This window comes from Blastococcus sp. SYSU DS0539, assembly GCF_054050855.1.
In genome coordinates, this window is the sequence record NZ_JBJHAF010000006.1 from 170,547 (window position 1) to 226,409 (window position 55,863).

At 76.2% G+C, this 55,863-nt stretch carries 57 protein-coding genes, 1 pseudogene and 4 riboswitches (2 of these 62 running past the window's edge); of the genes and pseudogenes, 36 read left to right on the forward strand and 22 right to left on the reverse strand.

Features of this window, described 5'->3' with window-relative positions; all coding sequences use genetic code 11:
• Together ACI790_RS09955 and ACI790_RS09960 are read left to right on the forward strand one after the other, a co-directional pair.
• A protein-coding gene (locus tag ACI790_RS09955) for a hypothetical protein (protein ID WP_456569623.1) crosses the window boundary here: on the forward strand, positions 1–108 show its 3' portion. The gene continues 207 nt to the left of window position 1, outside the view; only the last 108 of its 315 coding nucleotides appear in the window; the start codon falls outside the window, past its left edge; its stop codon occupies positions 106–108.
• 117 nt (positions 109–225) lie between these two features.
• Positions 226–972 carry an SDR family oxidoreductase gene (locus ACI790_RS09960; protein WP_456569624.1) on the forward strand — a complete coding sequence of 249 codons (747 nt, stop codon included), beginning with the start codon at positions 226–228 and terminating at the stop codon, positions 970–972.
• Positions 973–1,026: 54 nt separating this feature from the next.
• On the opposite strand, the gene ACI790_RS09965 is transcribed toward ACI790_RS09960, so the two are convergent.
• The 4 genes from ACI790_RS09965 to ACI790_RS09980 form a co-directional block, all read right to left on the reverse strand.
• Positions 1,027–1,914 (reverse strand): hypothetical protein, encoded by an 888-nt coding sequence (locus tag ACI790_RS09965; protein ID WP_456569625.1) that lies wholly within the window; start codon positions 1,912–1,914, stop codon positions 1,027–1,029.
• Between the two features lie 268 nt (positions 1,915–2,182).
• Positions 2,183–2,330, reverse strand: a riboswitch (cyclic di-AMP (ydaO/yuaA leader).
• Positions 2,331–2,498: 168 nt separating this feature from the next.
• Entirely contained in the window at positions 2,499–4,163 is a 1,665-nt protein-coding gene (locus tag ACI790_RS09970; protein ID WP_456569626.1) for a bifunctional 3'-5' exonuclease/DNA polymerase, read from the reverse strand.
• Between the two features lie 45 nt (positions 4,164–4,208).
• Positions 4,209–4,805, reverse strand: a complete 597-nt coding sequence (locus ACI790_RS09975) for a DNA-directed RNA polymerase subunit alpha C-terminal domain-containing protein (protein WP_456569627.1) — start codon at positions 4,803–4,805, stop codon at positions 4,209–4,211.
• Between the two features lie 47 nt (positions 4,806–4,852).
• Entirely contained in the window at positions 4,853–6,082 is a 1,230-nt protein-coding gene (locus tag ACI790_RS09980; protein WP_456569628.1) for a saccharopine dehydrogenase family protein, read from the reverse strand.
• A gap of 144 nt (positions 6,083–6,226) precedes the next feature.
• Between ACI790_RS09980 and ACI790_RS09985 the strand changes: the two genes are divergently transcribed.
• Both ACI790_RS09985 and ACI790_RS09990 read left to right on the forward strand, forming a co-directional pair.
• Complete coding sequence (locus ACI790_RS09985) at positions 6,227–7,858, forward strand: glycoside hydrolase family 13 protein (RefSeq protein ID WP_456569629.1); 1,632 nt, start codon at positions 6,227–6,229, stop codon at positions 7,856–7,858.
• Positions 7,859–7,951: 93 nt separating this feature from the next.
• Entirely contained in the window at positions 7,952–9,544 is a 1,593-nt protein-coding gene (locus tag ACI790_RS09990) for a diguanylate cyclase (RefSeq protein ID WP_456569630.1), read from the forward strand.
• Between the two features lie 60 nt (positions 9,545–9,604).
• On the opposite strand, the gene ACI790_RS09995 is transcribed toward ACI790_RS09990, so the two are convergent.
• Positions 9,605–10,438, reverse strand: coding sequence for an HpcH/HpaI aldolase/citrate lyase family protein (locus ACI790_RS09995; RefSeq protein WP_456569631.1), 834 nt, complete (start codon positions 10,436–10,438; stop codon positions 9,605–9,607).
• A 143-nt stretch (positions 10,439–10,581) separates the two neighbouring features.
• Between ACI790_RS09995 and ACI790_RS10000 the strand changes: the two genes are divergently transcribed.
• On the forward strand, positions 10,582–10,806 hold the full coding sequence (locus tag ACI790_RS10000) for a hypothetical protein (protein WP_456569632.1): 225 nt from the start codon (positions 10,582–10,584) through the stop codon (positions 10,804–10,806).
• Positions 10,807–10,850: 44 nt separating this feature from the next.
• Here the strand turns inward: ACI790_RS10000 and ACI790_RS10005 are convergent, their stop codons facing one another.
• Positions 10,851–11,879 (reverse strand): Atu2307/SP_0267 family LLM class monooxygenase, encoded by a 1,029-nt coding sequence (locus ACI790_RS10005; protein WP_456569633.1) that lies wholly within the window; start codon positions 11,877–11,879, stop codon positions 10,851–10,853.
• Positions 11,880–11,975: 96 nt separating this feature from the next.
• On the reverse strand, positions 11,976–12,848 hold the full coding sequence (locus tag ACI790_RS10010; RefSeq protein WP_456569634.1) for an alpha/beta fold hydrolase: 873 nt from the start codon (positions 12,846–12,848) through the stop codon (positions 11,976–11,978).
• A 192-nt stretch (positions 12,849–13,040) separates the two neighbouring features.
• On the opposite strand from ACI790_RS10010, the gene ACI790_RS10015 reads away from it, so the two are divergent.
• The gene (locus ACI790_RS10015) at positions 13,041–14,561 is read left to right on the forward strand and encodes an acetyl-CoA hydrolase/transferase family protein (RefSeq protein ID WP_456569635.1); all 1,521 of its coding nucleotides are present in this window, start codon (positions 13,041–13,043) and stop codon (positions 14,559–14,561) included.
• A 15-nt stretch (positions 14,562–14,576) separates the two neighbouring features.
• Here the strand turns inward: ACI790_RS10015 and ACI790_RS10020 are convergent, their stop codons facing one another.
• The 3 genes from ACI790_RS10020 to ACI790_RS10030 form a co-directional block, all read right to left on the reverse strand.
• On the reverse strand, positions 14,577–14,822 hold the full coding sequence (locus ACI790_RS10020) for a hypothetical protein (RefSeq protein ID WP_456569636.1): 246 nt from the start codon (positions 14,820–14,822) through the stop codon (positions 14,577–14,579).
• Entirely contained in the window at positions 14,804–14,992 is a 189-nt protein-coding gene (locus ACI790_RS10025; protein ID WP_456569637.1) for a hypothetical protein, read from the reverse strand. The genes ACI790_RS10020 and ACI790_RS10025 overlap by 19 nt, the downstream gene beginning before the upstream one ends.
• Positions 14,993–15,224: 232 nt before the next feature.
• Positions 15,225–15,689, reverse strand: coding sequence for an SRPBCC family protein (locus tag ACI790_RS10030; RefSeq protein ID WP_456569638.1), 465 nt, complete (start codon positions 15,687–15,689; stop codon positions 15,225–15,227).
• 59 nt (positions 15,690–15,748) lie between these two features.
• Between ACI790_RS10030 and ACI790_RS10035 the strand changes: the two genes are divergently transcribed.
• The 3 genes from ACI790_RS10035 to ACI790_RS10045 are packed head-to-tail and all read left to right on the forward strand — an operon-like array spanning position 15,749 to position 17,432.
• The gene (locus ACI790_RS10035; protein WP_456569639.1) at positions 15,749–16,183 is read left to right on the forward strand and encodes a DUF1622 domain-containing protein; all 435 of its coding nucleotides are present in this window, start codon (positions 15,749–15,751) and stop codon (positions 16,181–16,183) included.
• Positions 16,180–16,527 carry a DUF1622 domain-containing protein gene (locus tag ACI790_RS10040; RefSeq protein WP_456569640.1) on the forward strand — a complete coding sequence of 116 codons (348 nt, stop codon included), beginning with the start codon at positions 16,180–16,182 and terminating at the stop codon, positions 16,525–16,527. Before ACI790_RS10035 ends, ACI790_RS10040 begins: the two co-directional genes overlap by 4 nt.
• A gap of 53 nt (positions 16,528–16,580) precedes the next feature.
• Complete coding sequence (locus ACI790_RS10045; RefSeq protein ID WP_456569641.1) at positions 16,581–17,432, forward strand: DUF1028 domain-containing protein; 852 nt, start codon at positions 16,581–16,583, stop codon at positions 17,430–17,432.
• A gap of 13 nt (positions 17,433–17,445) precedes the next feature.
• On the opposite strand, the gene cobN is transcribed toward ACI790_RS10045, so the two are convergent.
• Entirely contained in the window at positions 17,446–21,063 is a 3,618-nt protein-coding gene (gene cobN / locus ACI790_RS10050) for a cobaltochelatase subunit CobN (RefSeq protein ID WP_456569642.1), read from the reverse strand.
• Between the two features lie 56 nt (positions 21,064–21,119).
• A riboswitch (cobalamin riboswitch) is annotated at positions 21,120–21,179 on the reverse strand.
• 144 nt (positions 21,180–21,323) lie between these two features.
• Between cobN and ACI790_RS10055 the strand changes: the two are divergent.
• The 6 genes and pseudogenes from ACI790_RS10055 to ACI790_RS10080 all read left to right on the forward strand — a co-directional run.
• Positions 21,324–21,407, forward strand: a pseudogene (locus tag ACI790_RS10055) (DUF4383 domain-containing protein); the annotation flags it as partial.
• 119 nt (positions 21,408–21,526) lie between these two features.
• Complete coding sequence (locus tag ACI790_RS10060; RefSeq protein WP_456569679.1) at positions 21,527–21,742, forward strand: hypothetical protein; 216 nt, start codon at positions 21,527–21,529, stop codon at positions 21,740–21,742.
• A gap of 11 nt (positions 21,743–21,753) precedes the next feature.
• Positions 21,754–22,923 (forward strand): precorrin-3B synthase, encoded by a 1,170-nt coding sequence (locus ACI790_RS10065; RefSeq protein WP_456569643.1) that lies wholly within the window; start codon positions 21,754–21,756, stop codon positions 22,921–22,923.
• Between the two features lie 140 nt (positions 22,924–23,063).
• On the forward strand, positions 23,064–23,684 hold the full coding sequence (locus ACI790_RS10070; protein WP_456569644.1) for a precorrin-8X methylmutase: 621 nt from the start codon (positions 23,064–23,066) through the stop codon (positions 23,682–23,684).
• A complete protein-coding gene (locus tag ACI790_RS10075) occupies positions 23,681–25,177 on the forward strand; it encodes a precorrin-2 C(20)-methyltransferase (protein ID WP_456569645.1) in 1,497 nt (498 codons plus the stop codon). Before ACI790_RS10070 ends, ACI790_RS10075 begins: the two co-directional genes overlap by 4 nt.
• Positions 25,178–25,212: 35 nt before the next feature.
• Positions 25,213–26,448: an MFS transporter gene (locus ACI790_RS10080; RefSeq protein ID WP_456569646.1), complete on the forward strand. Its 1,236-nt coding sequence runs from the start codon at positions 25,213–25,215 to the stop codon at positions 26,446–26,448.
• Here ACI790_RS10080 and ACI790_RS10085 read toward each other — a convergent pair.
• Both ACI790_RS10085 and ACI790_RS10090 read right to left on the reverse strand, forming a co-directional pair.
• Positions 26,337–27,113: a flavodoxin family protein gene (locus ACI790_RS10085; protein WP_456569677.1), complete on the reverse strand. Its 777-nt coding sequence runs from the start codon at positions 27,111–27,113 to the stop codon at positions 26,337–26,339. The genes ACI790_RS10080 and ACI790_RS10085 overlap by 112 nt on opposite strands.
• Positions 27,114–27,118: 5 nt before the next feature.
• On the reverse strand, positions 27,119–27,856 hold the full coding sequence (locus tag ACI790_RS10090) for a cobalt-precorrin-6A reductase (RefSeq protein ID WP_456569647.1): 738 nt from the start codon (positions 27,854–27,856) through the stop codon (positions 27,119–27,121).
• Between the two features lie 125 nt (positions 27,857–27,981).
• Between ACI790_RS10090 and ACI790_RS10095 the strand changes: the two genes are divergently transcribed.
• Entirely contained in the window at positions 27,982–29,073 is a 1,092-nt protein-coding gene (locus tag ACI790_RS10095; RefSeq protein ID WP_456569648.1) for a cobalt-precorrin-5B (C(1))-methyltransferase, read from the forward strand.
• Here ACI790_RS10095 and cobM read toward each other — a convergent pair.
• Both cobM and cbiE read right to left on the reverse strand, forming a co-directional pair.
• Entirely contained in the window at positions 29,070–29,813 is a 744-nt protein-coding gene (gene cobM / locus ACI790_RS10100) for a precorrin-4 C(11)-methyltransferase (RefSeq protein ID WP_456569649.1), read from the reverse strand. The genes ACI790_RS10095 and cobM overlap by 4 nt on opposite strands.
• Positions 29,810–31,042, reverse strand: coding sequence for a precorrin-6y C5,15-methyltransferase (decarboxylating) subunit CbiE (gene cbiE, locus ACI790_RS10105; protein ID WP_456569650.1), 1,233 nt, complete (start codon positions 31,040–31,042; stop codon positions 29,810–29,812). Before cbiE ends, cobM begins: the two co-directional genes overlap by 4 nt.
• A 47-nt stretch (positions 31,043–31,089) precedes the next feature.
• Positions 31,090–31,220, forward strand: a riboswitch (cobalamin riboswitch).
• 29 nt (positions 31,221–31,249) lie between these two features.
• Here cbiE and ACI790_RS10110 point away from each other — a divergent pair.
• From ACI790_RS10110 to ACI790_RS10195, 18 genes are all read left to right on the forward strand, one after another.
• Positions 31,250–33,394 (forward strand): putative cobaltochelatase, encoded by a 2,145-nt coding sequence (locus ACI790_RS10110; RefSeq protein WP_456569651.1) that lies wholly within the window; start codon positions 31,250–31,252, stop codon positions 33,392–33,394.
• Entirely contained in the window at positions 33,394–34,008 is a 615-nt protein-coding gene (gene cobO / locus ACI790_RS10115; RefSeq protein WP_456569652.1) for a cob(I)yrinic acid a,c-diamide adenosyltransferase, read from the forward strand. The genes ACI790_RS10110 and cobO overlap by 1 nt, the downstream gene beginning before the upstream one ends.
• Positions 34,009–34,135: 127 nt before the next feature.
• The gene (locus tag ACI790_RS10120) at positions 34,136–35,533 is read left to right on the forward strand and encodes a cobyrinate a,c-diamide synthase (RefSeq protein WP_456569653.1); all 1,398 of its coding nucleotides are present in this window, start codon (positions 34,136–34,138) and stop codon (positions 35,531–35,533) included.
• Positions 35,520–36,215 (forward strand): energy-coupling factor ABC transporter permease, encoded by a 696-nt coding sequence (locus tag ACI790_RS10125; protein ID WP_456569654.1) that lies wholly within the window; start codon positions 35,520–35,522, stop codon positions 36,213–36,215. The genes ACI790_RS10120 and ACI790_RS10125 overlap by 14 nt, the downstream gene beginning before the upstream one ends.
• A complete protein-coding gene (locus ACI790_RS10130; RefSeq protein WP_456569655.1) occupies positions 36,212–36,526 on the forward strand; it encodes an energy-coupling factor ABC transporter substrate-binding protein in 315 nt (104 codons plus the stop codon). The genes ACI790_RS10125 and ACI790_RS10130 overlap by 4 nt, the downstream gene beginning before the upstream one ends.
• Entirely contained in the window at positions 36,523–37,260 is a 738-nt protein-coding gene (cbiQ, locus tag ACI790_RS10135) for a cobalt ECF transporter T component CbiQ (RefSeq protein ID WP_456569656.1), read from the forward strand. Before ACI790_RS10130 ends, cbiQ begins: the two co-directional genes overlap by 4 nt.
• On the forward strand, positions 37,257–38,102 hold the full coding sequence (locus ACI790_RS10140; RefSeq protein ID WP_456569657.1) for an energy-coupling factor ABC transporter ATP-binding protein: 846 nt from the start codon (positions 37,257–37,259) through the stop codon (positions 38,100–38,102). The genes cbiQ and ACI790_RS10140 overlap by 4 nt, the downstream gene beginning before the upstream one ends.
• Positions 38,099–38,497 (forward strand): cobalamin biosynthesis protein, encoded by a 399-nt coding sequence (locus ACI790_RS10145; RefSeq protein ID WP_456569658.1) that lies wholly within the window; start codon positions 38,099–38,101, stop codon positions 38,495–38,497. The genes ACI790_RS10140 and ACI790_RS10145 overlap by 4 nt, the downstream gene beginning before the upstream one ends.
• The gene (gene cobA / locus ACI790_RS10150) at positions 38,494–39,705 is read left to right on the forward strand and encodes a uroporphyrinogen-III C-methyltransferase (protein WP_456569659.1); all 1,212 of its coding nucleotides are present in this window, start codon (positions 38,494–38,496) and stop codon (positions 39,703–39,705) included. The genes ACI790_RS10145 and cobA overlap by 4 nt, the downstream gene beginning before the upstream one ends.
• A gap of 146 nt (positions 39,706–39,851) precedes the next feature.
• Positions 39,852–40,004: riboswitch (cyclic di-AMP (ydaO/yuaA leader) on the forward strand.
• 14 nt (positions 40,005–40,018) lie between these two features.
• Entirely contained in the window at positions 40,019–41,206 is a 1,188-nt protein-coding gene (locus ACI790_RS10155) for an NlpC/P60 family protein (RefSeq protein ID WP_456569660.1), read from the forward strand.
• A gap of 88 nt (positions 41,207–41,294) precedes the next feature.
• Positions 41,295–42,524 carry an MFS transporter gene (locus ACI790_RS10160; RefSeq protein WP_456569661.1) on the forward strand — a complete coding sequence of 410 codons (1,230 nt, stop codon included), beginning with the start codon at positions 41,295–41,297 and terminating at the stop codon, positions 42,522–42,524.
• Between the two features lie 146 nt (positions 42,525–42,670).
• Complete coding sequence (locus ACI790_RS10165; protein WP_456569662.1) at positions 42,671–43,810, forward strand: globin domain-containing protein; 1,140 nt, start codon at positions 42,671–42,673, stop codon at positions 43,808–43,810.
• Positions 43,807–44,604 carry a DivIVA domain-containing protein gene (locus ACI790_RS10170; protein ID WP_456569663.1) on the forward strand — a complete coding sequence of 266 codons (798 nt, stop codon included), beginning with the start codon at positions 43,807–43,809 and terminating at the stop codon, positions 44,602–44,604. The genes ACI790_RS10165 and ACI790_RS10170 overlap by 4 nt, the downstream gene beginning before the upstream one ends.
• A 163-nt stretch (positions 44,605–44,767) precedes the next feature.
• Positions 44,768–45,382, forward strand: a complete 615-nt coding sequence (locus ACI790_RS10175) for a DUF4178 domain-containing protein (RefSeq protein WP_456569664.1) — start codon at positions 44,768–44,770, stop codon at positions 45,380–45,382.
• Positions 45,379–45,888: a DUF2617 family protein gene (locus tag ACI790_RS10180; RefSeq protein ID WP_456569665.1), complete on the forward strand. Its 510-nt coding sequence runs from the start codon at positions 45,379–45,381 to the stop codon at positions 45,886–45,888. The genes ACI790_RS10175 and ACI790_RS10180 overlap by 4 nt, the downstream gene beginning before the upstream one ends.
• Before the next feature lie 5 nt (positions 45,889–45,893).
• Complete coding sequence (locus tag ACI790_RS10185; RefSeq protein ID WP_456569678.1) at positions 45,894–46,289, forward strand: DUF4247 domain-containing protein; 396 nt, start codon at positions 45,894–45,896, stop codon at positions 46,287–46,289.
• A 40-nt stretch (positions 46,290–46,329) separates the two neighbouring features.
• Positions 46,330–46,794, forward strand: coding sequence for a DUF350 domain-containing protein (locus tag ACI790_RS10190; RefSeq protein ID WP_456569666.1), 465 nt, complete (start codon positions 46,330–46,332; stop codon positions 46,792–46,794).
• 4 nt (positions 46,795–46,798) lie between these two features.
• Positions 46,799–48,373 carry a polyamine aminopropyltransferase gene (locus ACI790_RS10195; RefSeq protein ID WP_456569667.1) on the forward strand — a complete coding sequence of 525 codons (1,575 nt, stop codon included), beginning with the start codon at positions 46,799–46,801 and terminating at the stop codon, positions 48,371–48,373.
• Here the strand turns inward: ACI790_RS10195 and ACI790_RS10200 are convergent.
• The 6 genes from ACI790_RS10200 to ACI790_RS10225 are packed head-to-tail and all read right to left on the reverse strand — an operon-like array spanning position 48,361 to position 52,790.
• The gene (locus ACI790_RS10200) at positions 48,361–49,125 is read right to left on the reverse strand and encodes an urease accessory protein UreD (RefSeq protein WP_456569668.1); all 765 of its coding nucleotides are present in this window, start codon (positions 49,123–49,125) and stop codon (positions 48,361–48,363) included. The genes ACI790_RS10195 and ACI790_RS10200 overlap by 13 nt on opposite strands.
• The gene (gene ureG / locus ACI790_RS10205; protein ID WP_456569669.1) at positions 49,122–49,802 is read right to left on the reverse strand and encodes an urease accessory protein UreG; all 681 of its coding nucleotides are present in this window, start codon (positions 49,800–49,802) and stop codon (positions 49,122–49,124) included. Before ureG ends, ACI790_RS10200 begins: the two co-directional genes overlap by 4 nt.
• 18 nt (positions 49,803–49,820) lie before the next feature.
• The gene (locus ACI790_RS10210) at positions 49,821–50,468 is read right to left on the reverse strand and encodes an urease accessory protein UreF (RefSeq protein WP_456569670.1); all 648 of its coding nucleotides are present in this window, start codon (positions 50,466–50,468) and stop codon (positions 49,821–49,823) included.
• Positions 50,468–52,189, reverse strand: a complete 1,722-nt coding sequence (locus tag ACI790_RS10215; RefSeq protein ID WP_456569671.1) for an urease subunit alpha — start codon at positions 52,187–52,189, stop codon at positions 50,468–50,470. Before ACI790_RS10215 ends, ACI790_RS10210 begins: the two co-directional genes overlap by 1 nt.
• Positions 52,189–52,491 (reverse strand): urease subunit beta, encoded by a 303-nt coding sequence (locus ACI790_RS10220; RefSeq protein WP_456569672.1) that lies wholly within the window; start codon positions 52,489–52,491, stop codon positions 52,189–52,191. Before ACI790_RS10220 ends, ACI790_RS10215 begins: the two co-directional genes overlap by 1 nt.
• Positions 52,488–52,790 carry an urease subunit gamma gene (locus tag ACI790_RS10225; protein ID WP_456569673.1) on the reverse strand — a complete coding sequence of 101 codons (303 nt, stop codon included), beginning with the start codon at positions 52,788–52,790 and terminating at the stop codon, positions 52,488–52,490. The genes ACI790_RS10220 and ACI790_RS10225 overlap by 4 nt, the downstream gene beginning before the upstream one ends.
• Before the next feature lie 295 nt (positions 52,791–53,085).
• Between ACI790_RS10225 and ACI790_RS10230 the strand changes: the two genes are divergently transcribed.
• The gene (locus tag ACI790_RS10230; protein WP_456569674.1) at positions 53,086–54,705 is read left to right on the forward strand and encodes a peptide chain release factor 3; all 1,620 of its coding nucleotides are present in this window, start codon (positions 53,086–53,088) and stop codon (positions 54,703–54,705) included.
• A 10-nt stretch (positions 54,706–54,715) separates the two neighbouring features.
• Here ACI790_RS10230 and ACI790_RS10235 read toward each other — a convergent pair whose 3' ends face one another.
• Positions 54,716–55,588 carry an alpha/beta fold hydrolase gene (locus ACI790_RS10235; RefSeq protein WP_456569675.1) on the reverse strand — a complete coding sequence of 291 codons (873 nt, stop codon included), beginning with the start codon at positions 55,586–55,588 and terminating at the stop codon, positions 54,716–54,718.
• 59 nt (positions 55,589–55,647) lie between these two features.
• Between ACI790_RS10235 and ACI790_RS10240 the strand changes: the two genes are divergently transcribed.
• Positions 55,648–55,863, forward strand: the 5' portion of a protein-coding gene (locus ACI790_RS10240; protein WP_456569676.1) for a DUF1330 domain-containing protein. 147 nt of this gene lie beyond the right edge of the window; 216 of the gene's 363 nt are visible here — the first part of the coding sequence; it begins with the start codon at positions 55,648–55,650; its stop codon lies off the right edge, out of view.

The following is a 55,863-nucleotide window of genomic DNA, read 5'->3' on the forward strand; positions in this document are numbered from 1 at the left end:
CTGCTGGCCGACCACCTCGACGCCGCCGTGGCGCGGACGGGCTCCCCGCTGCCGCTGCTCCGGTCGCCCGCGCTGGCCGGCTCCTCGCTCTCCACGGGGCCCGACTGACCGGGCGGGCGGAGCCGGTCGGGAGGAGGGCACCGGGCTCTCGTACCGTCCGAGCATGATCGACCTCCCCCTCCACCGCGCCGGGCAGGCGCGCGACGACTTCACGCGGACCACCGCGTGAGCACCGGCACCGTCCTCGTCACCGGCGCGAGCTCCGGCCTGGGCGAGGAGATGGCCCGCCAGTTCGCGGGGCTGGGGTACGACCTGGCCCTGTGCGCCCGGCGCACGGACCGCCTCGACGACCTGGCCGCCGAGATCCGCTCGGCCACCGGCCGACGGGTGGAGACGGCGGCGCTCGACGTCACCGACGCCGCGGCGGTCCCGGCCGTCTTCGCCCGGTTCGCCGGGTCGTTCGGCACGATCGACCGGGTCGTCGTGAACGCCGGCCTCGGTAAGGGCGCCCCCCTGGGCACCGGCCGGGCCGACGTCAACCGCGAGACCGCCATGACCAACTTCGTCGGCGCGCTCGCGCAGATCGAGGCGGCCCTGGAGATCTTCCGCCGCCAGCAGCACGGGCACCTGGTGCTGATCTCGTCGATGTCGGCGCTGCGCGGCATGCGGAGGTCCATGACGACCTACGCCGCCACCAAGGCCGGCGTCGCCTCGATCGCCGAGGGGCTGCGCTCGGAGCGCATCCCCGGCCTGGACGTGTCGGTCGTCCACCCCGGCTACATCCGCTCGGAGATGAACCAGCACGTGCAGCAGCGGACCCGGTTCATGGTCGACACCCCGACCGGCGTGCGCGCCATGGTCGCGGCGATCGAGGCCCGGCGGCGGAGCGCCTACGTGCCTGCCTGGCCCTGGGTGCCGATCGGCCTGGCCATGCGGGTGCTGCCACTCTCGGTCGTCCGGAGGCTGACCTGACGACGTCCGGGACCCACCCGGCCCCGGGCCCGACGGGGCCCGGGGCACCGGCGGTCAGCCCTGGTAGTTGACGTGCACGTGGTCGTAGTGGTTGGCCGTGGCGCTCCCGCGGTTCTCCATCGCCTGCCAGGAGCCACCCGGTGACGACAGCATCCGCTGCTGCCAGATCAGGTAGTCCACGCCGAGCTCGGCCCAGTGCGCCCGGTGGTAGGCGACGATCGCGTCCCCGAGTGCCGCGTTGGACATGACCATGTAGTCGAGCGCCAGGCCGGACGGGTGGCCACCCGGGTCGGCCGCGCTGGGGCGGGTACCGCCGAGGGTGATGCCGGCCGCGCCGGGCACGTTGCTGACCACGGCGTCGGCCGCGGCCTGCACCTGCGGGCGGTGGCTCCCGGCGGTGTTGCTGATGCGCGCGACCGCCGAGCCGGCCACCGAGGCGGCGGCAGAGGCGGCGGCCGGGGCCTGCTGGCGCGGGCTCGCGGCCGCGGGGGCTGCGGGCGCGGCGGCGGCTGCCGCGGCGGCGGCGGCGGCGGCGGCGGCTGCCGCGGCCTCCTCCTCCGCCTTGGCCTTCGCCTCGGCCTCGGCGCGGGCGGCGGCCTCCGCCTCGGCCTGCTGCCGGTCGAGCTCGGCCTGGTCGGCGGCGGCCTGGGCCTGCTGGGCCGCGGCCTGCTCGGCGTCGCGGGTGCTGCGGCTGGCGGCGAGGTCCTGCAGCGGCGCCAGGTCTTCGGTCACGTCGATCGGACCGGACTGGGCGCTGAGCCCCAGTTCCTGGGCGACGCTGACCGACTGCGGCGGATCGGCCTCGGCCTGCGCGGCCGGGTTCACACCGACGAGGGCGTTGACCAGAACCGCGCCGGCGGCGGCGACGCCCAGGTACAGGGCGGGGCGGCGGACGGCCGTGGGCGGCCGGCGGCGGCCGGAGGTGGTGGTGCGGGGGTTCATGGGTGGCGGTGCTCCGAGGGGGTCACGCGGCCGGCCGGAGAGCGGGCCGCGACGGGATGCGGGCAGCAGGGCGCGGGCGTCGGGCCGGCCGGACGGACCACCGGGAGACGGCGAGGAGCCGGTCGAGCGGGAAGTGCTCGGAGGTGGGGGCCGGCAGGCCGGACGCCGGGTGCGCGGACGATCAGGTCCGCGGGCCGACCCGGATGCGGCGGTGCCGGGTGGCGCCAGGACGTGCGGCGGTGCAAGGGCGCGCCATGCGGCGGCTCTCCGTTTCTTCCGTTGCCGCCTACCGGGTTAGCTGACGGATTCGGGCGTGGAAGTCGCCCTACCCGCGCCGCGACGTGCTCGGCGCGCGATTCACCCCAGTGCTGCGGTGGGTCCCCGGCTCACCCGCGGCACGATGGCAGCGGGCGACTCGGCGGCGTCCGACCGAACTCCCCGGATGGGGACGTGGCGACCGGGCGGACCTGGCCACGGTAGCCGCCGTTATGCATACGTGACAAACGGCTGCGGGTTATTTCCCGTGCGTGAGGTGTGTCGCAGACCGGCCGCCGGCCCGTCGGCGGTGTAGCGGCCGTGCCGGGTCAGCCGGCGTCCGCCCACGACCGGACGACGGCGACGTCGAGCGGGAAGTCGACCGGAAAGGTGCCGAACAGCAGGCGCCCGGCGGTCGACGCCGCGGCCCGCACCGCCTCCACCACGTCGTCGGCGAGCTCCTCGGGGGCGTGGACGACGGCCTCGTCGTGCAGGAAGAACGCCAGGTGTGGCCGCCTCTCCAGCGGACCGTCGCCGCCCAGCCGCCACAGCCGGTTGCGCAGGTCGGCCAGCCAGCACAGCGCCCACTCCGCGCCGGTGCCCTGGACCACGAAGTTGCGGGTGAACCGACCCCAGGCGCGGCGGGCCCGGTCGCGCTCCTCCCGCGAGCCCGGCTGCTCCGCGGGCTCGCCGAGGTCCACCGCGCGCTGCGCCCACGCCCCGCTGGGCGGCGGCGATCCCCTGCCCAGCAGGGTGTGCACCACCTCGCCCCGCTCCCCCGCCCGGGCGGCTTCCTCGACCAGCCCGATGGCGCGCGGGTAGCGGCGGGCCAGCCGGGGCATCATCCGGCCGCTCTCGCCGCGGGTGCCGCCGTACATCGCCCCCAGGATGCCGAGCTTGGCCTCCGCCCGGGTGGCCACCGCCCCGCCGGCGACCATGCCCTCGTAGAGGTCTGTGGCGCGGGCCGCCTCGGCCATCGCGGTGTCGGCGCTCATCCCGGCGAGCACCCGGGGCTCCAGCTGGGCCACGTCCGCGACGACGAACCGCCAGCCGTCGTCCGCCACCGCCGCCGGGCGGATGACCGTGGGCACCGACAGCGCGCCCCCGCCGTTCGACGCCCACCGCCCGGTGACGACCCCGCCGGGCAGGAAGGATGAGCGGAACCGCCCCGCCCGGGCCCAGGTCTCCAGCCAGCTCCAGCCGTTGGCGGTGAGCAGTCGCATCAGCTTCTTGTACTCGAGCAGGAACGGGACGGCCGCGTGGTCCACCTGCTCCAGGGTCCACGAGCGGGTGTCGGCCACCGGGAGACCGGCCCGCTGGAGCGCCCGCAGCAGCTCGGCGGGCGAGTCGGGGTTGAGCCCGGGGGCGCCCAGCGCCGCGCGGATCTCCACCAGCAGCCGCTCGAGCACCGCCGGGCGCCCACCGGCCACCGGGCGCGGCCCGAGCAGCCCGGTCAGCAGGCGCTCGTGCACGTCGGCCCGCCAGGGGAGACCGGTGTGCGTCATCTCGGCGGCCACCAGGGCACCGGAGGACTCCGCGGCCAGCAGCAGCGCGAGCCGGTTCCGCTGCGGCGAGGCGGCCAGGGCCGCCTGCTGCCGCCGGTGCTCCGCCGCTGGGTCGAGCAGGTCGGCCGGGTCGGCGGGCGGGAAGAGCGCCGGGTCGGCCGCGGCGACCGGCTGCAGCGCGTCCCAGCCGGCGGTGTCCGGACCGGCGAGCAGCTCCTGGTCGGCGAACGGGGTCCGCCGCAGGATGGCGTGGGTCAGCCGCAGGTCGGTGCAGCGCTCCACCCGCACCCCGGCCGCCAGGAGCGCCGGGTACCAGCGCGTGGTGTCGTCCCACACCCAGCGGACGGGCTCGGCTGCGGCCTCCCGCTCCCCGACCAGCGCGGGGAGGTCGTCGGCCGCGACGCGGGTGACCGCCGCCGTCGCCCCGTCGGCGGCGAGCGCCGCGGCCTCCACCGCGGACCCGCGGCGCCGGAGCGCGACCAGCTGCACCCCCGCAGTCTGGCCGACGTCACCGACGCCGCCCGGGAACGGGCCCTAGCCGAGCAGCCGGCGCAGGCAGCGGGCCGGCGCGGTGAGGACGGCCCGGGCGACGTGCACTCCCAGCCGGAGGAGATCGGCGTAGTCGGGCGGCCGCACGGGCGCCGGGCCGGCCGGTGCGGCGGGCGCCGGCCGTGCGGACGGCGGGCGGCTCGGCGACGGCCGGGGCGACCCTGTCCCCGGGGACGGCACCTCCGGAGACCCGGTCTCCGGGGCCGGTGCGTCCGGCAGCAGGAGGTCGACCGCCGACCGCCGGCGCGGGCCGCGCAGCGAGTCGAACGACGGGATGCTCGGGGCGGCCGGGGACTCCTCCTCGGCCGACGCGGACCCCGCGTCGGCCGCAGCCGGGGCGGCGGCGGGGGTGCCCGGGCCGCCCGCCCCGGGCAGGCGCGTGGGCGGTTCGGGGACGACGGCCCGGATGGCGGCGACCATGCCCGGGCCCAGTCCGGCGATCGCGCTCAGCTCGCGCCGGGTGAGCGCGGCCAGCGCCGCGACGTCGGTGATCCCGGCGCGGGTCAACGCGGTCACGGCGCGCCCGGGCAGGCCGAGGCCCTCGATGGTGGCCACGGGGTCGTCCGGCGAGCTGATCGGCATGTTCGCCAACCCTAGCCACGCCGGTCCGGGGCCGCCGACGCCGCTGCTCAGCGCGCGGTCACCTCGTAGGTGTGGCCGGCGGCGCGCAGCCGCTCGACGAGCACCTCGCCCATCGCCGTGGCCGGCGTGAGGGAGCCGGCCCGGTCGGGCAGCCGGTCGCCGTCGAGCGCCAGCGCGAGGGCGCTCTCGCCGAGCATCACCGCCGTCGCCGCGTACCCCGGATCCCCCTGCCCGGCCGCGGTCGCCCGGTACCGGCGGCCGTCCTCGGTCCCGGCCTCGACGACCATGCGGAACCAGCCCTTCTCCCGGACCGACTCGCTCGGGCCGCTGCCGGGAGCCGGCAGCACGCGGTCCAGCAGGGCACGGGTGGGCCCGAACCCCATCGCCGCCAGGGTGCCGGCCAGGCCGGCGGTGACCCCGGCGGCGGTCACGGCACCGAGGGGACCGCGTCCGCAGCCCATCACCTCGCCGTAGCGCAAGGACCGCCCGTAGGCCCAGTCCTGGAGCGCATTGCTGCGTCGCACGATCCGGGTGTTGAACGAGGCCATCACGAACGGCGCGGTCCACCGGCCGTCGGGCGTCCGCGACGGCGGAACGGCGTCCCGGGGCTGGCGGGTGTCCGGCTCGGCGTCCCGGTCGGGGCTGAGCGCGTAGGGGTCGGTCAGCCGGCGGCGGAGCGCCGGGTCGTCCTGCACCGCCTCCAGCTGGGCGCGCATCGAGTCGATCGTCCCGCCGCTGAACCCGCCCCGGGCCGTCGCCACCAGCTGGACGTCGCGGAGGCCGCCCGCGCCGTCCTCGTGGGCGCGGCGCGCGAGCAGCATCGCGCTCAGGTCGGAGGGGATGGAGTCGTACCCGCAGGCGTGGACGATGCGCGCGCCGGTCTCCTTCGCGACGTCGTCGCAGCGCTCGATGGCGTCCCGGACGAACAGCACCTCACCGGTCAGGTCGGCGTAGTGCGTGCCGGCGCGGGCGCAGGCCTCGACCACCGGCAGGCCGTACCGGGCGTAGGGGCCGACCGTGGTCGCCAGCACGCGGGTGCTCCCGGCGAGGGCGGCCAGCGACGCCGCGTCGGTGGAGTCGGCCTCCGCCAGGCCCCAGTTCCGGCCGCCGGCCGGCAGGGCGTCGCGGACCTCCTCGAGCCGGGACCGGGACCGCCCGGCCAGCGCGATGCGGGTGTCCTCGGGGGCGTGCTCGGCCAGGTAGGCCGCGAGCAGCCGCCCGACGAAGCCGGTGGCCCCGTAGACGACCAGGTCGTAGGTCCGTTCGCCATCTGCCATGCGGCCATCCTGGCCCGCCCGGGCAGCGTCGGCAGCCCGCGGTCCCCGGCAGCCGCACCTCTCGGGGCGGTCACGAGACGCACCACGCGCCCCTTCCCGCCCAGCAGGCACGGGCACCCGCACCGGCCTGCCGATGGAGGTCGCATGGCAGTGCGGCTCGCATCGGTGCGGACCGCGACCGGTCATCAGGTCGCGGCACGGACGTCGTCGTCCCCCTGGTGGCGCTCGGCGGTGGTCTACCAGGTCTACCTGCGCTCGTTCGCCGACGGGAACGGGGACGGGATCGGCGACCTGGCCGGCCTCCGTTCCCGGCTGCCCTACCTGTCGTGGCTGGGCGTCGACGCGGTGTGGATCAACCCCCACTACCCCTCCGGGGGTGCCGACGGCGGCTACGACATCGTCGACTACCGCGCCGTCGACCCCGAGTACGGCGACGTGGCCGACCTCGAGGCGCTGGTCGCCGAGGCCCGCGCGCTCGGTCTGCGGGTCGTGCTCGACGTCGTCCCCAACCACACCTCCGACCGGCACCCCTGGTTCCAGGCCGCGCTCGCCGACCCGGACTGCCCCGAAGCGGCCCGCTACCACTTCGCGCCCCCGTCGGAGGAGCCGCCGAACAACTGGCAGTCGCTCTTCGGCGGGCCGGCCTGGTCGCGCACCCCCGACGGCCGCTGGTACCTGCACCTGTTCGCCCCCGAGCAGCCCGACCTCAACTGGCGTGACCCGGCCGTCGCCGCGGACTTCGAGCGGACCCTGCGCTTCTGGCTCGACCGCGGCGTCAGCGGCTTCCGCGTCGACGTCGCCTACGGCCTGTTCAAGGACGCCGACCTGCGCGACAACCCCGGCGCCTACTCCCCCACGCTCTTCGGCCACGGCCCCGAGCAGGCGATGACGTGGAACCAGCCCGAGGTGCACGACGTGTGGCGCCGGTGGCGGTCGATCTGCGACGAGTACCCGGACACCATGCTGGTCGGGGAGGTCTGCCTGGCCGACCCGCAGGAGGTCGCGCTCTACTCGCGGCCGGACGAGATGCACCAGTCGTTCTCCTTCCGGCTGCTGAAGTCCCCGTGGTCGGTCGAGTCGTTCGCCGACGGCGTGCGCAGCGCGCTGGACGCGTTCGGCGAGGTGGGTGCGCCGGTCTCCTGGGTCCTGGGCAACCACGACAAGGACCGGCAGGTCACCCGGTTCGGTGGCGGCGCCGTGGGCGCGGCCCGCGCCCGGGCGGCGGCCCTGCTGATGCTGGCGCTGCCCGGCTCGGCGTACGTCTACGCCGGCGACGAGCTGGGACTGCCGCAGGCCGACGTCCCCGACGAGGCCAAGCGGGACCCGATCTTCTTCCGCAGCGGCGGAGCGCGCTCCGGCCGCGACGGCTGCCGGGTGCCGATGCCGTGGAACCCCTCGACCGGCGTCGGCTTCTCCACCGGGGACGCCGAGCCCTGGCTGCCGATCCCCGACGGGTGGGACCGCTACGCGGTCTCCCGTCAGTCCCGCGACGGCGGCTCGATGCTCACCCTCTACCGCCGGGCGCTTGCCCTGCGCGAGGCGCACCCGGCCCTCGGCTCGGGCGAGGCCACGGTCAGCACGCGGGGCGACGTCCTGACCGTGCGCTGCACCGCGGCGGACGGCAGCGTGGTGCGGTGCGTGGTCAACATGGGCTCCGAGACGGCGCTGGTGCGTTCCCGGGGCACCGTCCTGCTGGCCTCGAACACCAGCGTCCGCCGGTCGTCGGCGACCGTGGCGCTGCCGCCGCACACCGCCATCTGGCTCGCCGAGGGCTGAGGTCCGGCGGGGCGACGTCCCGGCGCCGGGCTGGTGGGGCACTTGTGCGCACCAGCCCCTCAAGTCGACCGACCGCCCGGCCGATGGGGTGGGGTGACCAGCGTGGTGGAACGGCCGGACGACGCGGCGAGCCCGGTCGCGCCGCCACCCGGCGACAGCGGCATCTCCGGGCTGTGGGCTCTCATCGACGAGCTCGAGGACCGTTCCCGGTTCGACGACGACCTGGACCGCCGTGCGGAGCGGGCGGTGGCCGCGGCCCGCGACCTCGCCGTGCCCGAGCTGGAGCAGCGGGCGCGCCTGGTGCAGGCCGACCTGGTCCGGCGCCGGGGCGACATCGCGGAGGCGGGCCGCCTCGCCCAGCGGGTCAACCGGTGGGCCGGCGACGCCGGGAGCCGGTACGTGCTGGCCCGCAGCCACTTCGTCCTCACCGCGGTGTTCCAGGAGGTGGGCGACCGGTCGCTGGCGCTCGAGCACGCGGTCCGGGCCGTCGAGCTGCTCGACCCCGACGCGCGTCCCGAGATCCGGATCGACCACTACGCCCGGCTGGCGGACTGCCTCGGCCTGAACGGCGACCTCGCCGCGCGCGAGCGCTACGGCCTCGTGCTGCGGCTGGCCGAGGAGATCGGCGACGTCGACCGCCAGCTGCTGATCCTCAACAACCGCACCTACTGCGAGTCCCTCGCCGGCCGCCACGAGGAGGCGCTGGTCTGGATCACCGAGCTCCAGGACCTGGCCGCCCGCCACGACATCCCGCTCCGCGTCGGCCGGCTGGACACCGTCGGTCGGGCGCTCATGGACCTGGGCCGGCTCGAGGACGCCGAGGCGGCGATGCTGCCCGGGCTCTCACCGGAGGCGCTGGACGCCTCGCTGGACGGCGACGCGGGCGCGGACTTCCTGCTCACGCTCGCCGAGATCCGGCGCCGCCTCGGGAAGCTGGCGGCCGCCCAGGCAGGGCTCGACGAGTGCGTGCGCCGCTGCGAGCGGCACGGGCTGACCTCGATCCGGGTGCGGGCCCGCCGGGAGCAGGCGGAGCTGCACGCCGCCACCGGCCGGTTCCGGTCGGCCTACGAGGAGCACCGGCGGTACTGCGACGAGCTGATGGAACTGCAGTCGGCCGAGCGCGACGCCCGCGCCCGCACGCTGCAGGCGATGTACGAGACCACCGAGGCCCGCCAGCAGAGCCGCCGCTACCGCGAGCTGTCGCTGCGCGATCCGCTCACCGGCCTCTACAACCGCCGCTACGTCGACGACGAGCTGCCCCGCCTGCTGGCCGCCCACCCGGGTCAGGTCACCGTGGCACTGCTCGACCTCGACCACTTCAAGCGGATCAACGACACCTGCTCGCACGAGGTCGGCGACCGGGTCCTCCGCACGGTCGCCGAGCTGCTCCAGGAGCACGTCCCACAGAACCCGGGAACCGGCTCCTTCGCCGCGCGGCTCGGCGGCGAGGAGTTCCTCGTCGTGCTGGCCGGCACCGCACCCGGCCCGGCGGCACCGCACCTGGAGGCGGTCCGCCGGACGGTCGCCACGCACTCCTGGGCCGAGCTGACCGGCACCCTGCCGGTGACCGTGAGCATCGGGGTGGCCGGCGGCGGCGCCACCCCGGCGGACGTGCTGGCCCGGGCCGACGCCGCGCTGTACGCCGCCAAGCGTCAGGGCCGCGACCGCGTCGTCACGGGCTCCTGACGGCCGGCCCGCCCGCCCGGCCGGCGGGGGCCTGACGGTCGGGCGTCGGCGGTGGGGCGGTCAGACGGGCTCGACGCCGAAGATCCCGGCCAGCCGCTCGATCTTGCGGGCGCGACCCAGCCGGGGCAGGTCGCTGCCGTCGCGGATCACCTGACCGCGGGCGTCGAAGTCGGCGAGGAAGTCCCGGGCCCAGGCGACGTCGGAGGGCGCGGGGCTGATCACCTCGTTGATGACCGGCAGCTGGTCCATGTCCAGGCACAGCTTCCCGGTCAGGCCCAGGGAGACGGTGACGGCGGTCTGCTCCCGCAGCACCGGAAGGCTGGTGCTCACCGTCGGCCCGTCGATCGGACCGGGCAGCCCGCCGATCCGGCTGGCCAGCACCAGGCGGGTCCGCGGATAGGACATGGCCAGCTCGTCGGCGCTGGTGCCGGTGTCCCTGCGGTAGTCGCCGCTGCCGAATGCCAGCCGGAAGGCGCCACGGGCGCGGGCGATGTTGACCGCCTCCTCGATGCCGAGGGCGGACTCCACCAGCGCCAGGACCGGCGTGGCGCCGCCGAGCCGGTCGAACGTCTCGGTCACGTGCTCGGCGGCCTCGGCCTTGGCGAGCATGACGCCGAGCAGGCCCGGCAGCCCGGCCAGCCCGGCCATGTCGTCGGCCCAGAACGACGTCGAGTGGTCGTTGATCCGCACCCAGGCGCTGCGGTCCTCCCGGGAGAGCCACTCGGCCACGCCCTCGCGGGCCTCCGCCTTGCGCGCCGGGTCGACGGCGTCCTCGATGTCGAGCACGACCGAGTCGGCCCGCGACTCGTGCGCCACGTCGAACAGCTCCGTGCGCGCGCCGTTCACCAGCAGCCAGGAGCGCGCGTCCTCGGGACCGACCTTCCGCCGTCTCACCACGCACCCATCCTCGTACGGATCTCCGCGCGGCACCGCCCGGCGCGCACCCCGCCGGAGCCGGATGCGCGACCCATGCGTGCTGCCGCCCACCGCGGGTACGCCGGTCCCACCCGGACGCACGACGATCGGCTGGAGGAAGCATGAGCGAACGCGAACGCGAACTCGAGGAGACCGGCACCGGCGAGGGTGCCAAGCGGATCGGTCAGGCGCCGACGACGACGGACGTGACCGACCCGGAACGGTCCTCCCGCAACACGGCTGCGGGGACCGGCTCGGAGCCGGGCGAGGGCCCCGTCCAGCCGGCGGCCGACGAAGGCGTGGATCCCTCGGCGAGCATCGAGCCGCACAACGAGGGGCTCGCCTGACCGTTCCTCCTGCGGCCGGCTGAGCCCGGGCGGCGAACCCGGGCTCAGCCGGCCGCGAGGCGCGGGACGACCTCGGTGCCCAGCAGCTCGATCCCGCGCAACAGGTCCTCGTGGGCCAGCCGCGGGTTGGTCATCTGGATCGCGACCCGGTCGACGCCGCCGAGCTGCCCGGAGATCCGGACCAGCTTCTCGGCGACGGTGTCTGGGTCGCCCATGAAGAAGGCGCCGTCCGGGCCGCTGGTCGCGTCGAACTGCGCCCGGGTGGGTGCGGCGAACCCGCGCTCCCGCGAGACCTTGGTGAACAGCTCGTGCCAGCCGGGGTAGATGGTGTCCGCGGCGGCCTGCGTGCTGTCGGCGACGAACCCGAACACGTGCAGCCCCACCTGCAACTTCTCCGGGGCGTGCCCGGCGTGCGCCCCGGCCCGCCGGTAGAGGTCGATGAGCGGGGCGAACTGCCGGGGCTCCCCGCCGATGATGGCCACCATCAGCGGCAGCCCGAGCAGCCCGGCGCGGGCGAAGGACTTCGGCGTCCCGCCCACCCCGACCCAGATGGGCAGCGGGTCCTGCAGCGGCCGCGGGTAGACGCCCTGGCCGGTCAACGCCGGCCGGTGCTTCCCCGACCAGGTGACGTGCTCGGACTCCCGGATCCGCAGCAGCAGGTCCAGCTTCTCGGCGAACAGCTCGTCGTAGTCGCCCAGGCTCAGGCCGAACAGCGGGAACGCCTCGGTGAACGAGCCGCGGCCCACCACCAGGTCGATCCGGCCCCGGCTGATCAGGTCGAGGGTGGCGAACTGCTGGAACACGCGCACCGGGTCCGCCGCGCTGAGCACCGCCACCGCGCTGCCCAGCCGGATGCGGGACGTGCGGGCCGCGGCGGCGGCGAGGATGACCGGCGGCGCGGAGTCGTAGTACTCGGGGCGGTGGTGCTCGCCGATGCCGAAGGAGTAGAGCCCCACCCGGTCGGCGAGCTCGATCTCCTCCAGCAGGTGCGCCATCCGCTCCTCCGGACCGACGACCCGCTCGGTGCGGGGGTCGGTCACGGCCGAGACGAAGCTGTCGACGCCGAGGTGCATGGCCGTCCTCCAGGGATCGGGGTCCGGCCCGGCCGGACGGCCGGGCCCGCGCGCCAGTCAACACCGCGGACGCCGGTTCCCGCCCGGGGCTCCCGGTCAGCCCGCCGGCACCACCCGGTCCAGCCAGGCCAGCAGGTCGGCGACGACCTCGTCGCGGTTGGTCTCGTTGAACACCTCGTGCCGGGCGTCCTCGTAGACGGCGAGGGTGACGTCGGTCAGCCCGGTGTCGCGCAACCGCTGCACCAGGCCGTGCACCAGCGCGAGCTGCCCGGTGACCGGGTCCTGGTCGCCGACGGCGACGTACACCGGCAGGTCGCTGCGCAGCCGGCCCAGCCGCTCGCGATCGGCCACCTGCCGCGCGGAGACGAACATCTGCCGGCTGTCCGCGGCCGTGAGGCCGAAGCCGCACCGCGGGTCGGCGACGTAGGCGTCGACCTGGGCGTCGTCCCGGGAGAGCCAGTCGTACTCGGTGCGGGCCGGCTCGAACGCGGCGTTGAACGCGGAGAGGTCCGTGGGCGCGTCGAGGTCCATGGCCGGCTCCAGCAGGTCCAGCGCGGCGGTGCCGGTGAGCACCAGGCCGGCCAGCTCGGCAGAGTGGTCGAGGACGTACTGCTGGGCGGCGAAGGAGCCCATGCTGTGGCCGAGCAGCACCAGCGGCGCGTCGGGCAGGTCGGCCCGCACGTGCGCGCTGAGCCGGCCGATGTCGCGCACCAGCTCGTCCCAGCCGCCGGGGCCGAGGTCGCCCCAGCGGCCGTCCTGCGCCGTGGCGCCGTGGCCGCGGTGGTCCTGCCCGACGACCACCCAGCCGGCACCGGTCAGCGCAGTGGCCAGCGCCTCGTAGCGGAGCAGGTGCTCGCCCATCCCGTGGGTGAGCTGGAGGATGCCCCGCACCGGGCCGGCCGGGTCCCACCGGTAGGCGGTGACGCGGACGTCGTCGGCGGAGGCGATCGAGAAGGTCTGGTCCGGCATGCCCGGAGGCTACGGCGGGCGGCCGAGGTGCGCGGCGGGCGTCAAACCGGGCGGGTGACCGGAGCGGCAGGGCGGACGACGCTGTCCTGCCCGCTCCGGGGCGCTCGGCGCAGCGCCGTCGGGCAGGATCGGGCGACGACGCGGGGGCACCACCGGGGTGCTCGCGCACGAGCCGACGGAGGACCCGCGCCCATGCCAGGACACGGCCGCATCCAGCACGCGGAGCTGGCCCGCAGGGTCGTGCCCGCGGACGCCGCGGCCGCCCTCATCGGCCCCGGCGACACCGTCGGCATGAGCGGCTTCACCGGCGCCGGCTACCCGAAGGTGGTGCCCGAGGCGCTCGCCCGCCGGATCGGCGCCGCCCACGCGGCCGGCGATGCCTTCCGCGTCAACGTCTGGACCGGCGCCTCGACCGCTCCGGAGCTCGACGGCGTGCTCGCCGCGGCCGACGGCGTGGACCTACGGCTCCCCTACCAGTCCGACCCGGTCACCCGCGCGAAGATCAACGCCGGGGAGATGGACTACCTGGACGTGCACCTGTCGCACGTCGCCCAGCTGGCCTGGGAGGGGTTCCTCGGGCCGCTGGACGTCGCCGTCGTCGAGGTCAGCGGGATCACCGCCGGCGGCGACCTCGTGCCGTCGTCCTCGATCGGCAACAACAAGACCTGGCTCGACCGCGCCGAGCGGGTGATCCTCGAGGTCAACTCGTGGCAGAGCGCCGACCTCGAGGGCATGCACGACATCTACTACGGCACCGCGCTCCCGCCGCACCGGCTGCCCATCCCGCTCACCGGGCCGGCCGACCGGATCGGCACCCCGTACCTGCGGTGCGCGCCGGAGAAGGTCGTCGCGGTGGTCGAGACGCACGCCCCCGACCGCAACAGCCCGCTGGCCGCGCCCGACGAGACCTCCCGGCGGATCGCCGGTCACCTGGTGGAGTTCCTGGAGCACGAGGTCGCCCGGGGGCGCCTGCCCGAGGGGCTGCTGCCGCTGCAGTCGGGGGTGGGCAACGTGGCCAACGCCGTCCTGGCCGGCCTGGAGAGCTCCCGGTTCGAGGGGTTGTCCGCCTACACCGAGGTGATCCAGGACGGGATGCTGGAGCTGCTGGACTCGGGCACCCTGTCGGTGGTCTCCGCGACCGCCTTCTCCCTGGGCCCCGACGCCGCCACGGCGTTCAACGACTCGGCCGCCGCCTACCGCGACCGGATCGTGCTGCGGCCGCAGGAGATGAGCAACCACCCGGAGATCGTCCGGCGCCTCGGGGTGCTCGCGATGAACGGGATGATCGAGGCCGACATCTACGGCAACGTCAACTCCACCCACCTGATGGGCAGCCGGATCCAGAACGGCATCGGGGGCTCCGGCGACTTCGCGCGCAACGCCTACCTCTCCTTCTTCCTCAGCCCGTCGACGGCCAAGGGCGGCGCGATCTCGTCCATCCTGCCGATGGTGTCCCACGTCGACCACACCGAGCACGACGTGCAGGTGCTGGTCACCGAGCAGGGGCTGGCCGACCTGCGCGGGCTCTCCCCGCGGCGGCGGGCGCGCGCGGTGATCGCGCACTGCGCGCACCCGGACTACCGCCCGCTGCTCGAGGACTACCTGGAGCGCGCCGACCGCGGGGCCTACGGCCGGCACACCCCGCACCTGCTCGCCGAGGCGCTGAGCTGGCACACCCGCTCCCTGGAGACGGGGTCGATGCTGCCGGGCTGAGCACCGCCGGCGGGCTCAGGCGTCGACCTCCTCGTGGGTGTTGACCCCGGGGATCCGGCGCACCGAGCCCCAGCCGAACCGCGCCACCAGCAGCGCGGCGCCGGCGAGCGAGCCCAGCCCGTCGCGGACCAGGTCGCCGTTGGTGTCGTCGTTGCCCTCGGACAGCGCGGTGCCGGACCAGGCGTCGGACCGCCACTCGTAGATCTCCCAGAGCGCGCCGACCGTGACGCCGAGCGCCGCCGTCACCACGGCGATGCCCACGTAGTGCCGCAGGTGCGTCTCGTCCCGGGGTCCGGGACGACGTCGAGCCGGGCCAGCGCGATGTAGACGACCGGGGCGGTGAGCATCGGCAGCGAGAAGTGCACCAGGTCGTCGAACCGGACGAACCTGTCGTAGAGCCCCCACACCTCGCCGAACCCCTGCAGCGCCATGCCGAGGGTGACCGACAGGTCGTAGATCCGCGGCAGGGTTCACCGCTCGCGCCACGAGCGTGACCGCGCCCATGACGGCGAGCACCGCGGCCGCGCCGGCGTCCCTGGCGACGGCGTACCAGACGGCTCCGCCCAGGAGGGCCAGCCGCAGCACGTCGATGCCGTCCCGGACGACCGGCGTCCAGTCCCCGAGCAGGAGCCTGCGCGTGTCCACCGTCGGCGACCGGGTCGATCAGCCGGACTCGGCGATCCGCTTGATCGCCGTCAGGGTCGCCGGGATGCCCTCGTGCGCCTGGCGGGTCCGCATGGCGATCTGCTCCTGGGCGGCGTCCCCGTAGCGCTGCGCGAACATGGCCAGCCCGTCGGGCAGGAACGCCCACGACTCGGTGAGCTCCGTCCCGCCGTCGACGGGGGCCAGGGTGAAGCTCCAGTGCACGAAGGACCCACCGACGACCCAGGCGAACTCCCGGCCGCGCTCGGCTGCGACCACCTGCGAGCGCGTCTCCCAGGTGCGCTCCGGGGTCACGTTGCGGCCGGTGAACCAGTCCCCCACCGCGCCCGAGGCGCCCTCGTCCCACCAGCAGGCGGCGCAGACGGGGCTCCACTCGCCGGTGCGGGTGACGTCGGAGACCAGGTCGTAGAGGTCCTCCGGCGACGTCGCGACGGTGATCGACCCGGAGTGCCGTAGCTCGCTCACCGGGGAAGTCTCGCAGTCGTCATGCGTGGTCGCTCGGACGGCCCGGGTATGCGCGCCGCGTGGAAGAGCTGTTGCAGGAAGTCGTCAACGTCCTGGTCGTGATCGTGGAGGCGTGCGGCGCCGCGGTGATCATCGTGGGGGCCGTCTGGGCCTTCATGCGCTTCGTGTGGATGGGCCTGCGGCACCGGAGCGCCCACGGCTTCGTGCCGGTCCGGCTGACGCTGGGGCGGTTCCTCGCCCTGGGCCTGGAGTTCCAGCTGGCCAGCGACGTCCTGCGCACCGCCGTTGCCCCCAGCTGGGAGGAGATCGGGCAGCTCGCCGCCATCGCCGCGATCCGGACGGTGCTGAACTACTTCCTGGGCAAGGAGATCGCCGAGGAGCGCCGCCAGGTCGAGGAGGACCGCGACCGGCCGTCCGACGCCGGCGGGGGCATCTCGACGGCGGGCGGCGCGGACCAGGGCACGTCGACGCCGCGCACCGGGCGGGCGGGGTGAGCTCGACGCTGGCCGCCGTCACCGGTGCCGCCGCGGAGCTCGTCGCCGGGGCGGCGGTGATCAGCGCCCTGGTCGCCCTGGGCGCCACCCGCCGTCCGGCGCTGGCCCTCGGCATCCTGCTCGACCTGCTGGTCGCCGCCGGCATCCTCCGGCTGATCGGGAACCCCGGCTGGCAGTCGATCGCCACCGCGGCCGCCGTCATCGCGCTGCGCCACCTGGTGGGCTACGGCCTGCGGCTGGGGGCGCACTCCTGGGCGGAGGCCCGCGGCGCCCGGCCCGGGCGGCCGGCCCGGTGGTACGACGAGACGGCCCGTCACCTGATCCGGCCGGCCTGGCGGCAGTGACGGCAGTCCGGGTCCGCAGCGCCGGGCCGGACGGGGCTGGCTAGGGTCCGTCGGTGACCTTCTCCATCGTCGGGCGGTCTCCCGACGGCACGGCGCTCGGCGTCGCGGTGGCCAGCAAGTTCCTCGCCGCGGGCGCCTACGTGCCGGCTGCGGCCGCCGACGCCGGTGCGCTCGCCACGCAGGCGCACGTCAACCTGGAGCTGCGCACCCGCGGCATCGAGCTGCTCCGCGAGGGGGTGGGGGCCGCGGACCTGCTGATCCGCTTCTTCGCCGGCGACCCGCAGCGCGACCAGCGGCAGGCCGGCGTGGTCGACCGCGACGGCGCGGCCGCCACCTTCACCGGTGACCGCGCGCAACCCTGGGCCGGGGGGCGCACGGGCGAGGGCCCGGAGGGGTCCTTCGCCGCGCAGGGCAACCTCCTCGCCGGGCCCGAGGTGGTCGACGCGATGGCCGGCCGCTGGCTCGCCACGGCCGCCGAACCCTCGCTGGCCCGGCGGCTGGTCGCCTGCCTCGCCGCGGGCCAGGACGCCGGTGGCGACCCGCGCGGGAAGCAGGCGGCGGCGGTGCTCGTGGTGTCCGCGGGCGCAGGCTACGGCGGCCTCGGCGACGTCGTCGTCGACCTGCGCAGCGACGACTCCGCCGAGCCCATCGGCGAGCTCGCCCGGATGCTCGACCTGCACGACCTCTACTTCGGCTCCACGCCCGCCGACGAGCTGCTGCCGTACGACGACGCCCTCGTCGGCGAGCTGCGCGCGCGCCTGGCGGGTACCGGCTACGCCACCGGGGACGTGCAGCGCGACCTCTACGACTGGATGGGCCGGGAGAACTTCGAGGAGCGCTGGCACGACGGCCGGCTCGACCCCGTCGTCCTGGCCCACCTGCAGGCCACCACCGGGCTGCCCTGACCCGCCCGAGGCGTCAGGCGCGGCCCGCCTGGGCGGCGGCCGGAGCCTCCCCGCCCTCCAGGTCGCCCTCGGTGTCGAGGTAGGCCTGCTGCAGCTCGGCGAGCAGGGCGGGGTCGGGCTCGGCCCACATCTTCCGGTCCACCGCCTCGAGCAGCCGCTCGGCGATGCCGTGCAGCGCCCACGGGTTCGACTGCTCCAGGAACGCCCGGTTCTCCGGGTCGAGCACGTAGGTCTGCGCGAGCGTCTCGTACATCCAGTCGGCCACCACGCCGGTGGTGGCGTCGTAGCCGAACAGGTAGTCGACGGTGGCGGCCAGTTCGAAGGCGCCCTTGTAGCCGTGCCGGCGCATGGCGGCCAGCCACTTGGGGTTGACGACCCGGGCCCGGAAGACGCGGGCGGTCTCCTCGGTGAGCGAGCGGGTACGCACCGACTCGGGCCGGGTGGAGTCGCCGATGTAGGCCGCAGGGGCCGAGCCGGTGAGCGCGCGGACCGTGGCCACCATGCCGCCGTGGTACTGGAAGTAGTCGTCGGAGTCGGCGATGTCGTGCTCGCGGGTGTCGACGTTCTTCGCTGCCACCGCGATCCGCCGGTAGGCGGCCTCCATGTCCGGCCGGGCCTGCACACCATCCAGGTCCCGGCCGTAGGCGTAGCCGCCCCAGACGGCGTAGACCTCGGCGAGGTCGGCGTCCCCGCGCCAGTTCCGGCTGTCGATCAGTGACAGCAGACCGGCGCCGTAGGCGCCCGGCTTGGAGCCGAACACCCGGGTGGTGGCCCGCCGCCGGTCGCCGTGGGCCGCCACGTCGGCGTCCACGTGGGCCTTCACGAAGTTGACGTCGGCCGGCTCGTCGAGACCGGCGACCAGGGTGACCGCGTCGTCGAGCATGGTGACCACGTGCGGGAAGGCGTCCCGGAAGAAGCCGCTGATCCGCACGGTGACGTCGATCCGCGGCCGGTCCAGCTCGTCCAGCGGGACCGGTTCCAGCGCGGTGACCCGCCGCGACGCCTCGTCCCACACGGGCCGGACGCCGAGCAGCGCCAGCACCTCGGCGACGTCGTCGCCGGAGGTGCGCATCGCCGAGGTGCCCCACACCGACAGCCCGACCGAGCGCGGGTACTCGCCGGTGTCGGCGCGGTACCGGTCGACCAGCGACTCGGCCATCGCCTGCCCGGTCTCCCACGCCAGGCGGGAGGGCACCGCGCGCGGGTCGACGGAGTAGAAGTTCCGGCCGGTCGGCAGCACGTTGACCAGCCCGCGCAACGGCGAGCCCGAGGGCCCGGCCGGCACGTAGCCGCCGTCGAGGGCGTGCAGCGTGGCGTCCAGCTCGTCGGTGGTGCGCGCCAGCCGCGGGACGACCTCGTCGACGGCGAAGCGCAGGACGGCGGCCACCCGCTCGTCCTCGCGGTCGAGCACCTGCCGGACGACGTCGTCGACGGCGTCGGCGGTCCAGCCGCGCTCCTCCATCCCCGAGACCAGCGCCTCCGCCTGCGCCTCGACGGCGTCGGTGGCGGCGAGCCCGGCGGTGCCGTCCTCGGCCAGCCCGAGCGCCTCCCGCAGACCGGGCAGGGCGACCGAGCCGCCCCAGATCTGCCGGGCGCGCAGCATGGCCAGGACCAGGTCGACCCGGTTCTGCCCGCTCGGCGGGGTCCCGAGGACGTGCAGCCCGTCGCGGATCTGGGAGTCCTTGATCTCGCAGAGCCAGCCGTCGACGTGCAGGATCATCTCGTCGAAGTGGTCGTCCTCCGGCCGCTCGTTCAGGCCCAGGTCGGCGTCGAGCTTGGCCGCCTGCAGCAGGGTCCAGATCTGCGCCCGGACCGCGGGCAGCTTCGCCGGGTCCATCGCCGCCACGTTGGCGTGCTCGTCCAGGAGCTGCTCGAGCCGGGCGATGTCGCCGTAGGAGTCGGCGCGGGCCATCGGCGGCACCATGTGGTCGATCAGCGTGGCGTGCGCCCGGCGCTTGGCCTGGCTGCCCTCGCCGGGATCGTTGACCAGGAACGGGTAGATCAGCGGCAGGTCGCCGATGGCCGCGTCCGGACCGCAGGACGCGGACAACCCCACCGTCTTGCCCGGCAGCCACTCCAGGTTCCCGTGCTTGCCGACGTGCACCAGCGCGTGCGCGCCGAACACCGACCGCAGCCACCAGTAGGCGGCCAGGTAGTGGTGCGACGGCGGCAGGTCGGGGTCGTGGTAGATCGCGATCGGGTTCTCGCCGAAGCCGCGCGGCGGCTGCACCATGACGACGACGTTGCCGGCGCGGAGGGCGGCGAAGACGATGTCGTCCCCGTCCACGAACAGGGAGCCGGGGGCCTCGCCCCAGTGCTCCTCCACCGCCTCCCGCAGGTCCGCGGGCAGGGTGTCGAAGAAGGCGCGGTACGTCGCCGCGGGGATGCGGACGGGGTTGCCGCTGAGCTGGTCCTGGGTCAGCCAGTCGGCGTCCTGGCCGCCGGCGGCGATGAGCGCGTGCACGAGCGCGTCGCCGTCCAGGTCGGCGACACCGGGCAGCGCGTCCGGGCCGTCGAACGGGCCCAGGTCGTAGCCCTGGCCGGCCATCGCGGCCAGCAGCCGGACGACCGACGCCGGGGTGTCCAGCCCGACGGCGTTGCCGATGCGGGCGTGCTTGGTCGGGTAGGCGCTGAGCATGACCACGATCCGGCGCTCGGCCGGCGGGGTGTGCCGCAGCCGGGCGTGCGCGACGGCGGTACCGGCCACGCGGGCGGCCCGCTCGGGGTCGGCGACGTAGGAGGTCAGGCCGTCGTCGTCGGTCTCCTTGAACGAGAAGGGCACGCTGATCAGCCGGCCGTCGAACTCCGGGATCGCCACCTGGTTGCCGACGTCGAGCGGCGAGAGGCCGTCGTCGTCGGCCAGCCACTCCGCCCGGGAGCGGGTGAGGCACAGCCCCTGGACCACGGGGACGTCGAGCTCGGCCAGGGCGCCGATGTCCCAGGCGCCGTCGTCGCCACCGGCCTGGGCCGTGGCCGGCCGGGAGCCGCCGGCGGCGAGGACGGTGACGACGAGGGCGTCGGCGCCGCGCAGGGTGTCGAGGAGGCCGGGGTCGATCGAGCGCAGACTGGCGGTGAACACCGGCAGCGCCTGCCCGCCGGCGTCCTCGACGGCCGTGCAGAGGTCCTCGACGAACGCGGTGTTCCCGGCCAGGTGGTGCGCCCGGTAGTAGAGGACGGCGATCCGCGGGCCGGTCGTCGTCCGGGCGGTGCGGTCCAGCAACCCCCAGTCGGGGGCGACCGACGGGGGCTCGAACCCCTCTCCGGTGAGCAGCACCGTGTCGGACAGGAAGCGGTGCAGCTGGACGAGGTTGTCCGGCCCGCCCTGGGCGAGGTAGCCGTGCGCCTCGGTCGCCACGCCCATCGGCACGGTCGACAGCTCCATCAGCTCGGCGTCGGGCACCTGCTCACCGCCCAGCACGACCACCGGGACGGCCCCGGCCAGCAGCGGCGCGAGCATCTCCTCGTACTGCCGCCGGACGCCGAGGATGCGGACGACGACGAGGTCGCTTCCCTCGACCAGCGCGGCGACGCCGTCGGCGCCGAGCCGGACCGGGTTGCCGGGGCGCCAGCCGGCGCCGCTGGCCCGGGCCGACAGCAGGTCGGTGTCGCTGGTGGAGAGCAGGGTGAACACGGCGACGCCGCCTCCCTCGGGGTCCGCGCCCCGGTTCGCTGGGCACGGCAGCCGAAGTGTCTGGCTCACCCGAAGGCTCACAGTGGCGGGACCGCACCGGATTCGCACCGGCTTCCTCGCTGCACTGCCGTGTAGTGGCCTGGACGCTACCGCGAGCCGTGCGCGCGCCGAGGCAGTACCCACCGATCGCATCCGAACGGTGCGCCGGAGGGGAAGCTATCGCCGCCGCCGTGCGCGGACCGCGCATCGCCTCGACGGTCATGATCGTCGTCGGCGTGCTGTTCCTGGTCTCGGCGCTGGTGAACCTCGCCGTGCTGGAGACCGACCTGAACTTCCTGGCGTTCCGGTTCGCCAACGTGGTCTTCTCCGTCGTCGCCGGTCTGGTGCTCCTGATCCTGGGGGCCTACGGCCGGGTGAGCGGAACCTGCCGGCCGACAGCCCCTACGCCCACCCTGCCGAGAACGTGGACGAGGACGACGTGGACGACGGGTTCCCCTCGACCCCGGCGGAGTTCGCCGCCGAGCGGGCGATGCGGGACGCGGAGTTCGCCGTCGTGCAGCACACCGCGACCCCGGACCAGCAGCGCCGGGTCGCCGCCATGGCGGACGCGCGGAGCCGGTCGGACCGCCGCCGCGTGTGGATGTCCTTCGACGCCGGGAGGCCGGGCACCGGGAAGTAGCCTTCCCCACCATGACCGTCCCGGCGCCCGTCCGTGACCGCGCGGACGCCTGCCCGGGCGCGCTGCAGACGCACGCGGCCGCCGACGGCGCCCTCGCCCGGGTCCGGGTGCCCGGTGGTGCGCTCACCGTGGCGCAGCTGCGGGTCCTCGCCGACGCCTCCCGCGAGCTGGGCGACGCCGCGCTGGAGCTCACCAGCCGGGGCAACGTGCAGCTCCGGGGTCTGGCGCCGGGATCCGCGGCCGAGCTCGGCGACCGGCTGGCCGCCGCCGGCCTCCTGCCGAGCGCCACGCACGAGACGGCCCGCAACGTGCTGGCCAGCGTGCTCAGCGGCCGGGTCGGCGGGCTGCTGGACGTGCGCCCCTGGGTGCCGGCCTTCGACACCGCGCTGTGCGCCGATCCGGCTCTGGCGGAGCTACCCGGCCGCTTCCTCGCCGCGTTCGACGACGGCCGCGGCGACGTCGCGGGGCAGGCGCCGGACGTCGGGCTGCTCGCCCTCGACCAGGGGACGGTGGCGCTGCTCCTGGCCGGCGCCGACAGCGGGCTGCGGTCCTCACCCGCGGACGCCGTCGCGCTGGCGCTGGCGGCCACCCGCGCGTTCGTGGCCGAGCGCCGGGCACAGGGCGGCACCGCGTGGCGGGTGTCCGAGCTGGCGGCGGGGCCGGCGCGGATCGCCGCCGCGGTGGGCGGACCGCGCTCCGCGCCCGTCCCGGTCCCGGCCGCACCCCCGACCGGGCCGGCCGGGGCGCTGCGGCAGGACGACGGGCGGACGGCGCTGGTCGCGGTGGTGCCGCTCGGCCGGCTGACGGCCGACCAGGCCGACCTCCTGGCGGGCACCGCGGCGACCGGGGTGCAGCTCACCCCTTGGCGGAGCGTCGTCGTCCCCGACCTGCCGGACGGCGCGGCCGCCGAGCCGCTCGCGGCGGCCGGGCTGGTGCTCGATCCGGGCAGCACCTGGCTGCGGGTGACCGCCTGTGCGGGCCGGCCCGGCTGCGCCAGGTCGCTGGCCGACGTCCGTTCCGACGCGGCGCGCGCGGTCGCCGGGGGCGCGCTCCCGGCGAGCGGCGCGCGCCAGCACTGGGCCGGGTGCGGCCGCCGCTGCGGCCGCCCGTCCGGCGACGTGGTCGACGTGATCGCGACCGGCACCGGGTACCTGGTCGAAGGCGCCGGCTCCCCCGCCTGACCGGAGCGCACGCCTCGGCCCGGAGGCGGTGTCGAGCCTCCTCGTGGATCTGCGGACAGGCGTTTGAGGGCGACACCGGGCCCGACGGCCGCCGTTCCCCACCGCAGGCGCCCCATCGACGGGACGTAGCCTCCTCGCCGATGTACGACTACGAGAAGGACGGCGCCGAGATCTACCGGCGGTCGTTCGCCACCATCCGTGCCGAGGCCGACCTCGCCGGCCTGCCCGCCGACGTCGCCCAGGTGGCGGTGCGGATGATCCACGCCTGCGGGCAGGTGGACCTGGTCGGCGACGTCACCCACTCCCCCGCGGTCGTGCAGCGGGCCCGCGAGGCATTGCACGCCGGCGCGCCGGTCCTCTGCGACGCCCAGATGGTCGCCAGCGGCATCACCCGCCGGAGATTGCCGGCCGACAACGACGTCGTCTGCACGCTCCACGACCCGCGTACCCCCGGCCTCGCCGCCGAGCTCGGCACCACCCGCACCGCCGCCGCCCTCGAGCTGTGGCGGGACCGGCTGGACGGCGCCGTCGTCGCCATCGGCAACGCGCCCACCGCCCTGTTCCACCTGCTGGAGATGGTCGCCGCCGGGGCACCGCGGCCGGCCGCCGTCATCGGCATCCCGGTCGGGTTCATCGGCGCGGTGGAGTCCAAGGAGGCGCTGGCCGCCTCCGACCTCGAGCACCTGGTCGTCCACGGCCGGCGCGGCGGCAGCGCGATCACCGCGGCGGCCATCAACGCGATCGCGAGCACCCAGGAGTGAGCGGCCGCCTCTACGGCGTGGGCCTCGGCCCCGGCGATCCGGAGCTGGTCACGGTCAAGGCCGCCCGGCTGATCGGCGCCGCCGACGTCGTCGCCTTCCACGCCGCCCGGCACGGGCGGTCGGTCGCCCGCGCGCTGGCCGAGCCCTATCTGCGCGAGGGCCAGGTCGAGGAGCTGCTCGTCTACCCGGTCACCACCGAGACCACCGACCACCCCGGTGGCTACCAGGGCGCGATCGACGAGTTCTACGAGGCGGCCGCCGCTCGGCTCGCCGCGCACCTGGACGCCGGCCGCGACGTCGTGGTGCTCGCCGAGGGCGATCCGCTCTTCTACGGCTCCTACATGCACATGCACAAGCGGCTGGCGCACCGCTACCCGACCGAGGTCGTCCCCGGCGTCACCAGCGTCAGCGGCGCGGCCGCCGCCGTCGGCCGGCCGCTGGTCGAGCGCGACGAGGTGCTCACCGTGCTGCCCGGCACGCTGCCGGCCGACGAGCTCGCCGCGCGGCTGGCCGCCACCGACTCCGCCGCCGTCATGAAGCTCGGCCGCACGTTCCCGCAGGTGCGCGAGGCGTTCGACCGGGCCGGCGTCCTCGACCGCGCCCTCTACGTCGAGCGGGCCACCACCGACCGCCAGCGCTGCCTGCCGCTGGCCGACGTCGACCCGGTGAGCGTCCCGTACTTCTCCCTCGTCCTGCTGCCCAGCCCGCTCACCCCGCAGGTCGTCGAGCCGTTCCAGCCGTCCGTCGAGGCCACCCCGGACGGTGAGGTCGTCGTCGTCGGCCTCGGCCCCGGCGCGCGGAGCTGGACGACCCCGGAGGCCGCTGAGGCGCTGGCCTGCGCCGACGACCTCGTCGGCTACGGCCCCTACCTGGACCGGGTGGCCGTCAACCCGCGCCAGACCCGCCATCCCAGCGACAACCGCGTCGAGGCCGACCGCGCCGCCCACGCCCTGGAGCTGGCCCGGTCCGGCCGCCGGGTGGCGGTCGTCTCCAGCGGCGACCCCGGTGTCTTCGCGATGGCCGCCGCGGTGCTGGAGGTTGCCGAGCGGCCCGAGTTCGCCGGCGTCCCGGTGCGGGTCGTACCCGGTCTCACCGCCGCCCAGGCGGTGGCCTCCCGGGTCGGCGCTCCGCTGGGCCACGACTTCTGCGTGATGTCCCTGTCCGACGTCCTGAAGCCGTGGGAGGTCATCGTGGACCGGCTGCGGCACGCGGCCGCCGCCGACCTGGTCATCGCCCTCTACAACCCGCGGTCGAGGCACCGCCCGCACCAGCTCGGCGAGGCGCTGCAGGTGCTGCTGGAGATCCGCGCACCGGAGACCGTGGTCGTCGTGGGCCGCGACGTCGGCGGGCCCGAGGAGACCGTCCGGGTGACCACCCTCGGCGCGCTGGACCCGGCGACGGTGGACATGCGCTGCCTGGTGCTGATCGGCTCCTCGCAGACGAGGGTCACGCCCTCGGGCGGCGTCTACACCTCCCGCCGCTACCCGCGCTGACCCGCCGGGCGGGAATGCCCGGGAGATCGTTGCCCTTGCCCACCTTCGTGGCCCCACCGACGCTCTCCCGGACCCCCGCGTTCTGGACCACCGCCGGGCTGCTCCTGCTCGTGCTCGCCGCGTCCGGCGTGCCGACGCCGCTGTACCGCGTCTACCAGGAGCAGTTCGGCTTCGGCCCGGGCATGCTGACGACCGTCTTCGGCATCTACGCGCTCGCCCTTCTGGCCGCGCTGCTGGTGGTGGGCGGGTTGTCCGACCACGTCGGCCGCCGGCCGGTGCTGATCGGCGGGTTGCTGCTCCAGGCGGCGTCGATGGGGGTCTTCCTCGCCGCGGACAGCGTCGGCTGGCTGCTGGCCGCCCGCGTGATGCAGGGGCTGTCCATGGGCGCCCTGACCGGGACGCTCGGCGCCATGCTGCTGGACACCCAGCGCCCAGGGCGTCCCCTCGGCGCGCTGGTCAACAGCGCCGGCCCCGGCGTCGGGCTGTCCGTGGGCGCGGTCGGCGCCGCACTGGTCGTCGAGTACGTGGCCACCCCCACCCGCTGGGTCTTCACCGTCCTGACGGCCGTCCTGCTGCTGGCCGCGGCGGTGGTCGCGCTGCTGCCCGAGACCTCCCCGCGGGCCCCTGGCGCGCTGCGCTCGCTGCGGCCGACGGTCCGGGTGCCCCGGCCCCAGCGCCCCGCCTTCCTCGCCGCGGTGCCGGCCATGGTGGCGGCCTGGGCCCTCGGCGGGCTCTACCTGTCCCTTGGCCCGTCGCTGGTCGCCTCGGTCTTCGGCATCGAGGACCACCTGGTCGGCAGCCTGCTGGTGCTGGCCATGCAGGGCACGGCCGCCCTCGGCGCCGTGCTGGGCCGCAACCTCCCCCCGGAGCGCGCCATGGTCGCCGGCGCGGCGGTGTTCGCCGTCGGCGTCACCGGGACGATCGCCGCCCTGCTCACCGCCCAGGTGGCGGTCCTGTTCAGCTCCGCGGTGGTCTCCGGCCTCGGGTTCGGCCTGGCGTTCCTCGGCGCCGTCGCGACCGCCAGCGCGGGCGTCGCCCCCGCCGAGCGGGCCGGGCTGCTGTCGAGCGTCTTCGTCGTCGGCTACCTCAGCTTCAGCATCCCCGCGGTGATCGCGGGCTCGGCCACGGCGGCGGTGGGCCTGGAGACGGTCACCGAGATCTACGCCGCGGTGCTCGTCGTCCTGGCGCTGCTGGCGATCGCCGGGGTGCGGCTGCGTCGCCGGCGCGCCGGGCTGCCCGGGAGCGCGACGGCGGAGCGGCTGCCCGCCTGACCGCCGGTCAGCGCCCGGCGTACGGGGTCGCCTTGAGTGCCCGCGCAGGTGGGCGGCGTTCTCCGCCAGCGTCGCGGTCGTGGCGGCGACGGCCTCGGGGGTCTCCTCCAGGTCCAGGTAGTCGGTGCCGCCCATCGCCTGGTCGTTCCAGTAGGTCGACCCCTGCGCCGGGATGGTGGAACCGATGTCGTCCAGGCCCTGGAACAGGTCGGCGACGATCTTGTGCGCGCCGTCCTCGTTGCCGACGACGGACACCACCGCCACCTTGCCGGTGACCAGCGGGCGGCCGGACCCGTCGGTCTCCGACAGCTGCCGTCCAGCCGCTCCAGCACCCGGTGGGCCACGCTGCTCATGTGCCCCACCCAGGTGGGGGTCGAGACGATCAGGATGTCGGCGGCCATCATCCGCTCGCGGATGGCGGGCCACTCGTCGCCCTCCCCCATGTCCACCTCGACGCCGGGCGGCAGCACGCTCGAGTCGACGACGCGCACGACGTTCCCGGTGACGCCGTGCTTCGCCAGTTCCGCCAGCACCTGCCGGGCGATGAGGTCGCTGCTCGACGGGGCGGGCGAGCGCTTGAGGCTGCAGGCGAGGGCCAGGGCGCGGAGCGGTGCGCTTCCGGTCATGCCCGTGACCTGCCCCCCGCGGCCGGGAACGCCACACATGACGATCAGATCGCGCACGACCGGACCCACGCCACCGCCGCCGGCACCGTGTCCACCACCGGCACGCCGGGCGGCAGCGGCGGACGGCGGACCAGCACGACGGGCAGCCCGAGCTCCCGCGCGGCGGTGAGCTTCGCCGCCGTCATCGCGCCGCCGCTGTCCTTGGTGACGACCACCTCGACGGCGTGCTCCCGCATCAGCGCGCGCTCGTCCGCCACCTCGAACGGTCCGCGGGCCAGCAGCACGGTGACCCGGCGCGGCAGCGGGGGCGCCGGTGGGTCGACCGAGCGCACCAGGCAGTGCCCGGGGACGTCGGCGAACGCGGCGAGCCCCTGGCGGCCGGTCGTGACGAACACCGACCCGAAGCCGGCCACCGCGTCGGCGGCGCCGGCCAGCGAATCGACCCAGCGCCAGTCGTCGTCCGGTCCGGCCCTCCACCCGGGGCGCTGCAGCCGCAGCAGCGGGGTGGCGGTGATCGCGCAGGCCCCGGCCGCGGCGGCCGTCATCCCGGCCGCGAACGGGTGCGTCGCGTCGACCACCGCTGCGGAAGGCGCCTCCCGCAGCCACGCCACGAGCCCGGCGACCCCGCCGAAGCCGCCGATCCGCACCCGGCCCGGCGGCAGCGCCGGCTCGGCCACCCGCCCGGCCAGCGAGCTGATCACGTCGAAACCGGCCCTGGCCAGCGCCGCCGCCAGCCGCCGTCCCTCCCCGGTGCCGCCGAGCACCAGCACCCGCCCGGTCACGCGCGGCGCTCCTGCCGGGACCCGCCCCGATACGCCTGCCGGCGGCATCGGCCACACCGATTCCCGCGCTCGTGCGCATCCGGGCGGTCGCGACCGCCCGCGAGGCCGCCGTGCATGCTGGACCCGTGACGACGGCGGAGCGCACGGAGGGCACCGGCCTGCGCTCCGGCTGGACCACCGGGGCCTGCGCCACCGCCGCGACCACCGCCGCCTACACCGCGCTGCTCACCGGCGAGTTCCCCGATCCGGTCACCATCGACCTGCCCAAGGACCGCCACCCGTCCTTCGCCCTGGCCACCGAACGGCTCGAGGACGGCGCCGCCACCGCGGGCGTGGTCAAGGACGCCGGCGACGACCCCGACGTCACCCACGGCGCGCTGGTCTCCGTCCGCGTGACCCACGGCGAGCCGGGCAGCGGCGTCACCTTCCGGGCCGGCGAGGGCGTCGGCACCGTGACCAAGCCGGGGCTGCCGCTGCCGGTGGGCGAGCCGGCGATCAACCCGATGCCCCGCCAGTTCATCCGCGCGCACGTGGCCGCGGTCGCCGCCCGGTCCGGTGGCGTCGGCGACGTCGTCGTCGAGGTGTCCGTCGAGCACGGCGCGGAGCTGGCCCGGCGCACCTGGAACCCGCGGCTGGGCATCCTCGGCGGCTTGTCCATCCTGGGCACGACCGGCGTCGTCGTCCCGTACTCCTGCTCGGCGTGGATCGACTCCATCCGCCGCGGCGTCGACGTCGCCCGGGCCGCCGGGTACGCGCACGTGGCCGCCTGCACCGGCAGCACCAGCGAGCGGGTGGCCGTCGAGGCCTACGGGCTGCCCGAGGACGCGCTGCTGGACATGGGCGACTTCGCCGGCGCCGTCCTGAAGTACCTGCGCCGCCACCCCGTCGACCGGCTGACCATCGCCGGGGGCATCGGCAAGCTCGCCAAGCTGGCCGACGGGCACCTGGACCTGCACTCCGGCCGCTCCCAGGTGTCCACGGCCTCGCTGGCGGCGATGGTCCGGGGAGCCGGCGGCCCGACCGATCTCGCCGAGCGGGTGCGCGCGGCCAACACCGCCCTCGACGCGCTGCAGCAGTGCCAGGCGGCCGGGCTGCCGCTGGGCGACCTGGTGGCCGCCGGCGCCCGGGAGACCGCGCTCGGCGTCCTGCGCGGCGCCCCGGTGGCGGTCGACGTGCTCGTGATCGACCGCGCGGGCACGGTCGTCGGCCGGGCCTAGCCCCGGCACCGCGTGGTCGAGTACAGGTGGCTGTCGGGGAACTCCCCGGCGGTGAGCACGGCCCCCACGATCACCACCGCGGTGCGGGTCACGCCGGCGGCCTCGACCTGGCCGGCGATGTCGGCCAGCGTGCCGCGCAGGATCAGCTCGTCGTCCCGGCTGGCCCGCGCCACGACGGCGACCGGGCAGTCCGCCCCGTAGGCGGGCACCAGCTCGGGCACCAGCGCGGCGATCCGCTGCACCGCCAGGTGCAGCACGAGCGTGGCCCCGGAGGCGCCGAGGGTGGCCAGGTCCTCCCCCGGCGGCATCGGCGTGGACCGCGCCGACGTGCGGGTCAGGATCACCGTCTGGCCGACGCCCGGGACGGTCAGCTCCCGCTTCAGCGAGGCCGCCGCGGCGGCGAACGCGGGCACCCCGGGGACGACGTCGTAGGGGACGCCGGCCGCGTCGAGGCGGCGCATCTGCTCGGCCATCGCGCTGTACACCGACGGGTCGCCGGAGTGCAGCCGCGCGACGTCCAGCCCGGCCTCGTGCGCGGCCACCAGCTCGGCGGTGATCTGGTCGAGGTCGAGCTCCGCGGTGTCGACCAGCCGCGCGCCGGCCGGTGCGGTGTCCAGCAGTTCGCGGGGCACCAGCGCGCCCGCGTAGAGGCAGACCGGCGCGCTGGCGATGAGCCGCGCGGCCCGCACGGTGATCAGGTCCGCCGCTCCCGGACCGGCTCCGATGAAGTGCACCGTCACGGCTTGACTCCTGACCAGATCGTCACGGGCATGGCCGGCCTCCAGCCGGTGAAGCCGCCGACCGGCGCGGCGTGCGCGACGCCGAGCCGCACCAGCTCGCCGCCGTGCCGGGCGTGGCGGTCGGCCAGCACCGCCTCGCTCTCCAGCGTGACCGCGTTGACCACCAGGCGCCCACCGGCGGGGAGCGCCGCCCAGCAGGCGTCGAGCACCCCGGGCACCGTCGCCCCGCCCCCGACGAAGACCGCGTCCGGGGCCGGCAGCCCGGCCAGCGCCTCCGGCGCCCGGCCTTCCACGACGCGGAGGTCGGGGACACCGAGCCGGCCGCTGTTGCGCGCGATCCGCGCGGCCCGCTCCGGAGAGCTCTCGACGGCGATCGCGCGGGACGACGGGTGGGTCCGCATCCACTCGATGCCGATCGACCCGGAGCCCGCACCGACGTCCCACAGCAGCTGACCCGGCACGGGGCACAGCCGGGCCAGCGTGACGGCCCGGACGTCGCGCTTGGTGAGCTGCCCGTCGTGCTCGTAGGCGTCGTCGGGCAGCCCCGGCGTCGTCGGCAGCGGCACGGCCCCCGGATCGGCGACCACCTCCACGGCGGTGACCACCAGCGGGTCGGTCTCCGTGTGCGGCCAGTCCGCAGCGGTGCCGGGGAACCGTCGCTCCCCCGGTCCGCCCAGCTGGGCCAGCGCGGTGATCCGGCTGCCGCCGGAACCCAGGGCGGTCAGGAGCGCCGCCACCGCGGCCGGGGTCGAGCCGTCGGAGCCCAGCACCAGGAGCCGGCGGCCCGGCGTGGCGTGCGGCGCGACGAGCTCCACCGGACGTCCGACGACGGAGACGACCTGCGTCTCCTCCACCGCCCAGCCCATGCGGGCGCACGCCAGGGTCACGGACGACGGGTGCGGTACCACCTCGACCGCCTCGGGGCCGAGCACGCGCACCAGCGAGGTGCCGATGCCCGACAACATCGGGTCACCGCTGGCCAGCACGACCACGCGGCGACCGGGGTGCTGCTGCGGGAGCGCGGCCAGCGCGGGGCCCAGCGGCGACGGCCACGGCACCCGCTCCGCGGTGACCGACGGCGGCACGAGCGCCAGCTGGCGGGCGCTGCCGCGCAGCACGTCGGCGGCCTCGATCGCCCGACGGGCCGCCGGGGAGAGCCCGTCCCAGCCGTCGGCGCCGACACCGACGACCACGGTCGGGCCGTCGGCGGGGGCATCGGGCGCTGGCACGGGCGCCGATCCTAGGGACGCGCCGCCCCCGCGTGACGGCGGCGGGGTGGTCGTGGTCTGATGACGCCGCCACACGCGACGGCAGTGGAGGAAGCCCGGTGAGATTCCGGCGCGGTCCCGCCACTGTGAGCCGGTTCTCCGGTCAGCCAGGAACTCCCGCCGTCGCGACCCGCCACCTCCGGGCGTGGACACCCGGGGAGAGGACGCGTGCCCCGTGCGCCGTATTCGCGCATGACCTATCCCTTCACCGCCGTCGTCGGCATGGACGACCTGCGCCTGGCGCTCCTGCTCAACGCCGTCTCCCCCGCCGTGGGTGGCGTGCTGGTGCGCGGCGAGAAGGGCACGGCGAAGTCGACCAGCGTCCGCGCGCTCGCCGCCGTGCTGCCCCCGGTCGCGGTGGTGGCCGGCTGCCGGTTCGGCTGCGACCCCGCCGCTCCCGACCCGGCCTGCCCGGACGGCCCGCACGAGCCCGGGACCGCCGCGCGCACCCGCCCGGCCCGGCTGGTCGAGCTGCCGGTCGGCGCCTCGGAGGACCGCCTCATCGGGTCGCTGGACCTCGAGCGCGCGCTCACCGAGGGCGTGAAGGCCTACGAGCCCGGCCTGCTGGCCGCCGCCCACCGCGGTGTCCTCTACGTCGACGAGGTCAACCTGCTGCACGACCACCTGGTCGACCTGCTGCTCGACGCCGCCGCGCTCGGCACCGCCTACGTCGAGCGGGAGGGCATCTCGGTGCGGCACGCCGCCCGCTTCCTGCTCGTCGGCACGATGAACCCGGAGGAGGGCGAGCTCCGCCCCCAGCTGCTCGACCGGTTCGGGCTCACCGTCGAGGTCGCCGCGCCGCGGGATCCGGCCGTGCGCGCCGAGGTGGTCCGCCGCCGGTTCGCCTCCGACGCCGACCCGGTCGGGTTCGCCGCCGCCTGGGCCGCCGAGGAGACGGCGCTCGCCGATCGGATCGCCGCCGCCCGTGCCCGGCTGCCACAGGTGGTGCTCTCCGACGCCGCCCTGCGCCAGGTCACCGCCGTCTGCGCCGCCTTCGACGTCGACGGCCTGCGCGCCGACCTGGTCACCGCCCGCGCCGCCATCGCGCACGCCGCCTGGTGCGGCCGCGACGAGGTCACCGAGGACGACGTGCGGGTCGCCGCCCGGCTGGCGCTGCCGCACCGCCGCCGGCGCAACCCCTTCGACGCCCCCGGCCTGGACGACGAGACGCTGGAGCAGGCGCTCGCGGACTCCCGCCCGGAGGACGGCGGCCCCGACGACGGCCCGCCGACCGACCCGGCCGGCGGGCCCGACGACGGCGGGCCCGACGACGGCGGGAGCCCGCCCGGCGACGGGAGCCCGCCTGGCGACGGGAGCCCCTCCGGCGACGGCAGCCCCGGCACAGGCGTGGGGAGCGATGCCCCCGGATCCGACACCGGGACGCAGGCGGAGCCTCCTGCGCCCGGGGCGGACCCGGGTGGGCCGCCGACGAGCGCCCCGCGCGGAGAGGGCGGCGGGCGCACCGACGCCGCCGCTGGCGAGCGCCCGGCGGTCGCGCCGTCGGACCCGTTCCGCACCCGCCGCCTCGAGGTGCCCGGCATCGGCGCCGGCGCGGCCGGCCGGCGGTCGCGGGCCCGCAGCGAGCGCGGCCGGGTGGTCGGCTCCACTCGCCCGGCGGGCGCCGTGACCCGGCTGCACCTGCCGAGCACCGTCCTGGCCGCCGCACCGCACCAGCTCGCCCGCGGCCGCACCGGCCCCGGGCTGCGCCTCGCGCGCGCGGACCTGCGCCAGGCGACGCTCGAGGGCCGTGAGGGCAACCTGGTGCTGTTCGTGGTGGACGCCAGCGGCTCGATGGGCTCGCGGGCCCGCATGGCCGCCGTCAAGGGCGCCGTCCTGTCGCTGCTGCTCGACGCCTACCAACGGCGGGACAAGGTCGGGCTGATCACCTTCCGCGCGGCCGCCGCGGAACTGGCCCTGCCACCCACCTGGTCGGTCGAGGCCGCGGCGGCCCGGCTCACCGAGCTGCCCACCGGCGGGCGCACGCCGCTGGCCGCCGGGCTGCTGCGGGCGCACGAGGTGCTGCGGGTGGAGCGGGTGCGCGATCCGCACCGGCGCCCGCTGCTGGTCGTGGTCACCGACGGCCGGGCGACCGGGGTCCGCGGCGGCGACCACCTCGGCGACGCACGGCGGGCGGCCGGGCTCCTCGCCGCCGACGGCACCGCCGCCGTCGTCGTCGACTGCGAGTCCGGGCCGGTCCGGCTGGGCCTGGCCGCGTCCCTGGGGCTCCGGCTCGGCGCGCAGACCCTGCGGCTGGAGGAGCTGGGCGCCGACGGCCTGGCGGCCACCGTCCGCGACGCCCGGAGGGCAGCCTGATGCCGCAGGGGCAGGTGCCGGTCACCCCGGACGACGGGCTCAGCACACGGCAGCGGCGGAACCGGCCGGTGCTGGCCGTGCACACCGGCGAGATGAAGGGCAAGTCCACCGCCGCCTTCGGGATGGCGATGCGGGCGTGGAACCAGGGCTGGTCGATCGCGGTCTACCAGTTCGTCAAGAGCGCCAAGTGGAAGGTCGGCGAGGAGAACGCGCTGACCGCGCTCGGCCGGCTGCACGGGCAGACCGGCGAGGGCGGGCCGGTGGTCTGGCACAAGATGGGCAGCGGCTGGAGCTGGTCGCGCCGACCCGGCACCGAGACCGACCACGCCGCCGACGCCGCCGAGGGCTGGGCGCAGATCAAGCGGGACCTCGCCGCCGAGGCGCACCGGTTCTACGTGCTGGACGAGTTCACCTATCCCCTGAAGTGGGGCTGGGTGGACGTCGACGACGTCGTCACGACCCTGACCGCCCGGCCGGGCAACCAGCACGTCGTCATCACCGGCCGGGACGCCCCGCCGGCGCTCGTCGCGGCCGCCGACCTGGTCGTGGAGATGGCCAAGGTCAAGCACCCCATGGACGCGGGCCAGAAGGGCCAGCGGGGGATCGAGTGGTGACCGTCTCGCGACCTGGCCGGGATGCCGCTCGACCGGCCGACCGGGCGGTCGTGGTCGGCCCCGGCGGCGTGTCCGCGCGTGTCGGCGACCGCAACTGCCCACTCGCGCCCGAGGGGCGGGCGCGCTGATGAGCACGAGGCTTCCGCGGGTGGTGGTCGCCGCGCCCAGCAGCAACGCCGGGAAGACCTCGATCGCCACCGGGCTGATCGCCGCCCTGACCGCGCGCGGGCTGACGGTGTCCCCGCACAAGGTCGGCCCCGACTACATCGACCCCGGCTACCACGGCCTCGCCGCCGGCCGCCCCGGACGCAATCTCGATCCGTGGCTCGTCGGCGAGGAGCGGATCGCCCCGCTGTTCCTGCGCGGCGCACTGCACCCGCGGCCGGCCGACGTCGCCGTCGTGGAGGGCGTGATGGGCCTGTTCGACGGCGCCGCGCATCCGTCGGTCGAGCCGGGGTACGCGTCCACCGCGCACGTGGCCCGGTTGCTGCGCGCACCGGTGGTCCTGGTCGTCGACGCCGCCGCCCAGGCGCACAGTGTCGCGGCGCTGGTGCACGGGTTCGCGACCTTCGACCCCTCGGTGCGGCTCGGCGGCGTGGTGCTCAACCGCGTGGGCACCGACCGGCACGAGACGATCCTCCGGGAGGCGCTGGGCGCGGCCGGGGTGCCGGTGCTCGGCGCGGTCCGCCGGGACGACCGGCTGCACACCCCCTCGCGCCACCTCGGCCTCGTCCCCGCCGCCGAGCGGTCGGCCGCGGCGGTCGACACGGTGCGCCGGCTCGGCGAGGTCGTGGCCGACGGCGTGGACCTGGCCGCCGTCCTGGCGCTGGCCCGCTCGGCTCCCCCGCTGGACGCCCGCCCCTGGGATCCCGCGGCCGAGGTCACGGCCACGGCGGGCCGCCCCCGGATCGCGGTCGCCGGCGGGCCCGCGTTCACCTTCGGCTACGCGGAGAACGCCGAGCTGCTCACGGCCGCCGGCGCCGAGGTGGTGGCCGTCGACCCGCTGCGGGACGAGGTGCTGCCTCCCGGCACCGCCGGGCTGGTCGTCGGCGGCGGGTTCCCGGAGGTGCACGCCGCCGATCTCTCGGCCAACGCGGGGCTGCGGGCCGACGTCGCCGCGCTGGCCGCCAGGGGCGCACCGGTGGCCGCGGAGTGCGCCGGGTTGCTCTACCTCGCCCGGGAGCTCGACGGCGTCCCCATGTGCGGGGTCCTCGACGTGGCGACGGCGATGGGCGCCCGGCTGACGCTGGGATACCGCGCCGCGGTCGCGGCCGTCGACTCGGTGCTGGCCCCGGCCGGCACCCGGGTGCGCGGGCACGAGTTCCACCGCACGACCGCCGATCCCGGCGCGGGACCGGATCCGGCCTGGCACTGGGCGCCCACCGGGGCGGAGGGCTTCGTCCGGGGCGGCGTGCACGCCTCCTACCTGCACCTGAACTGGGCCGGCGCCCCCGCGCTGGCCGGACGCCTCGTCACCGCCTGCGCCGCGGCCGACCGATCGGAGCACGCCCGTGCACATCGCTGAGGGGTTCCTCCCGGCCGGGCACGCCCTCGGCTGGACGCTCGCCGCCGCGCCGTTCGTGGTGCACGGCGCCCGCGCCGTCGCCGCCGAGGTGCGGGAGAAGCCGGAGACGACGCTGCTGCTCGGCGCGGCCGGGGCGTTCACGTTCGTGCTCAGCGCGATCAAGCTGCCGTCGATCACCGGGAGCTCCAGCCACCCCACCGGCACGGGAGCGGGGGCGATCCTGTTCCGGCCGCCGGTGATGGCCCTGCTCGGGACCATCGTGCTGCTGTTCCAGGCGCTGCTGCTGGCGCACGGCGGGCTGACCACCCTGGGGGCGAACGCCTTCGCCTTCGCCGTCGCCGGGCCGTGGGCCGGCTACGGCGCCTACCGGCTGGCCCGGCGGCTCGGCGGGGGGCTGCTCCCGGGCGTGTTCGCCGGGATGGCGGTCGCCGACCTCACCACCTACGTCACGACGTCGGTGCAGCTGGCGCTGGCTTTCCCCGACGCCTCGAGCGGCCTGCTCGGCGCCCTGGTCAAGTTCCTGGGGGTCTTCGCGGTCACCCAGGTGCCGCTGGCGATCGCGGAGGGGCTGCTCGGCGTGCTGCTCTTCCGCGTCCTCGCCGTCAACGCCCGCCCGGAGCTGGAACGCCTCGGCGTCCTGCCCCCGGCGCCGACGGCACCAGCCACCGGGAGCCCGGCGTGAACCGCCGCCGGCTGGTGCCCGTGGTCCTGGTGCTGGCCGTGATCGCGCTGGTCGCCGTGCCGCTGCTGCTCGACGGCGGCACCGCCGAGTACGGCGGCACCGACGCCGCCGTCACCGCGGAGCTGGCGGCCGGCGGGTACACGCCCTGGTTCGAGTCGCTGTTCAGCCCCGCCGGCGAGGTGGAGTCCGGGCTGTTCGCGCTCCAGGCCGCGCTGGGCGGTGGCGCGCTGGGCTACGTCCTCGGCCGGTTGCGCGGGCGGCACCTGGCGCGCGCGGCCGAGGTGCCGCCCCCGGGAGAGGCCCCGCGGTGACCGGCCTCGCCGTCGACGACGCGGCGTGGGCCAGCGCCTGGCGCAGCCGCGCCCCCGGCGACAAGCTCCTGCTCTGCGCCGGCCTGCTCCTGTGCGCGCTCGCCCTCCCGCCGTGGCCCGGCGCCGTCCTGGTGGGGGCGACCGCGGTGGCGGCGGCGCTCGGGCCGGCGAAGGTACCCGCGCGCACCTTCGGCCGGGCGATCCGGTGGCCGATGACGTTCATCGTGGTCGGCTCGGTGACCGCCGTCGTCACCCTGGACGGCGGCGGACTGGGCTGGGCCCCCGACGCGGCGGATCGGGCGGCTGCGCTGGCGGGGCGGGCGGTCGCCGCCAGCGCGGCGGTGCTCCTGCTGGCCACCACCACCCCGATGTCGGACCTGCTGCCGCTGCTGCGCCGGCTGCGCGTGCCGCCCGCCGTGGTGGAGATCGCCTCGGTCACCTACCGGTTGCTGTTCGTGCTGCTCGACAGCCTCGGCACCGTGCGCGAGGCCCAGGCCGCCCGGATGGGCTGGTCGACGCCGCGCCGCTCGTACCGCTCGGCCGGGATGCTGGCCGCCGCCGTCCTGACCCGGTCGTGGGACCGCGCCCGCCGGATGCAGGAAGGCCTGGCCGGCCGCGGGATGGAGGACGGGCTGCGGGTGCTGCCGGACGCGCGTCCGTCGTCGCGGCCCTTCCTGGCGCTGGGCCTCGCGCTGCCCGTCGCGATCGCGGCGGTCACCCTGGTGGCCCGGTGAGCCACCGCACCCTGGCCGCCTCGGGTCTGGTCGCCGGCTACCCCGGCGCCGCCCCGGTGCTCGACGGCGCGGCGGTGACCGTCCCACCGGGCCTGCGACTGGCGCTGCTGGGCGCCAACGGCTCGGGCAAGACCACGCTGCTGCGCTGCCTGTCCGGAGCGCTCCGGCCGGCCGCCGGCACCGTCACCGTCGATGGCGAGCCGCTGGCGCACACCCGGCGCGGCCTGCGGCTCCACCGGCAGGTGGTCCAGCTGGTGCTGCAGGACCCCGACGACCAGCTGTTCAGCGCCTCGGTCGGCCAGGACGTCTCCTTCGGCCCGCTGAACCTGGGCCTGGCCGAGGACGCCGTCCGGACGCGCGTGGCCGAGGCGCTGGAGCTGCTGGGCGTCGACCACCTGGCCGCCCGGCCGACGCACCAGCTCTCCTACGGCGAGCGGAAGCGGGTGGCGATCGCCGGCGCGGTCGCGATGCGACCGTGCGTCCTGCTGCTCGACGAGCCGACCGCCGGGCTCGACCCGACCGCGGTGGCCGCCACCCTCGCGGCGCTGACCCGCCTGCAGGAGCACCACTCGACCGTGGTGATGAGCACCCACGACGTCGACCTCGCGCTGCGCTGGGCCGACGAGATCGCGGTCGTCGTCGACCGCACCGTCGTCCAGGGCGCCCCCGGTGCGGTCCTCGCCGACGGCGACCTGCTCGGCCGGGCCCGGCTGTCCCGCCCGTGGGCCCTGCGGATCGGCGCGCGGCTGCGCGACCTCGGGCTGCTCCCCGACGGCCCGCTCCCCCGGGACGCCGCCGGGCTGCTCGCCGCGCTCCCCGACCGGCCGGGGGTGCCGACGTGAGGACGGTCGGCGTCGGGCTGACGTCGGGGGTGAGCGCCGCCGAGGTGCTGGCCGCGGTGGACGCCGTCCTCCCGCCGGTCCCCGGTCCGGTGCGGCTGGCCACCGTGGACACCCGGGCGGCCGAGCCGGGCCTGGTGGCGGCCGCCGCCCAGCGCGGCTGGGCGCTCACCGGCCACCCGGCGGCGGACCTGGCCGCGGTGCGGGTGCCGTCCCCGTCGGCAGCCGTCGCGGACCGCGTCGGCACGCCCTCGGTGGCCGAGGCGGCCGCCCTGCTCCGGGGAGGCGTCCTCGTCGTCGGCAAGACGGTGCACGGCCGGGTGACGGTCGCCGTCGCCCGCCCGGCGACGGCGACGCGCTGCCCCGTCCCGACCCCGACCACCGAGGAGGAACCGTGACCACCGATCGCGCCGGCGAGGTGCTGCACCCGGTGGGGCTCCGGCTGGCGGGCCGCCGGGTGGTCGTCGTGGGCGGCGGCGCGGCGGCGCACCGCGGCGTCGCCGGCCTCCTGGCAGCGGGCGCGCTGGTCACCGTCGTCGCCCCCGCGGTCACCCCGGCCCTGGCGTCGCTGGCAGCCACCGGCGCGGTCAACTGGCAGCGGCGGCCCCGGACCGACGGCGACCTCGACGGCGCGTGGTTCGCCCTGGCCGCAACCGGCGATCCCGCGGTGGACGCGGCGGTCGCGGCGGAGGCGGAGCGGGCCCGCGTCTTCTGCACCCGGGCGGACGACCCGGCGTTGGCCAGCGCGGCGCTGCCGCTCGGCGACGGGACGCCACCCGTCCGCTCGCCCGGCCCGGACGGCGGCGCCGGGAGCGTGGTGCTCGTGGGAGGCGGCCCGGGCGACCCCGGGCTGATCACGGTGCGCGGCCGGCAGGCGCTCGCGGAGGCCGACGTCGTGCTGGTCGACCACCTGGCCCCCCGGTCGCTGCTCAGCTCTCTCGCCCCGGGCGCCGAGGTGATCGACGCGTCCAAGCTCCCGCGCGGCCGGTTCATGGCGCAGGAACGGATCAACGCGCTGCTGGTGGAGCACGCGCAGGCCGGCAAGCGGGTGGTGCGGCTCAAGGGCGGCGACCCGTTCGTCTTCGGCCGGGGCATGGAGGAGCTGCAGGCGTGCACGGCCGCCGGCGTGCCGGTCGAGGTCGTCCCCGGCATCACCAGCGCCGTCGCGGTGCCCGCCCTCGCCGGCATCCCGGTCACCCACCGCGGCCTGACCCACGAGTTCGTCGTGGTCTCCGGCCACCTGCCGCCGGGCCACCCGCAGTCGCTGGTCGACTGGCCGGCGCTGGGCCGGCTGCGCGGCACCCTCGTGGTGCTCATGGGCGTGGAGACCGCCCCCGCCATCGCCGCGGCGCTCGTCGAGCACGGCAGGTCCCCGGAGACCCCGGTCGCGGTGGTGGCCGACGGCTCCACCGCCACCCAGCGGTCGTTGCGGACGACGCTCGCCGAGCTGCCCGTGGCGCTGGCCGCCGCCGGCATCCGGCCCCCCGCCGTCTGGGTGGTCGGCGACGTCGTCTCGCTGTCCACGGGGCGGGAGCGGCTGGAGCCGGCCACCGTGATCCCCGCCGCATCCGACGCGATCACGGCGGAAACTGCGGCATGTCGGTAACCGCATGTGAGCATTCGTATGGACTGCCGTGAAAGTTCCGGACGAAGTCGTCCGGGCGGATGGTGGGAGCCGGGTTCGGCACCTAGCGTGAGCTCGTCCGGACGGACCCGTCCGTCGCTCAACCGGTGACAGCCGCCCGGACGCCGCCGAACCACCCGCCGGCACCAGCCGGCACCAGGACCGGGGACCCATCGCAGTCCCGGGGTGAAGCGACCGACGGCCCTCCGGGGGCGCCGGACGCCGGGCGTCTTCCCGCCCGAACCCGTCAGCTAACCCGGTAGGCGGCCGTGGAAGAAAGGAAGACCCGCCGCACATGGCGAGTTCGCTCAGCCCTGCCCACCGCCGGATCACCGGCCGTCGGGCCCTGCTGGCCCTCGTGGCCGCCGGCGGCGTCGCACTGACGCCCCTCCCCGCGTTCGCCACCCCCGAGCGGCCGGCCACCTCCCAGGACGCCGCGCAGCTGATCGCCGAGCGCGCGCACGACCTGGAGGTGCTCACCGAGCGGTTCAACGAGACCCGGGAGCAGCTCAAGGCGACCCAGCAGGCGGCCGACCGCGCGGCCGAGGAGCTCGCCGCCGCGCAGGACGCGCTGGCGGAGGCCCAGGACCGGGTCCGCACCGTGGCGCGCAGCGCCTACACCGGCGACGGGCTCGGCACGCTCGAGGCCATGCTCACCAGCGAGTCGGCCGGCGACCTCGTCGACCGGGTCGGCCTGCTCGACACGATCGCCGAGCACAACAACGGCGTGCTCGGCCAGGCGCGCCGGGCCGGCGAGGACGCCGACCGGGCGCAGGCCTCGGCCGAGCAGGCGGCGAAGGACGCCCAGGCCCACGTCGACCGGGTGACCGCCGAGCGGGCGCGCCTGGACCAGCAGATCGCCGACTACCAGGCCCAGTACGAGCGCCTCACCGAGGAGGAGCAGCGGGCCTCGCGCGCCGCCGCGGAGCGGCACGCCGCCGAGGAGGCCGCCGCGCATGAGGCGGCGGCCCAGGAGCCGGCGGACGCGCAGCAGGCGCCGGCCGCGGCGGCCCCCGCCCCGGCCGCGCCGCGCGCCTCGGCCCCCGCCGCCGCTGCTCCTGCTCCGGCTCCCGCCCCGGCTCCGGCCGCCGCGGCGCCGGCACCCCCGGCGCCGGTGGCCGGCGGGAGCGGTGCGGCCCAGACCGCGGTGAACACGGCCCTGGCCCAGGTGGGCGACCCCTACGTGTGGGCCGCCGCCGGACCGAACGCCTTCGACTGCTCCGGCCTGGTCCAGTACGCCTACGCCGCGGCCGGCATCTCCGTGCCGCACTCGAGCCGGATGCAGTCGACCATGGGCACCCCGGTGTCCCGGTCGGCCCTGCAGCCCGGGGACCTGGTGTTCTTCTACAGCCCGGTCAGCCACGTCGGCATCTACATCGGGAACGGGCAGATGGTGCACGCCGCGACGTCCGGCGTCCCGGTGAAGGTGGCCTCGGTCGACTCGATGGGCGGCTACAACAGCGCCCGGCGGATCGCGGGCTAGTTCTCCCCGGCGCGCGGGGCGGGTGACCGCCCCGCGCGCCGCCGCCTGCCCGGGGGCTCCCCGGCCGGGCGTGCGACCATCGCGTTCCGTGCGGGTCGGGACACGGGGAGAGCTTCCCCGCGAGGTCAGGGTCCTGGCGGTCATCGCCTTCGTCGTGGCGCTGGGCTTCGGCATCGTCGCGCCGGCCATCCCGCTCTTCGCCCGCTCCTTCGGCGTCGGGACCACGGCGGTCGGGCTGGCGGTGAGCGCCTTCGCGTTCTTCCGGTTCGTCTCCGCCTTCAGCGGCGGCACGCTGGTCGAGCGGTTCGGCGAGCGGCTGGTGCTCGCCGCCGGTCTGGTCATCGTCGCCGTCTCCACCGGTGCGGCGGGGCTGGCCGGCTCCTTCCCGCTGTTCCTCGGGCTGCGCGCGGCCGGCGGCGTCGGCAGCGCCATGTTCACCGTGGCCGCCCTCTCCCTGCTGCTGCGCGTCGCCCCGCCGTCGCACCGGGGCCGGGCGGCCGCCACCTGGCAGGGCGGCTTCATCCTGGGCGGCATCGCCGGGCCCGCGGCCGGCGGGCTGCTGGCCGAGCTCTCGCCCCGGCTGCCGTTCTTCCTCTACGCCGGGTTCCTGCTCGTGGCCGGCGGCGTCGGCGTGCTCATGCTGCGCTCGGCCGAGCCGGACCCGGCGGCCCCCGAGGCGGGGGACGTCGCCTCCCCCGACCTCGCCGCCGGGCCGATGCCCCTGAGCACGGCGCTGCGCTCGCGGGTGTACCTCGCCGCGCTCGTGGCGAACTTCGGCGTCGGCTGGGTGCTGTTCGGCGTCCGCAACTCGCTGGTGCCGCTGTACGTCACCGAGGAGCTCGGCCGGACCGTCGCCTGGGCGGGCGCCGGCCTGCTGGTCGGGTCGGTGGCCCAGGCGCTGGGCCTGCTGCGGTCCGGCCGGCTGGTGGACGGCTGGGGACGGCGGCCGTCGCTGGTCGTCGGCGCCGCACTGGCCACCGCCGCCATGGCGGTGCTCGTCCTGCCGCCGGTGATCTGGGCCTTCCTGCTCTCGATGGCGGTCTTCGGGCTGGCCGCCTCGCTGCTGGCCAGCGCCCCGGCCGCGCTCGTCGGCGACATGAGCGCCGGGCGGGGTGGGCGGGTCGTGGCGGTGTTCCAGATGTCGGCCGACCTGGGGGCGATCGCCGGCCCGTTGGTGGCCGGCTGGCTCACCGACGTGGCCTCCTTCCAGGTGGCGTTCGGGGTGAGCACCGCCGTCCTCGCGGCCGGCCTGGTCGGGGGCCTGGTCATGCCGCGCGAGGCGCCCCGCCCCGCCGCGGTCGCGGCGTCGCCGGGCTGACCGGCCCGGGCAGAAACATCGGCTGCCTCCGTGTGGGGGCGGCCGAGCCGGGGAAGGGGCAGACCCGAGCGCGCAGGCGTGCTCGCAGACCGGAGCCGACGTCGGCGCTCGCGCAGCCGGACGGACCACGCCGCGAGGGGGCACGCATGGACACCGCCGCGATGCGGGCCAGTTTCGCGAAGGCCGCGGCGACGGGCGACGAGGCCCCGCTGTACTTCTACTCGCACCTGTTCCTGAGCCACCCCGAGACGCGGGCGATGTTCCCCGTCTCCATGGCCCACCAGCGGGACCGGTTCTTCCACGCCCTCGGCGAGGTCGTCTCGAACGTCGACGACCTCGAGGGCCTGGTGCCCATCCTCAAGCAGCTCGGCTACGACCACCGCAAGTTCGGCACGCTCCCGGCGCACTACCCGGCGGTCATGCCGAGCCTGCTGGCGACGCTCGAGCACTTCGACGACGAGTGGGACGAGCACCGCGCCCGCACCTGGACCGAGGCCTACGAGCTCGTCGCCTCGGTGATGATCCAGGGCGCCGAGGAGTCCGCCGACCACCCCGCGACCTGGCGGGCCGAGGTCGTGCACCACGAGCGGCGCGCCGTCGACGTAGCCGTGCTGCGGGTGCGCCCCGAGGCGCCGGTGGACTACCTGGCCGGGCAGTCGCTCTCGCTGGAGATCGACCGGCGTCCCCGGCTCTGGCGCTACTACTCCCCCGCCAACGCGCCGCGGGACGACGGCACGCTCGACCTGCACGTCAAGGCCCGCCCCGGCGGCCCGGTGAGCACCGCGCTGGTGCGCAGCACCGAGGTGGGCGACCTGATGAACCTCGGCCCCCCGCTCGGTGACCTGACGCTCGGCGACGGCTCCGACCGCGACCTGCTCCTGGTGGCCGGCGGCATGGGTCTCGCCCCGCTGGAGGCCCTCGTCGACCAGGTGCACCGCCACGGGCCCGCCCGCCGGGTCGACCTCTTCGTCGGCGCCCGCACCGAGGCCGAGCTCTACGACCGCGCCGCGCTGGAGGCCCTGCAGCAGACCTGCCCGTGGCTCAGCGTCACGTACGCGGTGTCGGACGACGAGGTGTCGGGCCTGGAGCGGGGCGACGTCGGGGACGTGGTGCTCCGGCACGGTCCGTGGTCGAGCCGCGAGGCGTACGTGGCCGGTCCCGCGCCCATGGTGGAGCAGACCGTCGCCGGACTGCTCGAGCACGGCGTGCCGCGGGAGCGCGTGCGCAGCGAGATCTTCGCCCCCAGTCGACCGGGGCCCAGTGCCGAGGGGAAGGTGACCGAATGACCACCACCGATGCGTCCGGGACCGGAGGGCACGACCGACGGCTCACACCGGCGCAGATCCGCAGCACGCGGTTCCCCTCCGGCACCATGCTGCACCCCGGCTACGACCAGGCCTCGGTCGACCACTTCCAGCAGGTGGTGGCCGCGGAGCTGAGCACGCTGACCGCGGAGGTGGAGACGCTGGCCGGCGAGCGCGCCCGCCTGCGGGAGCAGGTCGCCGTGCTCGAGCAGCGGCTGGACGGCGCCCCGGTGCCGCAGCCACCGAGCGAGCAGGCGGTGAAGATCCTGGCCAGCGCCCAGCAGACGGCCGACGAGTACGTCGCCGAGGCCGAGGACTTCAGCCGGCAGATGACCACCGAGGCCCGCGACCAGTACGAGGAGCAGCTGCGGCTGGCGCGGGAGAACGCCGGGGCCATCATGCAGGCCGCCCAGGAGGCCGCCGCCCGGCTCACCGGCGGGAAGGCGCTGGACGACGACGCCGCCCCCGGCTCCCGGACCGCCGCGGAGCTCGAGGAGCAGGTCGCCTTCCTCAAGGCCTTCGCGCAGGCCTGCCGCGCCCAGCTGCGGGCCTACCTGGAGGCGCTGCTCACCGACGTCGAGACCGAGTGGGGGCGGGTCGACCCGGCGCTGGCGCCCCAGGCGCTCGCGGCCCCTCCGCAGCCGGGGCGGCGACCGGGCGGCACCCCGGCACCGCAGACGTCGTTCCACGGCAACAGCGCCGCCGGCCCCGGCCAGGACGACGAGGACGACGTGGACCGGGCGGCCCCCGCGGCGGCGCACACGTCCGGCGGCTGACCGGGCACCACCGCGGTCCGCGTCGGGCCTGCTGAGCCGCCCGGTCGACGGCGGACGGGCCCGGTCGACGGCGGGCGGGCCCGCGGGCGCGGAGCCCGTCCCGCGGACCCGGCGCGATAGGTTCTCCCCGGCCCGTCCACCGACCGCCAGGAGGCCACCCGCGATGTCCGACGTGCTCCTCGTCCTGCTGATCGTCGTGCTGGTGGCCCTGGCCGTCCTCGCCGCGGTCATCCTCGTGCTGCGCCGGCGGAACCTCGCCCGGGCCGCCGGCCCCCGCCCCCGGGTGGACCCGCTGGCCGACGAGCCCGATGTCTACGACCCGCACAGGATCGGCGTCGGCGACGTCATCACCTACGCCGGGATCGACCACGTCGTCCGGGGGACGATCGTGCTCGAGGAGGGCGGCATGACCTGGCGCGAGCACCTCCTCGACGGCTCCACCGGCCGCCGCTGGCTCACCGTGGAGGACGACGAGGGCGACCTGGAGATGACCCTCTGGATGCGCCGCGAGGGCACCAACCTGACCCCGGACGGCGACGTGATCCTCGACGACCGGGTGCACCGGCAGATCGAGCGGGGCCGGGCCGCCTACACCGCCGAGGGCACCACCGGCACGCCGGCCACCGGGACCGTCGACTACGCCGACTACGCCACCGCGGACAAGACCGGCCTGCTGGCGTTCGAGCGCTGGGCGCCGACCCAGTCGTGGGAGGTCTCCACCGGCCGCGCCGTCAGCCGCGGCGAGCTGACCGTCTACCACCGGACGCCCGAGGCATGAGCCTGCACCAGCTCGCCGTCGAGCCGCGGGACGTCTCCGCCGCCGCGCTGGGCCTGCTGCTCGACGGGCCCGCCCCGGAGACGCTGGCGCAGCTGCGGCTGCCGGGGCCCGACGGCGGTTCGCTCACCCTCGGGGTCCTCGGGGCGTCGCACGTGGTCACCGCCGCGGCAGGCGGCCGGCGGCTCACCGAGGAGGTCTCGTGCGACGCCGTCGGCGCCGGCGGCCGCCCGCTCCCCCGCGTCATGCGGTCGGGTGGCTACCGGCTCACCTCGGCGGTCACCGCCACCGACCGGAGCGAGCTCGACGCCACCGCCGACCGGCTGCGGGCGCTCGCCGGTGCCGACCCGGCCTGGCTCTGCGGTGCCTTCCCGGGCTCGGCCGGGGCGCTGACCGCCATGACCGCGCAACCCCTTGCGGGCGGCGGCTGGGCCTGGCAGACCTGGCACCTGTACCCCGCCGGCACCAGCGGTGAGGTCGTCACGACCCGGAGCAGGTGGACGCCGTGAGGACGATGCCCCGCGTGCTGGCGCTGCTCCTGACCGCCGTCCTGCTGGCCGGCTGCGGCAGCGGCACCCGCGTCCGCGACTTCCTGCGCGACACCTACGAGCAGCAGAGCTCGACCGGTGACACCGCCGTCTACTCGTCCCCCGAGCCGGTCGGGACGACCACCGCGGCGATCGCGGACGCCGTCCGCCCCGCCGAACGGCAGGCCGACGGCGGCAACGAGTACCTGCGCTACGACGACGACATCGTGATCGTGAGCGCGGCGGCCGGCGGCAGCACGGTGCGCGTGGAGGATCTCGACGGCCGGTTCCGCGGCGGCTTCTTCGCCTTCCTCGGGCCCGGGTTCCGGCCCGGCTCGCCGGTCGGTGGCGGCGGCAGCGGCGGCCCCGGCGACGCCAAGTGACCGGCCCCCGCACGCACCCGACCTCAGGAGGAACCCCGACGTGAGCACCACCTGGCAGTCCCTGGAGTTCGGCACGGTCGAGGGCGGCGCCCTGGTCGACGGCGTGCTGGCGACGCTGCTGTGGTTCGTCATCGGCGTCGGGGTGCTGGCGCTGGGCTTCCTCGCGCTGGACCTGCTCACGCCCGGGAACCTGCGCACCCAGGTCTACACCGACCACAACCCGAACGCCGCGATCCTCCTGGCCGCCAACCACCTGGCCCTCGGGATCATCGTGGTCACCGCGATCATGACCAGCGCCGACAGCCTCGGCCAGGGCCTGGTGGACACCGCCGTCTACGGCCTGGTCGGCGTCGTGCTGCAGGCCGTGGCGCTGCGGCTGCTGGACGCGGTGATCCCGGAGAACCTGCGCGACCTGGTCAACGAGCCGCGGATGCGCGGCTCGGCGTGGGCGGTCGCGACCAGCCTCGTCGCCATCGGCGCGGTCAACGCCGCCGCCCTGTCCTGACGCCGTGGCCGCGTCCGCGCCGGAGGTGGCACCGGCACCGGCAGCCGGCCGGGGCGCGGTCCGCTCCCGGCCGCTGCTGCTGGCCGCGGTCGCCGTCTGCGCCGCCTGCGGGCTGATCTACGAGCTGGTCCTGCTCACCCTGTCGGCCAGCCTGGTCGGCGGCGGCATCACCCAGACGTCGCTGATCGTCGCGGGGTTCGTCGCCGCGCTCGGCGCCGGCGCCCTGCTCGTCAAGCCGTTCCTGCCGTACGCCGCGACGGCGTTCGTCGCGGTGGAGATCCTGCTCGGCGTCGCGGGTGGGCTCAGCGCCGTCACGCTGTACGTGTCGTTCTCCTTCTACGGCATCAGCAACGCCGTGCTGCTCGGCGCGACCGCGGTGCTCGGCGTCCTCGTGGGCGCCGAGGTGCCGCTGCTGATGACGCTGCTGCAGACCGGCCGGAGCGGCATCGACGCCGAGGGCTCGGGCAAGGTGCTGGCCGACCTGAACGCCGCCGACTACGCCGGGGCGCTCCTCGGCGGCCTGGTGTGGCCGTTCCTGCTGCTGCCGGTGGCGGGGCAGGTGCGCGGCGCGGCGATCACCGGCCTGGTCAACCTGCTGGCCGCCGCGGTGGTCTCGGGGCTCCTGCTGCGGCGGCAGATGAGCGTCCGCGCCCGGCGATCGGCCACCGCCGCGCTGCTGGTGGCCGCCGCCGGGCTGGGCTTCCTGCTGCTGCGGGCGCAGGACATCGAGACGACGGCGCGGCAGCGGCTCTACGACGACCCCGTGGTGGCCGCCGGGCGCTCGGACTACCAGGAGGTCGTGCTCACCGAGCGCTCCGGGGACCTCCGGCTGTACCTCGACGGCGACCTGCAGTTCTCCAGCCGCGACGAGCACCGCTACACCGAGTCGCTGGTGCACCCGGTGCTGTCCCGCGATCCGCGCCGGGTGCTGATCCTCGGCGGCGGCGACGGGCTGGCCGCCCGCGAGGTGCTGCGCCACCCCTCGGTCGAGGAGATCGTGCAGGTGGAGCTCGACCCCGCCGTCATCGAGCTGGCCCGCACCCGGCTGGCCGCGCTCAACGACCGGGCGCTGGACGATCCCCGGGTGGAGGTCGTCCTGGACGACGCCTTCCGCTGGCTGCGCTCCCCGGCCGCCACCGGATTCGACGCGGTGGTCGTGGACATGCCCGACCCGGACACCCCGGTGCTGGGCCGGCTGTACTCCACCGAGTTCTACGGCCTGGTCTCCGCCGCGCTCGCCCCCGAGGGGCTGGTCGTAGTGCAGGCCGGCAGCCCCTACTCCACGCCCGCGGCGTTCTGGCGGACGGTCTCCACGCTCGACGCCACCGGGCTGGCCGCGGCGCCGTACCACGTGCACGTGCCGAGCTTCGGCGACTGGGGGTTCGCGCTGGCCCAGCGCGGTCCGCAGCCACCGGACCTCGCCCTCTCCCCCGCCGTCCCGCCCACCCGGTTCCTGGACGCCGACGTGCTGGCCGCCGCCGCGGTGTTCCCCGCCGACCGCCCCCGGCAGCGGCTGGCCCCCTCCACGCTGGACCGGCCGCTGATCGTGCAGGACATGCGGGCGGGCTACACCGGCTGAGGCCGCCGCCCGTCCGGCACCCCGGCCGGCACGACGCCGTCGGCCGCGGGTGTCAGCGCGCCGAGCGACGCCGCCACCCGGTGCAGCCGGTCGCCCCACGCGGTGGCCACCCAGCCGCCGGGCAGCGGCAGCCGGACGGCGTCCTCCCCCGTGCGCACCCCGCCGGGGGTGTCCGCTCCGGGCGACGGGGCGCCCAGGTGGACGGTGGAGGCGTAACCGCGCGGCGCGAACGCCGGCCCCCAGGCCGGTCCCCCCGGCCCGAGGCCCACCGTGGTGTGCAGGACCGGGCTGCCCTCGCGGGTGATCCGCGTGGTCCCGGTCCAGCGGCCCGGCTCCTCCGCCCAGCGGCCGAGGGCCACCAGCTCGGTCGCGGTGAGGCCGGCGCCGGCCGCGAGCTCGGCGATCACCTCGGACACGTGGTGCGCCCGCGCCGTCGCCACCGTCGGCTCCGGCCGCAGGTCCAGGACGCCGTCGACCGTGGCCAGCACCCGCTGCACGGACGGTCCGGGGTCGCCGCGGCCGGGCAGCGCCACGGCGGCGGCGACCGACCGCACCACCAGCGTGGCGCCGTCCTCGACCACGAGCCGGATCGTCGCGTCGTCCCCGCCGAGCGGGCCGAACGCCGTCGCCACCAGGTGCACGGTGGCCGGTCCGGTCCGCCGGACGGCGAGCTGGCCGCTCGCCCGCACCACCGGCAGCTCGGTGCGCCCGTCCCGGCCGCGCCGGGCGACGACCTCGACCGACGTCCTCACGCCTGCGGCAGCGCGGCCCGCGCGCGCACCTGCTGCCGCACCCAGTCGGCCACCGCGGCGGCGGTGGGGTCCTCGCGCAGGGAGATCAGCAGGGTCGGCTTCTCCCCCCGCACGACGGCGGAGTCCCGGCGCATGACGTCGAGGTTGGCGCCGACCAGCGGGGCCAGGTCGGTCTTGTTGACCACGAGCAGGTCCGAGGCGGTCACCCCGGGCCCGCCCTTGCGCGGCACCTTGTCCCCGCCGGCGACGTCGACCACGAAGATCTGCACGTCCACCAGCCCGTAGCTGAAGCTGGCGGTCAGGTTGTCCCCGCCGGACTCGACCAGGACCAGCTCCAGCCCGGGGTGCCGGGCCTCGAGCAGCTCGACGGCGTCGAGGTTGGCGGTGATGTCGTCGCGGATCGCGGTGTGCGGGCAGCAGCCGGTCTGCACCGCCTCGATCCGGTCGTCGGGCAGCACGGCGTTGCGGCGCAGGAAGTCGGCGTCCTCGGTCGTGTAGATGTCGTTGGTGACGACGGCGAGGTCGTACTCGGCGCCCAGCGTGCGGCACAGCGCCGCGGCCAGGGCGGTCTTGCCCGAACCGACCGGGCCGCCGAGCCCCACCCGCAGCGGGCCGCCGTGCCGGTGGCCGGGCTCGACGGTGTCGACGTAGTCGTCCAGGTTGTGGTCAGGCGGCATGGGTGCTCCCGAGGGGTGTCATGAGGCGAAGAACCGGTCCGTGCGTGCGAGGTGCACCTCGGCGAGGAGGTCCAGCAGGGGGTCCGCGGCGGCCGGCAGCCCGCCGGCCGAGTCGTCGGCCACCGCGTCGATCAGCGGGGCGAGCCGGGCGGTCACCGCGGCGACGGTGATCGGGTCCATCGCCAGCAGCCGCTGGGCGGCGGTGGCCGGGCCGCTCACGGAGAGGTACGCCGCCGCGTGCGCCGCCTCCCGCGGGCCGAGGCCGCCGGTCGCGGCCGCGACGCCCAGCGCCAGCGGGTGGTGCGGCTGGGCGGGCAGCGCGGCCCAGGCCGGGTGCGGCCAGGCCCGGCCGGCCACCCGGACCAGCCCGCGCCCCTGCTGCCGGGAGGCGGCCCGCAGCGCCGGCGAGGGCGTGCGGGCATCGGCCTCCCGGTCCAGCGAGGCCAGCGCCGCCGGCGGATCGACGTCGTCCACCGCGCGGCAGGCGGCCGCGGCCAGCCCGGCGGCGACCGCCCCGGAGGTCCGCAGCCGGCGTCGCAGGAAGGCCGCCAGCGACGCGGGGTCGGTGAGGAGGCCGGCGGCGATCGCCTGCTCGACCCCGCCCGAGTGGGTGTGGCCACCGGCGGGCAGCCGGGAGTCGGCGAGCGTGAGCAGCGTCGCGAGCATCAGAACAGGAAGTAGCGCTGGGCCATCGGCAGCTCGCGCACCGGCTCGGGTTCCCACACCTCGCCGTCCACCGACACCGTGAAGGTCTCGGGGTCGACCCGGATGTCGGGCAGCGCGGTGTTCTCCGGCATGTCCGCCTTGGTCAGCCGCGCCGTGTCGGTCACCGCGACCAGCCGCCGGTCGACGGCCAGCCGGTCGCCGAGCCCCGCCTCGATCGCCGCGGGGGCGACGAAGTGCACCGACGTCTGCGCCGGGACCTTCCCGTAGGCCCCGAACATCGGGCGCGGCAGCACCGGCTGCGGGGTCGGGATGGAGGCGTTCGCGTCGCCCATCTGCGCCCAGGCGATCATCCCGCCCTTGAGCACCGCGTGCGGCCGGACGCCGAACGTCCTCGGGTCCCAGAGCACCAGGTCGGCCAGCTTGCCCGGCTCCACCGAGCCGACCTCGCCGTCGATGCCGTGCGCCACCGCCGGGCAGATCGTGTACTTCGCGACGTAGCGGCGGGCCCGCCGGTTGTCCGCCGCGCCGTCGCCGGCCAGCGAGCCGCGCCTGGCCTTCATCACGTGCGCCGTCTGCCAGGTCCGCAGCACCACCTCGCCGACGCGGCCCATCGCCTGTGCGTCGGAGCCGATCATCGAGATGGCGCCGAGGTCGTGCAGCAGGTCCTCGGCGGCGATCGTCGTCGGCCGGATCCGGCTCTCGGCGAAGGCGAGGTCCTCGGGCACCGAGCTGTCCAGGTGGTGGCAGACCATGAGCATGTCGAGGTGCTCGTCGAGGGTGTTGACGGTGTGCGGCCGGGTCGGGTTGGTGCTGCTGGGGAGCACGTTGGGGTGCCCGGCGACCGTGATGATGTCCGGCGCGTGCCCGCCCCCGGCGCCCTCGGTGTGGTACGCGTGGATGCTCCGCCCGGCGATCGCCGCGAGGGTGTCCTCGACGAAGCCGGCCTCGTTCAACGTGTCGCTGTGCAGGGCCACGGGGACCCCGTGCTCACCGGCCACGGTCAGCGCCGCGTCGATCGCCGCCGGCGTCGATCCCCAGTCCTCGTGCAGCTTGAACCCGCTGGCGCCGGCCTCGAGCTGCTCGACCAGCGAGGCCCGGGAGACCGTGTTGCCCTTGCCGAGCAGCGCCACGTTGACCGGCAGCGGGTCCATCGCCTCGAGCATCCGGGCCAGGTACCAGTCGCCGGGGGTGATCGTGGTGGCCTTGGACCCCTCGGCCGGCCCGGTACCGCCGCCGATCAGCGTGGTGACGCCGGAGCCGAGCGCCGTCGGCACGATCTGCGGGCAGATGAAGTGCACGTGGCAGTCGATGCCGCCGGCGGTCAGGATCCGGCCGTTGCCGGCCAGCACCTCGGTGCCCGGGCCGATGACCAGGTCGGGGTGGACGCCGTCCATCGTGTCCGGGTTGCCGGCCTTGCCGAGGGCGACGATCCGACCGTCCCGGATGCCGACGTCGGCCTTGACGATCCCCCAGTGGTCGAGGACGACGGCGCCGGTGATGACCAGGTCGGGGGCGCCCTCGGCCCGGGTGGCCCGGCCCTGCCCCATCGACTCGCGGATGACCTTGCCGCCGCCGAACACCGCCTCCTCGCCGGCCCGGCCGGGCCCGCCGCAGCGGTCCTCCTCCACCTCGATCAGCAGGTCGGTGTCGGCCAGCCGGATGCGGTCGCCGGTCGTCGGGCCGTAGAGCTGCGCGTAGCGCTCGCGGGACAGCTGGACCACTAGGAGAGGCCCCCTTCGGCGGTGAGGCCCGGGACGACGCGCGCGCCGCCGAGCGGGACGAGCGTGACGGTGCGGGTCAGGCCGGGCTCGAAGCGGACGGCGGTGCCGGCGGCGATGTCCAGCCGGTGCCCGTGCGCGGCCGCGCGGTCGAACGCCAGCGCCCGGTTGGCCTGCGCGAGGTGGAAGTGCGAGCCCACCTGCACCGGCCGGTCGCCGGTGTTGGTGACCTCCAGCTCGAGGCGCGGCGCCCCGGGCAGGGTCTCGATCGTCCCCTCGGCGGGGATCACCTCGCCGGGGATCACGAGATCGGGTGGTGGACGGTCACGAGCTTCGTCCCGTCCGGGAACGTCGCCTCCACCTGCACCTCCTCGAGCAGCTCGGGGACGCCGTCCATCACGTCGTCGCGGGTGAGGACGGTGCGCCCCGACTGCATGAGCTCGGCGACCAGCCCGCCGTCTCGGGCGCCCTCCAGCACGTGGTCGCTGATGACGGCCGTCGCCTCCGGCAGGTTGAGCCGGAGCCCCCGGGCACGGCGCCGGTGCGCCAGCTGCGCGGCGTAGGACAGGAGCAGGCGTTCCTGCTCGTGCGGGGTCAGGTGCACGCGGGAAGACCTCCGGGACGTCGGGACGGACCGCACGCTAGGCAGCGCATGTGACGGCCTCGTTGCGGGCAGACGGCGGCCCTGTTCCGGCGCTCCCCCGACCGACGCGGACCCGCTCCCCGCGCCGACGCCTGTAACTTGGGATCCTCAGGACACCGACGCCACGCGCCCGGCCCTCCGGTCCCCCCGGGCCCGGCCGGCGCAGCGCCCCGGCCGCGGTGTCCGCGCTCCACCCGGCGCACGCCGTCCCCGCAGGACGGCGGCGCGCGCCCCCGTCCCGCGAGGAGAACCACCCGTGACTGCCGCTCCCACCCCCGGCGACGCGGACCGGACCGCCCGGTCGGCGGTGGCAGAGGCCACCCGGCGGCGCACGTTCGCCGTCATCAGCCACCCGGACGCCGGCAAGTCCACCCTCACCGAGGCGCTCGCGCTGCACGCCCGCGTCATCGGCCAGGCCGGCGCGGTGCACGGCAAGGCCGGCCGCCGGGGCACGGTCTCGGACTGGATGGACATGGAGAAGGCGCGCGGCATCTCCATCACCTCGGCGGCGCTGCAGTTCGAGTACCGCGACGCGGTGATCAACCTGCTCGACACCCCGGGCCACGCCGACTTCTCCGAGGACACCTACCGGGTGCTCACCGCCGTCGACGCCGCCGTGATGCTCGTCGACGCGGCCAAGGGCCTGGAGACGCAGACGATGAAGCTCTTCGCCGTCTGCAAGCACCGGGGCATCCCGATCGTCACCGTCGTCAACAAGTGGGACCGGCCCGGCAAGGACGCCCTCGAGCTGATGGACGAGATCAGCGAGCGGACCGGCCTGACGCCGACACCGCTGACCTGGCCGGTGGGCATCGCCGGCGACTTCCGCGGCGTCCTCGACCGGCGGGACGGCACGTTCCGCCGCTTCACCCGCACCGCGGGCGGCGCGACGATCGCCCCGGAGGAGCTGCTGACCGCGGCCGAGGCCACCGCCCGGGAGGGCGACGTCTGGCGGCAGGCCGAGGAGGAGGCCGAGCTGCTCGAGGCCACCGGCGCCGAGCACGACCAGGAGTCGTTCCTGGGCGGGGTGACCACGCCGGTGCTGTTCGCCTCCGCCGTCTCGAACTTCGGCGTCGGCGCGCTGCTGGACACCCTGGTCGACCTCGCCCCGCCGCCGTCCGGGCGGCCGGACGCCGACGGCGCGGTGCGCGGCCTCGGCGAGCCGTTCAGCGCCTTCGTCTTCAAGGTGCAGTCGGGCATGGACGCCGCCCACCGCGACCGGCTGGCCTACATCCGGATCTGCTCGGGGGTCTTCGAGCGCGGCATGGTCGTGACCCACGGCCGGACCCGGCGGCCGTTCGCCACCAAGTACGCCCAGCAGGTGTTCGGCCGGGAGCGGGAGAGCGTCGACCTCGCCTACCCCGGCGACGTCGTCGGCCTGGTGAACGCCTCCGCGCTCGGCGTCGGCGACAGCCTCTACACCGAGCGGCCGGTGACCTTCCCGCCGCTGACCACGTTCGCGCCGGAGCACTTCGCGGTGGTGCGCAGCCGGGACACCGCCAAGCACAAGCAGTTCCGCAAGGGCATCGAGCAACTGGACTCCGAGGGCGTGGTGCAGGTGCTGCGGTCGGAGCGGCGGGGCGACGGCTCCCCCGTGCTGGCCGTGGTGGGGCCGATGCAGTTCGAGGTCGCCACGCACCGCATGGAGCACGAGTTCAACGCCCCCGTGGCGCTGGACCGGCTGCCCTACAACCTGGCGATGCGCACCGACGAGGCGTCGCTGCCGCGGATCGCGAACTCCGGCGGGGTCGAGGTGGTGCAGCGGCCCAACGGCGAGCTGCTCGCCCTTTTCCCCGACAAGTGGGCGCTGCGCATCCTCCAGCAGCGGCACCCCGACCTGACGCTGGAGCCGCTGGTGGCCGCGCAGCTGGCCTGAGCCGCCGCGGTCACTCCCGGAGGGCCGCGTACACCTCCTCGGCGTGGTCGAAGACGGCGAAGTGCCCCTCGCCGGCGAGCCAGTGCGCGGTGCTGGCGGGCAGCATCGCGCTGAGCACCTGCCCCAGGACGACGGGCACCTGCCAGTCCTGCGTCCCGTGCCAGACGTGCACGTGCTGGCGGATCCCCGACAGCGGGAAGCCCCACGGCCGGAACAGCAGCGCGCGGTCCTCGGCCAGCACGGCGGTCCCGTTCCGCAGCCCCTCGCTGAAGGTCGCGGCCAGGATCCGGCGGACCGCGGGGCGCCCGATCACCCGCCGGTCGGCGGCGTTGAGCCGCAGCTGCAGGTAGCGCGGGATCATCGCCGGGCGCAGCCCGACCGGGGCGAGCACCGGCCGCAGCACCGCGGCGAGCCGCGCCGGCCGGTGCACGGTGTCCCGCAGGCGGCGGGGCACCCACCGCGGCCACGGCCAGGGCACGTCCGGCGGCGGTGCCCCGCCGAGGATGCCGACGGCCCGGACGCGGTCGGCGAAGACGTGCGCGCACGCCAGGGCGTAGGCCGCCCCGCCGGAGAGGCTGATCACCGAGAAGCGGTCGACGCCGAGGTGGTCGAGCAGCTGGCCCACGTCGTCGGGCCAGTCCATCACCCGGCGCCCGGGCTGCGGATCCGAGCGCCCGAACCCCGGGCGGTCGGGGACGATCACCCGCACCCCCCACCGCCGGTAGGCGTCCGGGTCCTCGACGTGCCGCTCCAGCCGCGAGCTCGGTGACCCGTGGCAGCCCAGCACCGGCCAGCCGCCCGGATCGCCGTACTCGGCGTACGCGAGCGTCCGGCCGTCGCGCAGCCGGATGCTGTCCTGCCGGGGGAACGGGTCCTCGACCATGGAGCTCCCCTACCCGTGGTCGGCCGCCTCACCCGGCGGCCGGTTGCTAGCTTGCCCGCATGGCGATCGATCCCCGCGGAGCGGACCTCAAGCGCTACCTCCAGGAAGACCCGGGCGGGCCGGTGGTGATGCTCAACCTGCTGCGCTACGCCGAGGGCGGCCGCGAGCTCTACGCGCAGTACGCCGAGGCGCTGTCGAGCACCTTCCTGCCCCGGTACGGCGGCGAGGTGCTCTACTCCGGCGACGGGTCGACCGCGCTGGTCGCGGAGTCGGGC

Bases quoted from the DNA above. Each gene is read 5' to 3' on its own strand.
- ACI790_RS09965 (WP_456569625.1), bottom strand. From the start codon at position 1,914: ATGAACCCCCGCACCACCACCTCCGGCCGCCGCCGGCCGCCCACGGCC.
- ACI790_RS09975 (WP_456569627.1), bottom strand. From the start codon at position 4,805: ATGCCGATCAGCTCGCCGGACGACCCCGTGGCCACCATCGAGGGCCTC.
- ACI790_RS09980 (WP_456569628.1), bottom strand. From the start codon at position 6,082: ATGGCAGATGGCGAACGGACCTACGACCTGGTCGTCTACGGGGCCACC.
- ACI790_RS09985 (WP_456569629.1), top strand. From the start codon at position 6,227: ATGGCAGTGCGGCTCGCATCGGTGCGGACCGCGACCGGTCATCAGGTC.
- ACI790_RS10000 (WP_456569632.1), top strand. From the start codon at position 10,582: ATGAGCGAACGCGAACGCGAACTCGAGGAGACCGGCACCGGCGAGGGT.
- ACI790_RS10005 (WP_456569633.1), bottom strand. From the start codon at position 11,879: ATGCACCTCGGCGTCGACAGCTTCGTCTCGGCCGTGACCGACCCCCGC.
- ACI790_RS10010 (WP_456569634.1), bottom strand. From the start codon at position 12,848: ATGCCGGACCAGACCTTCTCGATCGCCTCCGCCGACGACGTCCGCGTC.
- ACI790_RS10015 (WP_456569635.1), top strand. From the start codon at position 13,041: ATGCCAGGACACGGCCGCATCCAGCACGCGGAGCTGGCCCGCAGGGTC.
- ACI790_RS10025 (WP_456569637.1), bottom strand. From the start codon at position 14,992: ATGGCGCTGCAGGGGTTCGGCGAGGTGTGGGGGCTCTACGACAGGTTC.
- ACI790_RS10065 (WP_456569643.1), top strand. From the start codon at position 21,754: ATGACCGTCCCGGCGCCCGTCCGTGACCGCGCGGACGCCTGCCCGGGC.
- ACI790_RS10070 (WP_456569644.1), top strand. From the start codon at position 23,064: ATGTACGACTACGAGAAGGACGGCGCCGAGATCTACCGGCGGTCGTTC.
- ACI790_RS10085 (WP_456569677.1), bottom strand. From the start codon at position 27,113: ATGTGTGGCGTTCCCGGCCGCGGGGGGCAGGTCACGGGCATGACCGGA.
- cobO (WP_456569652.1), top strand. From the start codon at position 33,394: ATGCCGCAGGGGCAGGTGCCGGTCACCCCGGACGACGGGCTCAGCACA.
- ACI790_RS10120 (WP_456569653.1), top strand. From the start codon at position 34,136: ATGAGCACGAGGCTTCCGCGGGTGGTGGTCGCCGCGCCCAGCAGCAAC.
- ACI790_RS10155 (WP_456569660.1), top strand. From the start codon at position 40,019: ATGGCGAGTTCGCTCAGCCCTGCCCACCGCCGGATCACCGGCCGTCGG.
- ACI790_RS10165 (WP_456569662.1), top strand. From the start codon at position 42,671: ATGGACACCGCCGCGATGCGGGCCAGTTTCGCGAAGGCCGCGGCGACG.
- ACI790_RS10170 (WP_456569663.1), top strand. From the start codon at position 43,807: ATGACCACCACCGATGCGTCCGGGACCGGAGGGCACGACCGACGGCTC.
- ACI790_RS10175 (WP_456569664.1), top strand. From the start codon at position 44,768: ATGTCCGACGTGCTCCTCGTCCTGCTGATCGTCGTGCTGGTGGCCCTG.
- ACI790_RS10180 (WP_456569665.1), top strand. From the start codon at position 45,379: ATGAGCCTGCACCAGCTCGCCGTCGAGCCGCGGGACGTCTCCGCCGCC.
- ACI790_RS10185 (WP_456569678.1), top strand. From the start codon at position 45,894: ATGCCCCGCGTGCTGGCGCTGCTCCTGACCGCCGTCCTGCTGGCCGGC.
- ureG (WP_456569669.1), bottom strand. From the start codon at position 49,802: ATGCCGCCTGACCACAACCTGGACGACTACGTCGACACCGTCGAGCCC.
- ACI790_RS10210 (WP_456569670.1), bottom strand. From the start codon at position 50,468: ATGCTCGCGACGCTGCTCACGCTCGCCGACTCCCGGCTGCCCGCCGGT.
- ACI790_RS10235 (WP_456569675.1), bottom strand. From the start codon at position 55,588: ATGGTCGAGGACCCGTTCCCCCGGCAGGACAGCATCCGGCTGCGCGAC.